Source organism: Bremerella volcania, assembly GCF_007748115.1.
In the GTDB taxonomy this organism is placed as follows: domain Bacteria; phylum Planctomycetota; class Planctomycetia; order Pirellulales; family Pirellulaceae; genus Bremerella; species Bremerella volcania.
In genome coordinates this window covers 2,650,973-2,708,643 of sequence record NZ_CP036289.1, presented here as the reverse complement: position 1 = coordinate 2,708,643, position 57,671 = coordinate 2,650,973, and the positions used below count along the sequence as shown (strand labels likewise).

Genomic DNA, 57,671 nt, shown 5'->3' with positions numbered 1-57,671 from the left:
TGCCTAACCGCAACTGGGCAGGCGAGGACAACGCGTGCTTATTGGCACGATTCGCAGTCGCCGTCCAGGTTGCAGGTCTTGGCTTCCGGCTGCTGTTCTGGAAGTTGATCCAGATCATTGGACTGGGCCGTCTTGTCGCGATCGACCTTGATATTGGCCGAAGCACTCTGGTTCTTCATCCAGCGTGGCTGAATACCGAACTTGTTGACGTCGACCGTCGACTTTTCGACCTGGGTCGCACTGAGCGTTCGCAGGTAGTAGGTCGTCTTGAGGCCTTTGTTCCAAGCCAGGAAGTACATCTCGTGCAGCTTCTTGCCGCTTGGTTCGGACATGTACAAGTTGAGCGATTGCCCCATGTCCAGCCACTTCTGACGGCGAGCGGCACATTCGATCAGCCACTGTGGAGCGACCTCGAACGCGGTCAGGTACTTCTGCTTGATGTCGTCCGGAATGCGATCGATTTCCAGCAAACCGCCGTCGTAGTACTTCAGCGATTCGATCATGTCCGAATCCCACAACCCCAGTTCCTTCAGATCCTGCACCATGCGGCGGTTGATCTGGGGGAACTCGCCGGAAAGATTGCTCTTCACGAACAGGTTCTTGTAGGTTGGTTCGATCGACTGGGCGACACCAATGATCGTGGAAATGGTCGCGGTCGGAGCGATGGCCATCACGTTGCTGTTACGCATACCATTCTTGGCGATCGCATCGCGAACGACTTGCCAGTCAAGCTTCGAGCTGCGATCGATATCGATCGGCAGGCCGCGTTCCTGCTCCAGGACTTCCATCGAGTCGATTGGCAGGATGCCGCGATCCCACTTCGAGCCCTTGTAGGTCTCGTAGGTGCCGCGTTCTTCGGCCAGGCTGCTGGAAGCAAGCAAAGCGTAGTACGAGATGGCTTCCATGCTCTCGTCGGCGAACTCGACCGCTTCTTCGCTGGCGTAGCCAACACCCAAAGCGTACAGGGCATCTTGGAAGCCCATCAGGCCCATGCCCACCGGGCGATGCTTGCGGTTCGAGTTGCCAGCTTCGGCGGTTGGGTAGTAGTTGATGTCGATCACGTTGTCGAGCATACGGACCGCGGTGGTGACCGTTTCTCGCAGCTTCTCGTGGTCGAGCTTACCATCTTTGACGTGGGCAACCATGTTGATGCTACCCAGGTTGCAGACGGCCGTTTCTTCCTTCGAGGTGTTCAGCAGGATCTCGGTGCAGAGGTTGCTGCTGTGGACCACGCCGACGTGATCTTGAGGCGAACGAACGTTCGATGGATCTTTCCAGGTGATCCATGGGTGGCCTGTCTCGAACAAGCGAGTCAGCATCTTGCGCCACAGTTCCAAAGCATTGATGCGGCGGAACATGCGGATCTTGCCTTCATCGGCCAGTTGTTCGTAGTGCTCGTATCGCTCTTGGAACCTCTTGCCGTACAGATCGTGCAGATCTGGTACTTCGTCTGGGCTGAACAGTGTCCACTGGCCATTCTCACGGACTCGCTTCATGAACAAGTCAGGAATCCAGTTGGCGGTGTGCATGTCGTGCGTACGACGACGATCGTCACCGGTGTTCTTACGCAGGTCGAGGAATTCCTCGATGTCCAAGTGCCACGATTCGAGGTACGAGCAGACGGCCCCCTTACGCTTACCACCTTGGTTGACGGCGATCGCGGTGTCGTTGACGACCTTGAGGAACGGAATCACGCCCTGGCTTTGGCCGTTGGTTCCCTTGATGTGGGCGTTGGTGGCACGAATGTTCGACCAGTCGTTGCCCAGACCGCCGGCCCATTTGCTGAGCATGGCGTTGTCGCCGACCACCTTGAAGATGTGCTCCAGGTCGTCCATGACGGTGCTCAAGTAGCACGAGCTGAGCTGCGGATGCAGCGTACCGGCATTGAACAGCGTTGGCGTCGCCGAAGTGAAGCGGAAGGTCGACAAGATGTTGTAGAACTCGATTGCCCGAGCTTCTTTATCCTCTTCGTTCCAAGCCAGCCCCATCGCCACACGCATCCAGAAGTACTGAGGCGTTTCGATGCGGCGGCCTTCGACGTGCAGCAGGTAACGATCGTAAATCGTTTGCAGGCCGAGGTAAGGAAACGCAGCGTCACGTTCGGGACGCAGGGCCGCGGCGATCTTCGCGAGGTCGAACTCACGCAGCTTTTCCGACAGACGCTTGGCTTCGATACCAACGTTGATGTAGTCCTCGAACTGACGCTGGCAGACTTCGGCCAGGTCTTCGTTGGGATGAATGTGACCCAACGCTTCGTTGTAGATCACCATCAGCATCAGCCGGGCAGCGACGGTGTCGTAGTCCGGGTCGCGTTCGATGCGGCTACGCGAAGCCAGGATCATGGCTCGGTAGATCTCTTGTGGCGTAATGCCGTCGTACAGCGTGCGGTAGGTTTCCTCGACGAGTTCTTCCGCCGAGCAGTTTTGCTCCAGACCACGAACGGCCGAATAGATCCGGCGACGCATGCGAGTCGCGTCGAACGGCTGCTTCTCGCCCGTTTCCATCTTCACGTGAATGCGTGGAGCTTGCAGCGTCCCTTCTGATTCGACCGCACGCAGAGCACGCAGCTTGGCATGCTGTTCTCGGTAGAGGATATAGCGGCGGGCGACCGAGAAGTGCCCGTGTCGCATCAACTGAATTTCAACGGCGTCCTGAATCGTTTCCACGTCCACGCCATCGCGGCTGAACGGTCGATTCTCGATCTGGTTGACCACGTTCGTCGTGATCTCTGCGATCTGCTGTTGCAAGGCCGCTTCGATGGGCTGGCCATCGGCGATCCCAATTTCCGCTCGAAAGGCTCGCTCGATCGCTTGCTCGACGCGGGCCGATTCGAAGGAAGTAATTCGGCCATCCCGTTTGCGGACGTCCAAAGATACCTGGGTCGTCACTGTCGTCATGACATCGTCTCCTACAGGTTGCTGACTACCAGCCGGTTTCATGCCGGCCGGGTTCTTCTTTGATTCCATTGCCGTCGCCTTAATTCAGCCTTGAAACAAACCTTGTATGAACCTCACACCTGTGGGTGACAACGTTCGAAAATTGACAGCATCAAGCGCAAGCAAGCCGCATAGGTTTTGCTTGGTCGTCCATGACACAACGTTCAGACGAGAACTTGAGACTCCTAATCTTCACCCCCTGACAACAGGGGAATTGCCACCCGCTCAGCTTGGCCGCCTAATGCCGCGCTACCTCGTGGGCACCACTACAAGATATTGTATCACTGGATCACCAAGGCACAATATCCTGGGTCGCTAAAAATGATTTATCGCCAGATGTTGGGGGCGAATTGAATCATTCTCAGCGACGGGAGCCCAATATATCGTGGTAGCAGATCGCGTCAACCACATTATCTTCACATGACCTAACTCATTGCTAGCCAATAGGTAAGGCCAACATTCGACATATCTTTCCACACGCAGGTCGCTAGCAAACCAATGCTGTCTGCGTCCCCAGGGTGATCCCGCAAGGGCGGATTCTCGCTCCCCAAGTGCCTGAAAACACGACACTTAGCTATCCGAGCCCTGCTTCAACACTAGATCTTGTGGCAGCAAAGCTCTCTATCGCGAGTGAATCCAAATTTTTTTGGACTTTATCAACCTCTTATTTGGCCTTCATCCCATCTGCACAAGATAGCAAGGCTGATGACACGTTTGGTCACTCGCGATTTCGAGCTTAAACCGAATCACATTCGCCGCTATGATGGGTGATAGCACCTTCCCTCCTGAATCCTTCCTTTTTCTCTCCCGCCTGATTTATGCATCTCGACCTTGTTAATGCGCGGAGCATTCTTTACCTGGCCATCCTCGGGCTGGTCGCTGTTTTGCCGACATCATCTTGGGGCCTGGAGCCAGAAGCCGCGGATCACTTCGAGACGAAGATTCGCCCCGTCCTCGAAACCTACTGCGCTGCCTGCCATGATCCGGAAGACCCTGACAATCACATCAAGTTCCTCGAGGCCAACACGGCCGCGGATATTCAGCATTTGCGCGGTATTTGGGGCAGCACGGCCGCGCAGCTTCGCAATCGGACGATGCCTCCGCCGGATGAAGACCAACCCAGTGAGAAGGCGCGACTGGAACTGGCCCAGTGGATTGACGATCACTTGCGAGCCACCGCCTGCGAGCTTGGTCCCTACGCCGGCAATGTGACGACACGCCGTTTGAATCGCCTGGAGTACGAGAACACCATCCGCGATCTCGTTGGCCCTGAGCTTGGCTATCACGAGACCTTTCCGACTGACGGCGGAGGAGGCGAAGGCTTCAACAACAACGGCGAAACGCTCTTCCTGCCGCCGATGCTCATGGAACGCTACGTGGAAGCGGCTCAAGAGATTCTCGACGCGGCGATCGTCACGCCCGCTTTACACGAGCAGTACTCCGGTGATCAGCTGATCCCAGCCGGCGACGCGCAAGAAAGCGGAGCACGCCTCTTACAGCCCGGACAAGAGCTGACCGCCGGTACCGTGATTTACGTCAGTGGGGACTACGAGCTGACGATCGACACACGCAACTCGACGAAAGAGGATCTCCGGCTCGTCTTGAAGCTCGATGGCCTTCCAGCCGATCGATTCAAGCTGAACTCGAAGTATGAAGAGCAATCGTTCAGCACGACCGTCCGCCTGAATCGCGGCTTTCACGCCGTCGCGGTTTACAATCCCAAGGAACAACCCAACATCGAACTACTTCGTTTGAAAGTGAAGGAACTGGGCATCAAACGTCCCCAAGACGCGCAGAAGTTTCACGACCGAATCTTCCAAGCCCAAGACGGCAAGTATGCCAAAGACCGAGCCGCGGCGACCAAGCTGATTCACCAGTTCGCAGCGAAGGCCTTTCGTCGTCCTGTCAGTGATGACGAGCTGAAACCATTTTTCGCTCTGTACGACCGTGGCGTAAGCCGTAACGATCCCTACGAGGAATGCGTCAAACTGGCACTCAAGGGCATCCTGGTTTCACCCCATTTCCTGTTCCGGATCGAAGCAACGCCCACGTCCTCCGAGTTGCAGCGAATCAACGACTATGAACTGGCCACGCGGCTGTCGTACTTCCTATGGTCGAGCATGCCGGATCAGCGTTTGTTCGACCTGGCCAGGCAGGGGAAACTTCACCAGACACCGATTCTTAAAGCGGAAGTGCAGCGCATGCTGCAAGACCCGAAAGCCAATATCTTTTTCGATACCTTCACCGGGCAGTGGCTTGGCACTAAAGAAGTGGGCGGAAGCGTTTCGCCGATCAATGGCGAATACCGCGACGTCTACTCCAGCGAGTTAGCGGCCGACTTTCGCGAGGAAGCTGTTCAGTTAACCACCTATATAGCCCGGGAGAATCGATCGATCCTTGATTTCCTCGACGCCGACTATAGCTTCCTCAACGATCGCCTGGCCAAGCACTATGGGCTGCCCCAGGTCAAGGGACGCGAGCTGCGAAAGGTCGAAGTCGCCAACGGCCAACGCGGCGGTTTACTGGGACTAGGCGGCGTGCATATGGTGACCTCGTACCCGCAGCGATCGAGCCCGGTGCTGCGGGGTGCTTGGGTCTTGGAAACGTTGCTCGGGACGCCGGTTCCCAGCCCACCGGCCGACATTCCGGCCCTGCCTAAAAAGGTGAGCGAGAAAGATCCCAAGACGTTCCGCGAGAAGTTGGAAAAGCATCGCGACAATCCTTCCTGTGCGGCGTGTCACGACTTGATCGACCCGATCGGTTTCGGCCTGGATAACTACGACTTGTTGGGGCGTTGGCGCGATAAGACCGAGAACGGCAAGCCCGTCGATGCCACTGGTATTCTTCCCTCTGGAGAAAAGTTTGCTGGCCCAGGCGAGCTGAAAAAGATTCTGCTGGAAAGAAAGCAGGAATTCGCTCGTCATTTCAGCCGAAAAGTCTTAGGTTATGCATTAGGACGTAGCCTGGAAGATCCCGACAGCTGCACGATTGAATCGCTGGTCACGTCGCTCGAAGAAAACGACTATCGCTTTCAAACGCTGATCGAAGAAATTGTGATCAGCACGCCGTTTGGCTATCGCCAAGTGGTGCCATTGCCTGCCCACTCCTCCCACTAAATCCCCTCGCCCCGTACTGCCACGAAGGAGACATTGATGCCTCAGCCCATTTCACGACGGACGCTGCTCAAAGGTACCGGCGCGGCGTTGGCACTCCCGTGGCTCGAATCGATGAGCCATCGCAGCTTCGGCTCTGAAACGCTGAGCGAGCCACCGAAACGTGTCGCGTTCCTCTTCGTTCCCAATGGCGTGCGCAGCGATCAATGGAACCCGCCGAAGACGGAAGACGGCAGCTTCGAGTTGACGCCGATGCTTCAGCCGCTGAAGGACGTCAAAGAAGAGATTACCCTGCTGGAAAACCTGTGGCATAAGAAGACGGTCGGTCGCAATGGGCATTGGCCCAAGGTCCCGGCATGGCTCTCGGGGGGGTTCGTCGAACGAACATCCGGCCGCGACATCAACACCGGAGGCATTTCGGTCGACCAGGTACTCGCCAGCAAGATCGGCGATCGTACGCCGCTTCCATCTTTAGAGCTTGGCGTCGACGCGGCCTACACCGGCGTCGACAATGTCGGCGGAGGGTTTACTCGCATCTATGGCTCGCACATCGCCTGGCGCGATCCTCACACGCCGGTCCCGAAGGAAATCGTCCCGCGACTCGCCTTCGATCGCTTGTTCCGCACCACCACGGCCGGCCCGGTTGTTTCGGGATTCAATCCGAATCAAAAGGCCGTCGCCGATTCGCTGGCCCGAGACGATGCCAGCGTGCTCGACCTGGTGATGGAAGACGCCAAATCGCTACGCGGCAAAGTGGGAGAAGGGGACCGAGCGAAGCTGGACGAATACCTCGAGTCGGTGCGCAGCGTCGAGAAACGCATCGAGAGTTCGCTTAAGCCGCAGATGCGCTGGATCAACGAGGGACGCTTCGACCTGCCGCGGCCTGGGCCAGGCATCCCGGAAAGTCACGAGGAACACGTTCGCTTGATGCTCGATATCATGGTTCTCGCTTTCTGGACCGACACGACGCGCATCTCGACGTTCATGCTCGGCAACGCGCAAACTGGCCGGAACTTCAGCTTCATCGATGGAGTGCGTGGTTCGTTCCACGGCTTGTCGCACCATCGCAACGAGGAGAAGGAACGCGAGCAGTACGAAAAAATCGTGCTCTGGCACTTGGCACAATATGCCTACCTGATCGACAAGATGCGTAGCCTGGATGAGGGAGGCCGGTCGCTGCTGGACAACAGCCTGGTGATGTACGGTTCCAGCATCAAAGATGGCAATACTCACCAGGAAAAAGATCTTCCGCTCCTGCTGGCAGGCAAGGGGGGTGGCAACTTCAAAACCAATCGTCGCATCACTGCCCCAAAAGAGACTCCGTTGTGCAACATGTACGTCTCGTTGTTGCGGCACATGGGGGTCGAAGCCGAAAGTTTCGGCGATAGCACCGGCCACCTCGAAGGCTGGAGCTAGCACGACCTTTCTGGATACTTCGATTGCGGCAAGTTTGTTGCGCACGACAGATCGATTCATAGGCGGACATCTGCCGGTCGATGTCTGATGAAGGGGTGCTATCGTAGTGCCCCTTCGACTCGACTTCGGCTTGCGCAGGAATGACGCTCATGGCTCGCCTATGGATTCTCTGGACCTTTGTGGCAATCATTGCGGTTGCTCCTAGTGTCAGCCGTGCGCAATTCCCCATGGAAAGCATCGCCGAAGACGCCTTCGAGGAATTTGAACTCGAAGAGGAAGAAGAGGACGAGATCGAGACCGATCGCGATTCGTTCACGCCGTCGACATCCGTCGTCGGAACCGGATACATGGTCTTTGAATCGGCCTACTCGATCGTCGACAACCGTGGTGTCCCAGAGACCCACAGTTTCCCCGAGATCATCACGCGATACGGCATCTCCGAGAACGTCGAACTTCGCTTGGGTTGGAACTACGAAGTGGGGGGAGCCGGCAATCCGATTTCTGGTAACGTCCCGGATCAGTTCGAGGAAGAAGCCGAACTCGAACGAGAAAGCACACTGCTATACGGTGCGAAGTTTCTGCTCACCGAACAGTGTGGCTGGACGCCTGAGGGCTCATTGATCGTCCAAGGCTTCACACCCACCAGCGGCGAAGCGAACGACAGTAGCCTATCAATGACGTACGTCGGGGGCTGGAAACTGGCCAACAATTGGGTTTGGGACTCGGCACTACGCTATAGCACCGGCAGCCAGGAAGAAGACCACTTCAACGTCTGGGCCCCCTCGTCAGTCATCAAGGTACCCTTTTGCGAACGTTGGAAAGGACACGTCGAATACTTCGGGATCTTCACCGAAGGACGCGAAGCGGAAAGCACCCAACACTTCATCAGCCCTGGCGTGCACTATTTGATCAACCCCGACTTCGAAATCGGCGTCCGAGTCGGCTGGGGCCTCAACGACCAGTCCCCCAACTTCTTCAGTAACGTGGGTGTGGGGCTGCGGTTTTAGGAAATCAAAGCTGATTGCCACTGGCATCCGTTTCGAGTGGGCGGTGACGCTACTTCATTTCTCTTTTCCGGTTACCCGCCCTTGCTCCATTCACAAACCCTCTTTCCAACTTGCTTTTTAAAGCTCTCATTAGGCAGTGAGGCTTGGAACGAGTTATGTATCATAGCTTCTTGCCGTGGCTTAAGTCTGTTTTAAGGAAGGCTATTTCCTCTTTGAACTGCAATCGGAGTTTTTTCGCCTTCAAAGCGAGCACTAGAAGACCCCCTGTTCACTTTCGCATACCCACCCTCTAGGCGTATGGGGATTTGCTGAAGTTCCCAAATTCGATACCGCACGATTGGGCCCGCGCGACACGTCCTGATGCGTCTTGCGATTGTCTCCAAGCCCACTGGATAAATAATCCTCTCAGTAGTTCCCTAGCGTGCCACAGGCATCCATTAGCCGACTCGCCGAGAATTTAGCAGTTCTTATGTGAAACGAAAATATTCCCTTATCATTAAGGGATAGTTAATCGTCTGTGATTGACCGGGATTCGATTGGACTTCTAAAACAGGAACGGATATTTTATTCAGCCATGGGGATTAGGTGTCCAAACAAGGGGTACCAAACTGACATCACATAAGAAGTTTTTCCAGACGACGAGTGATAATGAATAGATTTTCTTCCAACGCTTCCCGGCGAACATTTCTTTCAGGTGCGGCTTGGACTGGCTTGGGGCTCGTCCACGGTCAATTTGCTCAAGGGGCCAATCGTTCCGAACTGGCCCTACCTTACTCGGATATTGATTGGAATGCGTGCCGGCAAATCGGTTCTGTCACTCATGCCCATTGCCGCTCGCAGACATCGCTCGACATGCTCTGCCGCCACCAACTAAAACACCTGGCCATCTCGAACTACTATCCTTCCGCCCCGTGCCGTCCCGACGAGCGTGTACGCGAATACCAGGTTAGCCAGAATTTCGCCACGGTCACAGGGAAAGGGTATACGGAGAAGCCCTTCCATTGGAATGAGATCATCCGTGATCCCCAAAGCGGATGGTACGAGAAGCTTCCCGCTGATTTGCAAGAGGCGATGCCGTTTAAAATAGGAAGGCCTTGTTTTTCCCAGATCCCCTCTGACGTGATCCTTTGCCCGAATGCGGAACACCATTCGATGACCGATTCTGGGGGCCATTTCAATGCGGTTGGTTCCCAGTTCGCCAGTGGCACGTTCGATGTCCGCGGAAGGTACCTACTGCACAAGCACGGCTTCGCTATGGGAACGGGCTTGCCTTGGCGTGAAGCCTTCGAGCGAATGTTTGCGGAACTTGAAGTGGCTGATGGAGGAGGCGTAACGATCAATCATCCCCACTGGAGTCGGATGAGTGCGGCTCATGCCCAGGAACTGCTCGACTTCGATCCGCGCGTTTTGGGCATCGAGATCTGGAATCAAACAGGGCACGACATCAACGGCAGGGGATGGTCACTGACTCAGTGGGATTCGCTGCTGAGTACCGGCCGGCGCTGCTGGGGCTTTGCCGTGCCGGATCACGGACACAACTCCAACCCGAAGTTTCATGGACGCAATATTTTGCTGGTTCCCCAGGAGACGCCTGTCTACCAGTTGCCGGCGGCTTGCTTGCGTGCCTATCGAAACGGCAACTTTTACGCAACGCTGCTTGGCAGGGTTTGCCTCAACCGGATTGATTTTTCTGGCGGCCGGTTGTCGGTTGAGGTGACCAAACCTTCCAGTCTGCGTGTGGTAACCGCCAAGGGAGTTGTCCACGAGCAAACCGGCATGGAATGTTCATGGACCCTGCCTGCCGGAGAAGGATCGACTCGAAATCATGTTTTTGTTCGCGTGGAAGCAGACGAGCAGGATGGTAGCGATCGAACGTTCACCCAGCCGATCTCACTCGTTTGATTGGTCACGAATCTACGATTTTCAACTTACGTACCTGAAACCCGTCCAATTTTTATTTTTCTCAGAGGAACGAGAATGAACAAGAAATTTACCGGCCGCAAGTCGGCATTCACCCTGGTTGAATTACTAGTGGTGATCGCGATTATTGGCGTGTTGATCGCCTTGTTGCTTCCCGCCGTACAACAGGCACGCGAGGCTGCTCGTCGGACGCAATGCAATAACAACTTGAAGCAACTTGGTTTGGCGATGCACAACTATCATGACACGTTTAAGGTCCTGCCTCCAGGCTGGATCGACGACGATCCATACGCCGATTCGACGAATCGAAATCTGCTGGGGTGGGGAGTCTTTCTCCTTCCCTTTCTGGAGCAGTCAGCGCTGCATGATTCCATGAAAGCCGTCGGAGCATTTGATCAGAAGTGGTCATCGCTTGCCGAAATGACGACCGGTACGGCCGCGGTTCCCGATCCGTACGCCAAGACGATTGTCGATGCGTTTATTTGCCCGTCCGATCCTTCCCCTGGCATCAACACAAACCTGCACAGTTACGGCAAGTCGAACTACACCGGGATCGGAGGAAATGCTTATATCTCCTCAGCCACTACGACTCCATCGGGAACCTTCTACGACAACTCACCAACCAAGTTTCGAGACATCATCGATGGTCTCAGCAATACAGTGTTCGTGGGCGAGCGAAGTACCGTCCAACTTTCCGGTGCCGGCTACATTAAGAAAGGGACGTTGTGGATCGGTGGGACGACCAATGGCGAATACTACTACAACAACGCGATTGTCACTAACAGTGCTTACTATTCCATCAATGGGACTGCCGGAAACTTTAACCTCACCAGTGCTCATCCTGGCGGCGCACTGTTTCTGCTGGGAGATGGCTCCGGGCGATTCATTGCCGAGACGATCGAAGGACCAACCTATCAAAACTTGGGAGCCATTTCGGACGGAAAAGTTCTCGGCTCATTCTAAATAGGGACAAAGAATAGGTAAAAGCCGCCAGGCTGAAACGGGGACTGGCAGAACCATTTTCAAAGGGAATGCAAACGTGTTACGAATGATGATACTAGTGGGATGCCTCGGACTGGTTTCCGGGTGCGGTATTTGGGGAAATGAAGCGTCTAAACCGCCGCCAGGGATAGCCAAGGCCGAACTGGTTGCCACGCTGGATAAAATCGCCGAAACAGGCAAGTACCAAGATGTCTTGCAGCAACTTACCATCGGCCTGGAGCGTGAAGGCCTGATGCAAGAAGCGGCGAATCTCCAGCAATTCTCCACTCTGGAAAGCGAGGAGAGAGTTAAGCGGAGTGCCAAAAAATTGTCGTCGGAAGTCAAAAAGAAACTGGCGAAAACAACCCAATAGCAAGCCGAGTTTTGCGAAACAAGCAATTGTGTGGAGTGGGCCAGCCCTTTCGTCTTGGGGCTGGCCTTTGGCCTGAAAGATGTAAAAAGTGGGCGATATTGGATTCGAACCAACGACCCCTGCCGTGTGAAGACAGTGCTCTAACCAACTGAGCTAATCGCCCCAGATTTCTGACCGACGTAGTCCCTTGTTATAGGTCGGACGTGTGGGCCAAAAGGTTCGCCTGAATCAGGTAAGTTCCGATTTCTCCGGCGTCGACGATTGAGGTGGCGGCTCGAATTTTGGAGCACTGGCCTCTTCGAAGTCGTCGTAATCATCGAACTGAGCGGGCGAACTCTTGGAACTATACCCGCTGCTCGAAGAATCCTCAACCTCCCTTGTCGCGTTGTGAAACTCGGACTGGATGTCGGAGAGGCCCCGCTTGAAGTCGCCGTAATACTTCCCGAACGTTTTGGCCACGCCAGGCAGGTTCTTACCGAACAGCAGGATCGCGATGACGCCAATGATCGCCATCTCTTGCATGCCCATCCCGCCAAAGAAACCGAGAAGCGCCGACGATGTTCCTATTTCATGCAACATTGCGTGAATGTTTCACTCCATCGGGCAACGTCCCAGAACGACGCTGCCGTGTAATTTGCTTGAAAATGAATCGTTACGACTTACCGCAAGTTACGCCTTGGGCGATTCGCTGTTGTCGTGGTCGGCCGAGTCGTCCGACGTGTCGTTCATTCCGCGTTTGAATTCGTTCACGCTCTGGCCCATGCTACGCATCAAACCAGGCAGCTTGGTCGAACCAAACAGCAGCAAAAAGATCGCCAGGATAATAATCATTTCCTGGATCCCGGGCATACCAAAGCCAACCAACGCTAAATCATTCATACCGATCATGCTATATCCTCACACTCAAATTCAGAGCATTGAAAATACACGCAAACAAGTCGGCGAAAGCGAGTCAGCACCCGGGTGGGTCTAACCAGAACCAAACTCGTGCGGTTCCCAAGATAAAAAACGGAACGTGTTAGATTGAATTCCGACTCTCTATTCTATGCAGACCAGTCCCGATGTCAAAGGGTCTCAATTTGTCACAACCTGCTTAGTAGCGGGGAATTGCTACCGATGGTGACGGTTTTTCGGCGACTCGGGGCTCTTCGGCCTCGAAATCGCGGTAGATAGGCAAGTAACGGAAGTAAACTTCCAGCGACAATGCCGCCATCGCGGTCGAATAGACACGGCCACCATAGCCCCCCCAGCGACACTTTGGATCCCAGCTTCCGGAGAATTCGCCCCCCTTAACCTGCGAGTCGAGCAGCTTCGGCTGAAGCTTGCTGGCCCAGCGCCGCCACGATTCATCCTGCATCTGGTACATGGCTAATGTTCCGTAGTACCAGTAGTAAAGATCGATGTCGTCGCGGTTGGGTTCGTTCAGCATGACGAACTCGGACGCTTCTTCAATCTGCTTCGGCGAGTTCTCGATTCCTAAAAAGAAACGGCACGTCAGTGCTTCGGCCGTCATCGTCGGGCTCGCTTTCTCACCAGGACGATAGGCGGCCAGTCCTTTGGATGGACCGGCCGACGAATCATCCAGAAACCGCGTCATCAGGTCGCGCGTGGTTTTGTCGATTTCGATGCCCGATAGTGCGGCGCTATGCAGCGCGAGGACCTGCCAGCCGAATTGGCTCATGTCTCCGCGATCGCCGGGATGATACCGCCAACCACCCATGCGCGGATGCTGCGCCGTGATCGTGTAGGCCAGGCCCCGATCCAGGAACGGACGAATACGTTCGTCCTTGGTCATCGCGTAGGCCTCGCTGATCGCCAAGAGGGCCATCGCGTGGCAATACATCTTGGCGTAAGTGCCGGCCTGACCACCCAGGCAGCCGTCGCGATGTTGATGATTGACCAGGTACTCCAGCGCCTTTTGAACGGTTTCCCGGTGCTTGCCTTCCAGGTGAGTATGTCCTTTACCCAAGAACGCGAGCGTCGCCAAACCGGTAATGCCCATGTCGGCATTGTTGCCGGCCCCTTGGCGATCGTGACCGGCGACCTTGGTTTCCTGACCGGCACCATGAGCGACGGCGTCCCAGCGGCCGTCCTCCTCCTGGTTGGCGGCCAGCCAATCGAGTGCCGAGTTCACTGCCGGCTCGATCTCCTTCGAGCCCCCCATCATTTCGATCCACGCCCCTGAGTCCTCGACCACGCGAGCCTGCATGATCAGCGGCAGCGGCTGAGCATCCATCCGCGTGCGTGTGGCGCGGGGAAGTGGCAGATTCCGAGCCGCCATCCGGCTGGCCCACAAATCTTGCATTTGGTTTCCATGCAGAGAAGCCAGCGTCGCATCGAGTGCGGTCGAACTTGGCTGAGGGCGTTGGCTTCGGGCCATTGCTTCTAACTGGTTTGTCGAGGCCTGAAGCTGGTCTCGCTCGCCAGGTAGGGCATCCGCGGAATCGGGGTTTGTCGCCGTGTCGCGCAGCATCTGCACATCGTTCGACGGATCACTCACCACTTGGGTCGGCAGCGGGGCGCTGCGAATCTGTGGCATGGTCCGATCCATGCGATCAAGCGGAGGCATTGGCATGGGGGACGATTGTTTCTCGACCTGGGCTGTCGCCGCGGCAGGCATGGGGGCCGCCATTTCTTTGGCCGAAACAGGGCTAGGCGTCATCTCAAGTTCTGGCTGCGGCCCAGTCGCCGGGATTGTGTTTTCGACGACTTGCTGAGGTGGGAGTTGCGGCTGAGGGATGTCCCAGGGACGCTGCTGCAGGCTCGGCATCGGCGGCTGCGGCATGGGAGGAACCGGCATGTCTGGCGTCGGCATCTCCATCCGTTCGAGCGGCGTCATCAAACCTTCGACCGGGGCAGGGGACATGGCCAACTGGTCCCACGGTTTGACTTCTTTATTGGATTCGGACTGATCCTCCTTTTGAAAGTCGATCTGGCTCAGGCGAATGTTGACCGGGGCTGAATTGCCGACGCCGGCCGGGGCGAACAGATCGGTTACCTGGGCATAGGTCATCAGCAGCAAATGAGCAAAGATCGATAGCACGACGCATTTCGACACGGGCCGTGCCTGACCCCAACGCGTCTGCATGAGGATCAACAGCGACAAGGTGATAAACGCCAAGCCACCCCAAAGAACGCCCCAAACAACTTGCGAGGTCGATTGACTCAGCTCCGCGATCAGTGCGAACGAAGCGGCTGGCATCGGCTACCTCCGCTCGTTGGATAGGCGGACCGAAATGGCCATCTCAGCGATGCCTGCCTGCCGGACAGTCGTCAGCACCGTAGCAACCTGCTGAAAGGGAACGTCACTATCGCCACGTACGAGAACCCCTAGGTCCCGGTATTCGGCCTGAGAAGCGGCTAAGTGTGCCTTGAGATCTTCCAGGTTGACCTCTTGCGTGCCAAGCATCACCCGGCCGTCGCGAAAGATATTGATGACCTTCTTTTCAGGTGCGGCCGTCAGCGCCCCCATGTCGCTTACCTGCGGCACGTCCAGGTCGACCGAGCGTTCCATCTCGGTAAACTTCGATCCGACCATGAAGAAGATGATCAACAGGAAAAGGATGTCGATCATCGGCGTCAGGTTCAGCGCCGGGGCTTCTTCGTTATGCGTCTTCAGCGGCATGACCGTCTCCCTGGTGGGTGTGACTAGGCCGCTTTCGCGGTGGAACGTGATGCACGCCGTGATGGCGACTTCTTCTTATCCTTCCAGCCGTCCGAGGCAATCGCGTTGACGACTTCCTGGCTGTGCAAGTCGATCTCCATGATCAAGCGATCGACCCGGCCCGAGAAGAACAAGTAGGCGATCAGTGCCGGCAAGGCGACCGTCATCCCGGCTGCCGTGGTGAGTAGTGCCTGGCTGATGCCGCTGGCCAGAAGTTCTCGCTGGCCGGCTGCTTCTCCGTTGGCGGCAATCGCGTTAAACGCACTGATCATGCCGAGCACCGTGCCGAGTAATCCCAGCAGAGGACTGATCGTGCTGATGCCGTTGAACAATCTCAGGTACTGACGAAGCCGCGACGTGACGCGTTCTCCAGCGTCGAGAATTGCCTGTTCGACTTCCACGCAACTGCGTCCCCACTTTTTCACGGCTGCCGCAAAGACTTCCGCGACGGGGCTTTGATTTTCTTCACACAGGGCAAGAGCCTGATCCTGGTCGATGCGACCATCCTTGACCTGCTCGATGAAACGCTTGACGAAAGGGCGTGGAATCACGCGACCGCGCCTTAGGCTGATGGCACGTTCGAAGACGAAGACCAGCAGAATGAAAGAGCAAAGCGCGATGGGATACATCAGCAGTCCACCGTCATGAAAGACCTGCAGCAGGTTCTTGGTCGGGATAGGACTATCTTCACTGAGCGTCGGCAGACCTGGCGGAAGAGGAGCCGGTTCGACCGCTCCTTGCGCCAGTAGGCTCGAGGCCATACATCCCCAAACGATGGTCAGCAGCGCACCATAAGCCAGCGAACGGCGAACGTGTGAGGTGAGCATCCATTCTACCCCATGACTGATCATTTACTTGGTCCTTGTTCCTTCCCGTTGAGCTTGCTGTGTGCGTTGTCGCACGACGCTCAAACGCGTTTCCGCCTCTGGGGCAAAAGGCGAGTCCCCGAAATCAGTACTTACTTCCGTGTAGTACTGCGTGGCCTTCTCCCAGTTCTCTTGAATCTCGCGGCATTTGCCGATCTGCAGCAGAGCGGCCGCTTTCCACTTCGAGAAGGCTTCGTGATTGGTTGCGACTTGGGCGTAGGCCCGAACAGCCGCATCGTAGTTCTTTTGATGGAAGTAGGTCTCGCCAATCATCCACTGAGCCATCGCGGCCGTTTCCCCCTGCGCGGCGGTCGGCGACTGAGTCACCTTGCGGTAGGCAGCGCGGGCCTTCTGGAACTCTCCCTGACGGGCCAGGCATCGCCCCATCAGATAATCAAGCTCATGAGCCTGAGCGAAGTTGGGGTAATGGTTTTCGATTTCCAACGCCTTCTGGTAGGCGGCTTCCCAGTCGTCTTGATGCGCGAAGATCTGGGCGAGCCGCATTTCAGCAATCGGCAAGCTTTCCAAATCGCGGCCCATGTTGTCGGTCAGCATCTGCTCGAACTTGGTCTTGGCTTCGGCGAACTTCTCGCTGCGAAAGCGAGCTTCGCCACCCCAGAACATGGCCATGCTGTGTAGTGGTTCGTCGGCGACGTGCTCGGCCACGGCGTCCATGTGCGGGATCGCAGCCTGCCAGTTTCCGGCATGTACTTCGACCTGGCCGAGCATGTAGCGGCCAAACATGGCGACCTTGCTCTGTCCCTTTTTCTCTAGCAGCTTTTTCAGGTACTCTCGGGCTTTTTCGATGTCACCGGCACTAAGTGCGGCCTCGGCGATGCGGTAGGTCGAGTCTTCCCACAGGTCGCTATCCTGGAACCTTTGATGGATCTGCTCGAACGCCTCGATCGCTTCGTCCTGCTTCTTTTGGTCGATGCGAACCCAGGCCAGGCGGTACCAGAGATCTTCCGCTGGCAGCACATCTGGCTTGCTTTCGGTCAGTTCCACCAGGATGGCTTCCGCCTCGGCGTCTCGCTGTAGCTGATCGAGAAGCGAAGCACATCGGAGCTTGGCGTGAGCCGCCAGCGGGTCTTGAGGATGATGCGCAGCCAACTGTTGGTAGCGTCCGATGGCCAATTCGACGTCAACTTCTTCCATCTGTTGGGCCTGTTGGTACATCGCCCCCACGGCCAACGCACTGTTGGGGTTCTTCTCAAGGAGCTGATCGAGGGTCTTCGTGGCGGCGGCCGCATCGGAGGTCGCCAACTGGCACCAGGCCAAACCGGCCAGACCTTGCTCGACGAACTTCTCTGGGTTGTCCTGGGCAGCCAACTCCTGGTAAAGCGTCTTCGCCCAGGCAATCTCACCACTTCGGTAAGCGGCCCCCGCGATTTGCGACACCTCATTCAAGTAAGTCGTCGTGGCGATCTGTCGACGATCGACCTGGCTCCAGGCCTCTTTCGCGTCTTTTACCCGGTCGCAATGGAGCAGGGCCGTCGTGCGGCGAAGTTGAACCAGGTTGCGATGTTCGGTCGCAGTCAGATCCTGCAGCGAGCGATCCAGCACGTCGACCGTGTTGGTCCACTCTTCATCTTGACTATGGATCAGCCCCAACAGCATGAGCGACATGCCGCGGTACGGTCCCGCAGGCATCGATTCGGAAGACTCAAGAAGCTGCTTCGCTTCCTCCTTTCGCGACAAGGCAAATAGAGAAACGGCCGTCAAGTAGTTCCGGCGATCTGCCTGGGCGACCTTCGCTTCGACCTGAGGAAACTCCGATTGCAGAACCTCGAGGGCTTTGGCGTGGGCGTCGTGCGTTTGCAGATGGGCAGCCAGGCTCATCTGAGCACGAATGGTCAGCGAGTTCGGCTGCGGGCGTTTCGACAACTGCTGCCAGGCCGCCTGCGCCGCGTCCATGTCATTGCCATCCAGGTGAATGGTGATCAACTGGTAGAGGGCCTCATCGGTCCACGAAGATTCCGGCCAGCTTTCGATCTGTTCGTTGAACAAGGCAATGGCATCATCGGCGCTGCCTTGAGCGAGCGAAATCTTCGCCATCAAGTAATGGATTTCGTCCTGGAATTCCGGCAAGGATTGGTTGGCTTTAAGCTGCTCAAGTCGCTCGGCCGCATTGGGCCAGTCGCGAACCTGGTAGTAAGTTTTGGCAATCCAGAAGCTGGTTTGCTCGTCAAGCTTGGGCTGCTGCTTGGCGGCCAATTCAAAGCGATCGACGGCCCTGCGGTAGTTTCCGGCCTTGAATTCCGCGATGCCTGCTTCCAGGGCGATCGTACCTGCGGCGTACTTGCCGGGATGGTCCTTCAAATCGATCAGCAGTTGTTCGTAAGTGAGCCCCGCTTCCTTCCAGTCGCCTGTTTGACCGTAGCACCGAGCCAGCCCCAAGCGGGATTCAATCGTCATGTTTGGTGTGGTCGCTTCTTTGACCGACTTACCGTACATCAGGATCGCTTCGTCCCAACGCTGTTCTTTGCTCGCGATCTCAGCGAGGTACGGATAGGCGTGAGGAATCAGCTTGCTGTTCTTGTACTTACCTTGAAAGATTTGAAATGCGTTCTTGGCCGCTTCGTACTGGCCAGAAAGAAAGTAGCATTCGGCGACTCGGAATTCAGCATGTTCGGCGAAGCTGTGCTGCGGCAGCTTGCTCAGGAAAAGCGTGTAAGCACGCAGCGCTTCCTCACTGCGCGACAACTGAACGAGCGACTCACCGCGGTAGAAGTGAATGACGCCTACCTGCGAATGATCAGGGTGCTGAGCCAGGAATTGATCGAATGCGTCGATCGCTTGCTGCCAATCACCCCTGGCGTAGTGAAACGAGGCGATCCGATATTGGTCGGTGGCCTGATCCGCTCGGACCATAGCACTCCCGGTCGCAACCAGGGCGAATACAGCAACTAGCCAAATCTTTTGAAAAGAGGGTCTCATTCCTTGAACCCGTGCAGCAGTCTCGATCCTTGAGAACTGGGAGCGTGTCGCGGAGATCATATCCGCAAGCATCGCTTCACGTGAAGAGCGGTCCAGACCAATGGGAAAGGACCACAATGCCTCCCCTAAGAAAATCGTCCTACCTGAACGACGGAGTTTACCTGAATTCGCGCAAGCACTTGCGATTTCAAAGAACGTCGGAAAATCCCACTCGCTGCTAGCAGTGTGTCACAGAATCTACTTGGCTTCACGCACCAAAAGCATCAATTGCCTCTGATGCAAAAGGAGCCATTTGGCCTGCCCTACCAATGTGGAGTAAAAGCGTTTAACGTCTGCCCGCCGGAAGAATGCAGACAATCGAAAGCAAGTGACCTCGGTATGAGACCACTATGGATTGACATTGCCCGTCGACATTGGCGAACTGGGAACGGAAACCGGCCTTTGAACCGGTCGCTGTAGTATCTGGTTCTCGGCAGAATGCGACCAATCGCATTCGACACGAGCCACGATTGATCCGCTTGGCAGTGACTTATTGTTCAGAGTTATTTCCCCAGAAAACTCAATCTCCTTGGTAAATGCGGCTATCTGTCCGACAGAATGATCAAAATGAATGGTCCCTGTGCCTGAAATAAGCGTCATGGGAATTGGAGCCGACATTTCGCCAATGTCTTCCGACGGCATGGTGAGCGTTATTTGTTTACATTGCAATGCGATCTCCTCAGTCGATGCATCGATCATCCCCTTAGCATTGCATTGCCAGGTAATATCGACCTGCCATCCTAAGTTCTTATCGCCCGAAAGATAGGTCTCTTGCACTTCCCAGGCATTCCCCTGGTCGACGAGTTTAAACCTCCGCTCAAGCTGAGCCTGGAAACGGGATGCGGGTTGGCGAGAGGAATTGCCGGTAATCGCATCTAAGCTCGGTAATCCGGCATTCAGGCCCCGGCCGCCTGAAGAACGATCCCGATTCTTGATCAACGTGACATCTGATACGTCCCCATTCTTCGATACAAAAAAGTAGCCTCGAAGGCCTAAAACCTCCTCCATGTCCTTTCGCACGAAAGGTAACGTGTCAGGGGCGTCTTCTTCCTCGTCATCCAAGGCCAAGTCGAACACAACTTCTTCGCTACCTGGCAGAACAATGGCGTACCTTACTCGACGGACCACGGTCGTCACATTAAATCGGTTCGTCGACGATTCAAAGGCCAACCCGGTAATTGAGGTCCAAAGCGATTGAGTCGTTTCCGACTTAACCGGAGGTTGATTGCCAATCGTCAGGGAAGTCTTGCGGACAATCTGATCCTTCCAGAGGGATTCCGAGAGATTGAAATTCCAATCCCGCGCCCCAGTCTGTGATTGTGTATTCTGTCCATGCGCGGCTTGGCAGAAACATAGTGTTACAACTAACACTAAGGAGGTCGGTAAGGCACATCGGTTGCATTCGAACATGGATGGCGTTTCTCTTACAGTCCATAATTTAGGTTAAACAAGATCCAATTGGCCGCTGCGTGACTGAGTTGGGCATCCGCTTTCCCCACGACGTCCTGCGAGCGACTGGATTCGCGAGACCTTTCGACGGCCCCCAGGGCCAAGTTGTAAGCTTTGCGAAACTGTGCCAAATCGATTTGCTCCTGACTGCGTGCTATCGCGTCGGTAACCTCGGCCGTCAGGTCGATTTCAACCTCGGTACTTACGCCCTCCAGATCGACGTCGGCCAGTCGATGTGATCCGTATTTAGAAGCGGAAATCGCTGCAAACAGGCTCAACAGTTCAGGCGGATCTTCCGCGTAATATTGATCTCTCCGAATTTCGAAGTGCTGAGTCGATGCGACTAGTAGGTTCTTGAGAAGCCTCGGAGCAAGATTCATTGCTGCCGAAGACTCCGATGCGATTTTTTGGATTTCGGAAATGGCAGAATCGACGAGAGACGTTACCCTGCCGTCACCGAATTGCCAGGGGCGTGGCGAAATTACTAATAGCCGGGCTCGTAGAATGATCGCGGCAGATTCCAGGTCCTTATGACTCCGAACAGGGATCGGCAACTCATCCCACGTACCAGGCAACGATGAGAATTGGTCGATTTTTCGGTGGGCGGAAGCCAACCTCCCTACGCGTTCATCAATGGCCGCCGAACGCAACAGCGGCTCTCCCCAGTCGGGTGCCAGGCGAAACGCTTCGTCGTAGTACGCCTGGGCCTCTAACAGTTCACCGGCGTTGCTTGCCTTTCCAGAATGATAGGGGAACGCGTCGATCCACCCTTCTTGAAAGCAACGCGAAGCAATCTGATTTCCCTTGTGATAGTTCCAGCATGCTTCGGCAAGCCTGTATTCGTTCTCCCACAGATGGAAGTTCGTGCGAGTCGCCTCGATTTTGGGTAACGCCAGCGCGATCTCTCGATTCGTCCAATTACCTGAGGCGAAGTACATTTCGTCAGGGATAAAGGGTCGATGAACGCTCACGTTTACCCACCCGCGTTGGCGAAACGGATTCCCTTTCGTAGTGCTAATCCGCGGCTGGTAATTGCGTTTGGTCCAATAGGAAGGAAGGATGTGAAACTCGGGAACATCCGATCCTTGAAGCGTCGCACTTCCAAAGTTTGGGTCAACAACGACCAAATGATCGTATGCTGTCGCATCCACCGCTTCGCGAGCGGCCACAACGAAGTATTCCACACCCCGAATCTCAATCCATCGTCCCCTGAGATCGGGAAACTGCATGTATGGCAAATCCGGTTCATTCCCGGAAAAGACAGCCCGATATGGCGGAACGCGATATCGAGTCAACAGCCGTTCCATTTGCTGACGTTCTTTTTCCGGGCGCCAGCGCGACTCTTCGAGATGCGTAGCCGCTTCGCGGGCATTCTTTATCGCGTCGACGAACCGCCGCTCGGAAGGGGACAGGTCACCAAGTTCAAACTTGGAACGTGTGTCGTCCTCCATTCGCAAAATGATCGTATCACCCACCAACTCCTCGAAGGCCGCTTTAAAGCGATTCTCGCAGGTCGAACTATACCAATACCGAGACGACACTTCGGCGGAGGCAGTGCGCGAAAAGACAAGAACCACCATGAGTAAAACAAGGTGGCAAAGATGTTTTATTGTCACGGGCTCAACTCCGGCTGCTGAGTCTGGGCCCAGTGAACTACTAATCCTTCGTCGCTTTGGGCAAGTTGTCGGTACTCGGCTAGAAGGCCTTCTAGTTTTGTGAAAGATTGATCCCGCTGGGCAAGGAACTGCTCAGCCTCATCTTGCATGCCAACTGACGAGGAGTAATCTTCCAGTATGGAGTACGTATCAAAACGACCTCGCTCCAGGTAAATCAGCTGCCTCAGGTATTGTGGCTCCTTCTCCCCAAGTTGCCCGCCTCTCTTCCGTTGACCGATCGTAAATACGATGGCGGCATAGAATGCCCTTACGTCATCATTGAGATCAACCGCATTGCTGAACTTAGGCGCTCGCGTGACTAGCAGGGAGTTGTAATCCCGCGTGATGTTCTCGACTTCAGAGATCAAGGACTCGGCGGCTTTGGCCAATTCACCAGCAAGGTTTGGATCGGAAGTCAGCTCATGCTGACGCTTCAATCGATCGATTTCAGAGCTCTTGAATCGCTCCTCCAAGCGGAGAGCCTCCATCTGCTTGTTCAGCTTGGAAACATTCTGCAGCATCCCATCCATCTGCCGTATTTTGTGAAAATGAACTGGAAGTTCGATCAACTCCACGGAGTATTGAAACAGAGTAGGGGCATAGCGTTTAGCAAACTCCAGCCTATTTTCCTCGAACTCGAACGCCCCGGGATTGGATTCGAGTTTATTCAGCTCATGCTCGGTCAGGATGGCAAACTTCGTTCGTGCTACTTCCAGCGGCTTTAGCTGACCATTTGCTACGCCAATGAGAAGGTTTCCTACGATCTCACGAAGAAACGATTGGGCCTGAGCCTGAGCACCGTCCCACGGATTTGCCGCTGAGTCGTTGGCCGACTCCAGGATCTTCTCGCCAATACTCGCAAGCCTGCCCTGAGATGAGGAATCCCCTAGAAAAGGACGTCCGTCATAGATGGCATGCAAAACAGAGGGGTGCGAAAGACCTTGTAAGATGCGATTCAAATCGAATTCGCCGATCGCCAAATCATCACGTACGCCGACGAACATCGGCCTTTCTGAATGCCCGATGTTCGTCAACGCGATTAGCCACAACACCACGGTCGTCAGAACGATTCGCATACCAGCATCACCAATTCTGGATTCTCGGAAAGCAGGGTTCTAAAAATAGATCCCTGGAAGATTTGCCTGCTTCGCGACATCTTCTTTGAGATAGTAAGCCAGTGTTGGTCGTCCTTCGATGTCTCCCGTCTTCTGAATGTACGCGACGTCGTCATACGTCAACTCTCGTGACATATTGTCGAGATCGTACATCTGGACCGCCTTTTTGAAATTCGTCTTGAATACCCTTTGGTCAATGGGCTGGGTCCGTACTTCGTCTGGAACGAGATACTCGCCTCCATATTGGCCTTGGGCTTCCGCTTCTTTCTTATTGACGTACATCATGCCGGCCTTGGCATCGATGGGGGCGAGAAGCGAATCCACCTTCAAGACAGGCTTTCCGTCGTTGGTCTTGTAACCCTTCTTTTCACCGTTGTATCCAACAAGCTTCGCCGTGGGCGTATGATACGCCTCGGCAATGTGATACGGGTCGCGAGTCTCTTCGTGTAGCTGGTTAATGGGCTGAGGCTTTCCATCAGCCAGTGCCGGCCTCTTGAACTTTGGAAAACCGGGCTTGATCACTTCAGCCGGTTTCGCGCGGATCGTCTCTGCAGTCCGAGTGAACTGTTGTTCCCCCATATCCAATGCCGCATCGATGTAGCCGGTCGCATAGCGTTCTAGCGTTCGCTCGATGACCCATCCTATGGCGGCTTCGACCACAACCACTCCCAACCACCACAACAGGGGGCCGACCGCCTCGGCCCGCCGAGGTGTCGTGCCAATGGCTGCAACAGTTAATGCACCCGCACCAAGCTTCAGTGCCGTCCGCCGATTCAATTCGGGTAATTCAGCCGCCTCAGAAATCGTAGCTGGCTGGCTGGAAACGAGGTTGAGATGATCCGTGCTGTAGAGCCAGCCAGGAAACTTCGATCCACGACGATAGAGACTGTAATATGGGTTCATCAAACTCTCACTCCATTCATGTAAAAATAGAGACACCGTGATCGGATGCTACCGCGCGAGGGGGGCCTCATCAAGCGAAAATTAGGTAGCTTTTCTTTAAGTTCGAAAATTTAACCTGTCGACCAGCCAAGCCCGTCAACGTCGTCCAGATGGCATGCCAAGATGACAGCTCAGAAGTTCAAGTTGAGAACGCCATTCCAGCGCGACTCGATGGATAGAAAACCGCGTTCAACGAATCAGCACCAATAGCCTGGAGTCTCTTCACGAAGAGAATTTCGTGTCGTTACTTTATAAAAAAAGAGCCTCCTTCGGGCGAAAGAGGCTCATCGAATGGATTTGAAGTTGTGAGTACGAAGGCTACTTCATCTCGGGCAGCGACTTGATTCGCAGGTTGCGGAACTCGACTTTGTCGCCGTGTCCCAAAAAGCCGATGTGCCCGGTGGAGCGTTTCAGGCCTGGGTGCTCGCTACCATCGAGCGTTGGCTTGCTGCGAATCTCTTCCAGGTCGACGTTCAGGATTTCGGTGCCGTTGAGGACGACCTTCACCAGGTCACCATCGACGGTCACTTCCTGCTCGTTCCACTCGCCAATCGGCTTCAGGTGACCACGCTTGGCTGGAGCCAAACCGTAAAGCGATCCGTGATACTGGTAAGGCTTCAGCTTTTCGTACTTCTTGGCGGTGTTGTCCAGAATCTGAAGCTCGTAGCCGTTGTAGGCAGCGTTGCCCTGCAGAGGTGCTCGGATGCCCAGGCCGTTGTTCGCCCCTGGCGGCAGCTTGAATTCAAACCGCAGTACGAAGTTGGCGTACTCTTTCTCGGTATAGATGTTACCGCCGCCAGCAGTCGGATCGCAGACGATGCTTTCTTCTTCGACTTTGTATCCTTTGGTGTTACCAACCCAACCGTCGAAGTTCTTGCCGTTGAAGATCGAAACAAAGCCTTCTTCAGACTCGGCCGCAGAAACAGAAACGGTCGGACCAACAATCAACAGGCCCAACAAAAGGGAAGCCAAAAGAGTTCGCATTGTGTGATTCTCGTCACGAGGTGAGGAAATAGAGGTGGGTCAAATTGAGAAATATCATTCTGCGCGAGATATCAGCGCGCGTCAAAGCACAAAGCGGTCTATTTTTGAACCATTCGCGCCGCGATTTAGCTGACAGCCAGATGGAGAATTCCCGCGTACTAGTCAGCTCGAGAACGACGCCAGGCACTGGGGGTCACGTCGCGCATCTTGCGAAATGCGCGGTAGAAAGTCGAAAGTTCGGCGAACCCGCACTCGAATGCAATCGAGGTAATCGGACGATCGGTCGTTTCCAGGAGCTTACAAGCATGTTCGACGCGCAGCTCTTGCACGTAGTTCAGCCAGGTCTGTCCGGTTACCCCACGAAACAATTGGGTAAAGCGACGACGGGGGATCCCGATATTGGTCGAGGCCTCGTCAATCGTCGTGGCTTCAAAGAAGTGGGTATCCAGATGGCGAATGTAGGCCACCATCTCGTCAACACCTGGCTCTTGCGACAGATCCGTCAGCCCATCCGACTTGTCGACGCGGTGACTGGAAATTAGCGAAAGGATTTCCAGCCCATTCGAAACCATCGCCAATGGGGTTAAGGGACTATTTTGCAGTTGCTGATAAAGCAGACGCCGCAGGCGACGCTCGATTCGCTGGGCAAAGTGTGCCTGACGGGGCAGCAGCCCTAGTGGCAAGGCCGAAACCGCTTGCTGGTCGAACGAGAGCAGCGAGCGGTGCACACACAGCACATAGCAGGAAATAGGCGAGTTCGGTGAGTCTTCGATGCGGTTCTTGCGGCCCGGCAAAACCACCACCATGTCTCGTGGCCCCACCTCATGGCGATCTTCGGCCACATGTACGTGACCATTACCCGAGATCACGTAAAGCATCTTCACGAAGTCATGGACGCGAAACTCCATCTCGAAGTCAGGACCGTGATGACTTTCGAGAATCAAGACACCCCACGAAGGCAGGGTCTCATCCAAAGCGCGATTTGTCAGTGAAGGCGTCAAATTCAACATGGGCCCTACGCTGGCTCGATGGGGAGAAACGCTCCCTAACCTAACTCAAATCGGCATTACTATAACCCAGATTCGGCGATAGGTGAAACATCGGGCAACCGAAATCATCAAGATAAATTCCCAGATGATCCAAAAAAAGCGTCGGACCCGGGCTGGATCCGACGCTCAATTGTAGCTCGTTTTGAGGCCTGTGGCGGCTTACAGCGGCGTTTGCGGAGGAAGCGGCGTCGGGCCAACCGGACCTGGGAGATCCTCTTGGATGTTGCCAACGCGGTGCAGGTGGTTGTGGTCGATGTAGATCACCTCGCGGGTGTCTTCGTCTCGCAGGGTGTGCGGGATCGGCCAGCCAATTCGCTTGACTTCGGTGTAGTAAACCGTGCACTTGTAGTGAGCATGGTGCAACTGAACAGGACCCACAAGTGGCATAACTCGTGGTGGATCGACGTAGTCAGCGATTTTTTCCTTAGTGATACGCACGTTGTTACGTTGAACTTCGTGGAGGAACGGCAGACCACCTTCGACTGGGCGGGCACGTTCCAGAGCCTGCATCACTTCGTCGTCGCTTGGCGGATCCAAGGCAACGTGTGGTGCCCCCGGAGGAATCGGCGGCAGGATCGGTGCACGTTCATAACGTTCGTGATCGTGGAACTCGTCTTCCTTGGCGTCCATGTAGTAAGGGGACACGGGAATCGGGAACAGCAATGGGCCAAAGTACGGGCCCTGGGTCGTGCAACCGGTGCTGCTCAATGCCGACAACCCCACACCCAAGATCAAGCTGAGCTTAAGAATGCTTCGTTTCATCGTTTTCCTCAATGCCTTCCAGGGCGATATAGGGCTGGGCCCCTATCAATCCGACCCACCGGATAACCACTTCCTCCATGAAGTGGGCGCTTATCTGTAAGTAGTTATCGTGTGAAGCTGTAACAAACTTGCGGCTTTTTCCGCCTGGCTCGAAAATTCAAGCAATGCGGTCGCTAGCACCCGAGACTTCACATTTCGCGGCTGAGCCTGGCCGCACGCAGTGCATAAAAAAAGCCTTCGCCGGAACTGCGAAGGCTTGAGGGGGTTCTTGAAGGTCGTGTCACGCCCGCAACTGGCGAGCGTGACCGACATCTTCTTTAGAAGGAGTTGTGACGGCGGGCCTTGAAGTCCAGCGTCCACCAGCCATCTTTCCATTCCATTTCGACCTTACGCCATCCCAGCGGGACTTGTGGGTAAGGATAGAATGGGCCGATGTACGGCCAGGCTTGCGGCGAGTACTGACGCGGGTAGGTAACCGCCGCGTAGTTCGGGTGAGCCGCGTAGGCAGGCCAGGCGTAGCCAGGCATGTGCGGGTGGTCGTACCGAGTTGGTCGGTAGTAACCATAGCCGTACTGAGCTGGGTAGTAAGCCGGAGGAGCCACAGTCGCCATCGGCTGCTGAACCATTTGAGCATTGGCGTTGGCAGCGGCGGCATTGTTGTTCGCGGCAACCTGGTAGGCCGGTGCTTGAGCGGGGATCGGTCGAGGCTGACCAGCCGGAACTGGCTTCAGCTGACGGATCGGAGTCGCTGGCGTTGGCTGATTGGCCAGAACGCTGCGTTCTTCACTCGGCTTTTCAGCACTAACCGGCTGAACCGGAGAGAAGCTGAACTCGCCTTGTGGCTCGAGCGAAGGCCCTTCCATGATCTGCGGAATGGCAGGCACTTGCTGAGCGACTTCCCGAACCATAGGCTTGGCAGCCGGTTCAGGCTGAACCTGAGGAGCAGGCTTGCTCAGATCGCCAGCGGCCAGATCACGCGGAGCGGATACCGGCTCGGTCGCTTCTGGTTGAGCGATCACGTTGCCTTCGATGCGAATGCCATCGACAACGCGTTCCACACCAGAAACACGACGAGCGATATCGATCGCCAGATCATGCTGTTGAGGGTTCGAGACGTGGCCTTCCAGCCAGACGACCCCTTCTTCCACTCGCAAACCAATATTGAAGCCTTTCAGACTTCCTTCCGACTTCTTGGCTTGCAGCTGCTTGACGATGGACTGGGCAATTTCGGTATCCCCACCCATCGCGATCGCAGGCACGGCCATAAAGGCCGCGATGATCGCCAAATGAATTAGACGTGACATCGTCCCCCCTCCTAGGAAATTCATCTTCACGCGTTGATTACTGCTATCCAGCGATTGGTTCCGCAACGGGAAGCGGCCGAAGCTGGAATCTGTTTTCAATCTACAGGATCTTGCTTGCAATAGTGCAGAAACCGTTCACAGCGGTTCTGCCTTCCCTTCATTCGGCTAACGATTGGTCCAAAAGGCAGTGTTTTTTCGATTTTGCGAGTTAAAAGGCCCGAATCTCGATTCCAAGGTTTACCTAACCGTTACCACCAGCGCACAAAAAAAGCCTCCACTCGCAAGTGAAGGCTTTTCTTCTGCTTATACCGTTGGCGGAAGCTTAATGATGCTTCGGCTTCTTGAACGACTTGAAGTCCAGGTACCAGTAGCCGTCATCCCATTCCAGAGCAACATGCTTCCAGCCTGGTGGGATCTGCGGATACGGGTAGTACATGCCAGTGTAAGGCCAAACCGCCGGGGCATTGGTCTTTGGATGGTCCATAGCACCGAAGTGTGGATGTCCCGCAGGAACTGGACCTTGATAGCCTGGCAGCCGCGGCTGATGGTGCATGCCGTGATGGCCGTAACCGGGTGGACAATAAGCCTGGCCGTAGGCACCTGGTGCATACGCCTGATGCGGCATGGCCTGGCCATAGTTGACTGGCATGGCCTGCGGGCCAGCGGCCATAGGCATGGCTTCTTGCGACATGGCCGTCGCGGGCAACGCGAAGGCACCCAGCACCAACGCTAAATGTAAGACCGACAAACGCATCGCATTCTCCCGATAGTGCGCGGCAATGTTTGCGCGATACCGAGCGTCTCAGGGGCAAACTCTCGCCGTTTTCGGCTAGACAAACACCATCGCTCGGGTCATAGACATAAATTGACCTAGAGGGTGTTTCGGCAGAATGCCGCATCGAGAAGTAGGAAATTTTCCAATTCTGACAGTTGTGCGGTATTTTATGTCCGGAGAGAAGTCAGGGGCACGGCTGCTAGCAAGCAGGCTCCTCTCAAGATAATCCTCTCCTTGCTATGGGTTACGGTCGCAACGAACCTTTTGTTACCTGGCCACAACTCCATAGAGGTTGCTGCCAGCTCATCAAATGCCATGAGAGAATCCATCAAAGCTTTCCTAGCGTTGCTGATGATTATCGGATTGATCGCCGCGGTGTTCGCATGGGCACACGACCGCCCTGACCAAACGACATGGGTATTCCGTATCGGCGGGCCGATATCATCGGCGCTGGCACTGGGCTTGCTCCTTAGACTGCATCTTCGACGCGACCTGGAACACGATTATTTACGATCCGTTCTAGGAACCTATTTCAATCGAGACGGCTTTTGCTTTGGCTTTATCGTCCGGCCGATCAACGGGGTCGCGTACATCGAAGCCTACTTTCAATCACAATACGACCAACCATCGGTAGGACGTATTGCTTTGCGTCCTGCTCGTGGCTTCTTCCTGACTCGCGCGAATATCGATGCCATCACTTTTGAGATCGAATGCCCCGCGTCCGGATTTGGCTTTGTGCGAATGGCAATACCTATCCCCGAGGAACTGCAAGGTAAGCGTCAATCGTTCGAGGTGGGAGCTTCGGTACAATACCCCAACGGCAAAGGGCGGCGAATTCGATTTTACGATGGCATATTCCTTCGCTCGAATTCCGACTTCGGAGATTCGTTTGGAACAGCACTCGCACTCGCAGGGACAGCCACCGGGATGATCGTGCTATCAAATCCCGCTACTACGAAAGTCCCCTTGCCTCGAAAGGTCTCCGATAGCTTAAGCGAGTCCGCGGTCCCTCAAATCAACGTTCTCTGGCAGCAAGGCGAGCAACCGCTGGCAATGCCTGGCTAGAAACAGGTCAGCCAATCAACGAACACGAGATCTCACGCTAGATCTGTCGGGTTGGCTTGGTCGCACTGGGCTCGAAAACGCAGGTCACGGCCAGAACAACATAGACGATGCTACCACCGAGCCAAAAACCGGACCCACTGATGATCTCGTGAACCAAATGGACGGTCAGCACAAGAAAGCAAATCACGGACGTAAACTGCGCAAGCTGCTGGCTGGCAGATTCGCGGGCAAAGCGAACCCAAGCCACGCTCAGCATGACGCACAGATAGAGCAGGGCGGAAAACCACCAGACCTGCGGCGGCATATGAAAGGGAAACATCCGCGATCCAATCCTTGGAAACATTCTGCGAATTCATTTCGAGAAGGCCAAGTTTTACTAAAGCCAAGCCATTTCCCAAATACGAATTCGGTCGCATATCCATAAAAAGGGCACGTCACGAACCATGCGACGTGCACTTTGCTTGTTATCGTCATCCATCGACCAAAACTATTTGATCAACTTGCCCAGTTCGGTATCCAACTGCGAGATATGAAGACTGCGGCTGATGACCTTGCCGTCAGGGCCAACCAAGATCATGGTGGGCAACGTAAGGACGCCCATCTCGAGAGCATAGCGGCTATCGAGACCACCTTCTTCATACAGCTGAGGCCATGCCAGGCGATTGGCAGTAAGGAACTGCTTGAGGTCTGCCTGGCTGGAATCCAAGCTGACGCCAACGACCTGAAAACCGCGAGCCCCATACTTGGCCTGCATCTGGCGGATGACGTCCATATCTTCCTTGCACGGCTCGCACCAGGTTGCCCAGTAATGTACCAGCAGGGCGCTGCCTTTCGCACCGGAAGAATCGAGCTTCTTGCCATCGACCGTCGTCCCACGGATGACGAACGGCTTCCCAACGGCGTCGAGACGACGGATCGCTCCGTTGGCCTTATCCCCCAGAACGGTACCGGAGAAATCGGTACGAATTCGAGCGTACCATTTCTTGGCGTTCTCTTCTTCGCCTGCGAATTCATGAGCGATCGCCAACTGCATCATGGCTTCGGCTGCGTCAGGACTCTTGGGGTAAGTGTCGATGAAGCCCTCGAGCTTGGCCAGCCATGCTTCTTGAATCTTGGCGTAATCGGCCTTGGGATCCTGGAACTGCTGGGTGTAACCGGCCGACATCTCACGGAAACGAACGTAGGCCGCCAGATCGCTCTTAGGGGCTCGCTTTTCGACCTGATCTGCCAGCGATTGAAGCTGACCGAGACCCTGGCTCAGCTCACCCGTTTGAATGCCGCCGCTCAGTGCGTCGGCCAGCTGTTTGATCCAGTTCTCACGCATTTCGTCGTCGTTGGCGGCCGCGATCACCTTTTTGATGACTTCAATACGGTCCATCGCCAACTTTTCACGCTGATCGGCCGAAGCAGCTTGAGCCATCTTCTGATCGAGTTCTTCCAGCGAAGTCAGAATCTCCTGAATCTCGCCTCCAACGCCCATTCCGGCTTGCCCAGCAGCTGGATTGCCACTGTAACTAACCGAGAAAAAATAGCCTTGAGGATTGGAGGCCAAATCAGCTGCCCCTGGATCACCAGCGGGTGCTCCGATCAAACGCCAGGCATCCCCGATCCGAACAAGCGTCCCCAGCTCAAGCTGGCTGTGTTCTCCAGCCTTATCGAGCATGGCGATGGCGTTTTCGTAGACGACTAGATCCTTGGAAACACCTTCGGTTCCGGCAGGCACGATTCCAGGTCGAGTCGCACCGAAGTGAACCCACTTGGTCCCCTTATCAATCAGCTTTTGCTGGCGAGCCCAAATGACGAACTCCTCGGCGCCGTTGTCGATCTTATCGGCCACCTCTTGGGCACGCTCACCGGTAAGCCCGAGCGACTGGAACTCGGCATCGGTGGGCAGAAGGGCAGCAAAGCGGTCGGCATCGCCGGTCTTGGCCGCTTCGACCAGTTCAGCAGAGACTTCTTCGGCCGAAATCATCTTCCACTGATCGACCAAACCGTCTTCGTCTTTATCGAGCCCCCACCGGGTACCCGCCATGCCAAGCCAACGATACTGATCGGCCTTGCCGTTGAAGTCGGTATCGACGTCGCGGTAGACCTCGACGCCGTCCTTATAGTAGGCCCAGAAATCGACCTTCTTATCGTTGTTGGTATCGAGAAACACCCGTAGGCGTTCTCCGTTGGGCCCTGTGACGACCCAGCCGGCAGCTTCGCCGACCTTTTCCGCCCCAATGTTGCATTTGGGGATTTGATTCGCGTCAGGCGTCTGGTAGTTGACGTTCTCTTGAATGGGCTGCAACTGCAAAGCTTGCTCCGCGGTCGGTCCGGCAGCCAATACCGAACTCCCACAAACCATGCTTACGCCCAGGGCCATCGCCCAATGAGCCTTGTGACTCTTCATTCCAACCATCCTTGTCTCAAAAAATGCAGCAAATGCTTGTGGCAGCAACTCATCATTGCTTGCGATAGCTGCCAACGATTATCCACAAAACCGCTCATGGAATCACCATCAGTTTTTTGCGGCCAGTCAGCGTGCATTCCCCGAACATTTCCCTGTTTTCGGGGTCCTGAACTGTGAAGTTATGTCTGTACGTAGCCGATATTTCGAGGGTTCCTGTCAAAAAGCGGCCACACCGGTTTGACAGATCCCAATCGGCCGATAGAATTTGCTATTTCCCGCTCGGGGCAATAGCCTCGATAGGGCGCATAGCTCAGTTGGTTAGAGCGCGTCGCTGATAACGACGAGGTCCCAAGTTCGAATCTTGGTGCGCCCACTAGACGACTCCGGGACGTTATCCTAGAGTAGTCGATCCCATGAAAAAGGGGCTGTAGCTCAGTTGGGAGAGCATCTGCTTTGCAAGCAGAGGGTCGCAGGTTCGATCCCTGTCAGCTCCACTTTCAAGGCTAAGAATCGATACGATTTGCCGCCACGAGAAAATCTCGCGAAACTTTTTCGCGAGGCCCTTTACAAAGCAAACTTGCTGAGTAAACTTTGACGCTTCCCCACGGGGAAACATCTTCGGCTGACTGCAATGAAACGGAGTTCATTGAACTCTTTTTCATTCCGCTCAGCGGAAGACGACTAGGCCTTCAAGCCGAGTCGAAATGATCTTTGACAATTTGGTTGGTAGATGGCATTTGCGTAGCAAAGTGGATGTCGGGTTTGGGGTTTGCTTATGGCAAGCCGTAAGCTCAGCAGAAGCTTTGTTGCGACATAAACGATGCAATTTCATAGAGTTATGGTTATTACCAAAAGTGTTGCTCTTGGTTTTCAGCTTTGGCTGGAATCAGGGCAGTGTCGATTTGAGTGATAGCCGTTCTTAAAGAGAATCTCGATGTCTGTCGGGCCTTTTTGCATGGTCAGCCTGAGAGGGTTGGCAAGTAAGTTGGGTCACGCAGCATTGTGAATCGTTACAAGATCGGATCTCAGTGACTGGTTCTTAGACAAGCCAGTCACAATAGGTAGTCCGAAATGGCTTGGTTGTTCTTAGTTTGTATGGGTGTGCTAACCCTAAGCGAGCTTTGAATATTTGTGGTCAAGCTATTAAGGGCACATGGGGGATGTCTTGGCATCAGAAGACATGGCGTGGAAGACTGCGATAAGCCTGGGGGAGTTGTCAAACGAACGTTGATCCCGGGATTCCTGTTCAACCCAGGGAACTGAAACATCTAAGTACCTGGAGGAGAAGAAAGAAAAATCGATTCCGTCAGTAGCGGCGAGCGAACGCGGAATAGCCCAAACCTTGAGGATTTTCCTCAGGGGGTTGTAGGGCCTCTCATATGGAAGTTACAAAACTGCCGACTAGCCGATATGACATGGAAAGGTCAACCATAGAGGGTGACAGTCCCGTAGGCGAAAGTTGTGTAGTCTTCCGAGAGGTACCTGAGTAGGTCCAGTCACGTGAAACCTGGATTGAATCTGCGGGGCCCATCCCGTAAGGCTAAATACTCTCTGATGACCGATAGTGAACTCAGTAGCGCGAGTGAAAGATGAGAAGAACCCCGACAAGGGGAGGTATGTGAACCTGAAACCATGTGCCTACAAGCGGTCGGAGCCCGATTTATGGGTGACGGCGTGCCTTTTGCATAATGATCCGGCGAGTTACCGTCTGCGGCAGGTTAAGGCCTTACGGGCTGTAGCCAGAGGGAAACCGAGTCTTAATAGGGCGTTAGTCGTAGGTGGTAGACGCGAAACCACGTGATCTACCCATGAGCAGGTTGAAGCGCGGGTTATACCGCGTGGAGGACCGAACCCACTTGGGTTGAAAACCGAGGGGATGACTTGTGGGGAGGAGTGAAAGTCTAATCAAACGTGGAGATATCTCGTTCTCTCCGAAATAGCTTTTGGGCTAGCCTTGAGCCACTACGTACCGGGGGTAGAGAGACTGAATCGGTTTGGGGCCCTTCCCGGGGTACCCTGCTGGACCAAACTCCGAATACCGGTGCGACTATCTCAGGAGTCAGTCCGCGAGGGATAAGCTTCGCGGTCGAGAGGGAAACAACCCAGACCGTCTGCTAAGGTCCCCAAGAGATGCTCAGTCACTAAGGAAGTTGAATTGCCGAGACAACCAGGATGTTGGCTTAGAAGCAGCCACCATTTAAAAAGTGCGTAACAGCTTACTGGTCGAGCAATTCTGCGCCGATAATGAACGGGAGTAAGCATTTCACCGAAGCAGCGGATTCGAAAGAATGGTAGGAGAGCGCCGATCGTCAGATACGAGCCGTACCGTAAGGAGCGGTGTTGGGGCGATCGGGTGATTATGCCGGAATGAGTAACGATAAAACAGGTGAGAATCCTGTTCGCCGAAAGCCTAAGGTTTCCTGGGGAAGGCAATTCCGCCCAGGGTTAGCCGGTCCCTTAGTCGAGGCTGAAAAGCGTAGACGATGGACAGCAGGTCAATATTCCTGCGCTACGGTTGTGGACTGATGGAGGGACGGCGTTTCAAAGGTGATCGGACTGGTGGAACAGTCCGTGGGCTCTAGCAAGGTGAGGAATAGGCAAATCCGTCCTCATAAGCCAAGTTAGAGCGCTGACTCTTCGGAGGTAATCATCAGCGGGACGTCCAAGAAAAGCTTCTAAAGGTTGAAGCAACTGTAACCGTACTAAAACTGACACAGGTAGGCGAGTCGAGTAGACTAAGGCGCTCGGGAGAACGGTGGTTAAGGAACTCTGCAAAATGACCCCGTAAGTTCGCGATAAGGGGTGCCCCTGACGGTTCACGCTGTTGGGGGCCACAGAAAATCGGCTCTGGCAACTGTTTATCAAAAACACAGGACCCTGCCAACTCGCAAGAGGATGTATAGGGTCTGACGCCTGCCCGGTGCCGGTAGGTTAAGGAAGCGGGTGCAAGCTCTCGACCGAAGCCCCGGTAAACGGCGGCCGTAACTATGACGGTCCTAAGGTAGCGAAGTTCCTTGTCGGGTAAGTTCCGACCTGCATGAAAGGCGTAATGACTGGAGCACTGTCTCAACCACCGACCCGGTGAAATTGTAGTCGTGGTGAAGATGCCACGTTCCCGCAGTTAGACGGAAAGACCCCGTGAACCTTTACTGTAGGCTGATATTGGTCTGAGATATGTTTTGTGTAGGATAGGTGGGAGGCTTTGAAGTTTGCACGCCAGTGTAGATGGAGCCATCCTTGAAATACCACCCTGAATATGTTTTAGCTCTAACCTAGAATTTCTGTGAATCCAGACTAGGAACAGTGTCAGTTGGGCAGTTTGACTGGGGCGGTCTCCTCCCAAAGAGTAACGGAGGAGTGCAAAGGTACCCTCAGCCTGGTTGGTCATCAGGCATAGAGCGCAATGGTAGAAGGGTGCTTAACTGTGAGACCCATAGGTCGAACAGATACGAAAGTAGGTCATAGTGATCCGGTAGTCCCGTATGGAAGGGCTATCGCTCATCAGATAAAAGGTACTCCGGGGATAACAGGCTTATCGCATCCGAGCGTCCATAGCGGCGATGCGGTTTGGCACCTCGATGTCGGCTCATCACATCCTGGGGGTGAAGAAGCTCCCAAGGGTTCGGCTGTTCGCCGATTAAAGTGGTACGTGAGCTGGGTTCAGACCGTCGTGAGACAGGTCGGTCCCTATCTGCTGTGGGCGTACGAAACTTGAGGAGATTCTTCTTTAGTACGAGAGGATTTGGAAGGACGTTCCTCTGGTGTCCCAGTTGTCATGCCCGTGGCACGGCTGGATAGCTATGAACGGAAAGGATAAACGCTGAAAGCATCTAAGCGTGAAGCCCGCTCCAAGATTAGGTTTCGTAAGTACTTTGTACGAGAGTCCCCTGGAAGACGACCAGGTTGATAGGCCAGATGTGTAAGCTCAGCAATGGGTTCAGCTAACTGGTACTAACGGACGAAAGCTTGACCACTTATATTCAACGCTCACTCGTTGAGCAGACTTGAATCATCAAGTGCGATTCACAATAATCGAAGTTCTCGAAACATTGAACGTGTTGCCAATACGCAAACACCTCTACCCAACCAAATGAAGCCTGACTTGGCCCCCACGTCAGTCAGGCTTTTTCCGGTGACCATATGGTTGTGGAAACACCTGTTCCCATTCCGAACACAGCAGTTAAGCACAACCAGCCGATGATAGTGCCCACCAGTGCGAAAGTAGGTATCGCCGGATTCATTTACTTATGACAAAGCCCCGCTTAACCCAAGCGGGGCTTTTTTATTGGGCAATGGGGTTGTAAAACTGCTACATCACAAGTCGCAGATCATTTCCCAACCAGGGAAATCCAGAAGGAACACCCATGATGACGCCCTCGTCGTATCGCACTTCGCGAACTGGATCAAGCAACAACCCGGTAATGATCATTCTCGGCGTCATCGGCGCGATTACCGTGATCGCCTGCCTCGGCTGTGGCGGCTGCTTCCTGGGAGTTCTTGGACTGGGGGCATTCTCGGACGGTTCCGGCCTGGTCTTCATGCGCGAGATGGAGCTTGAAGTCGAAAATCAATTGAAAGATCATCCCGATGTCAAACGTGAACTCGGTGAGATCGAATCGGTCAGCGCCAACATCATGGACTCTGTCGACGCGGATGACGAGTTTGGATCGGAAGACTTCTGGTCGTTCGACGTCGAAGGAACCAAGGGGAGCGGCACGATCATCGTCGAAGCGCAAGGCCTGACCAATGACTCCGATTTCTCACAACGAATTCTCCGAACTTCCAACGGCGAATTCGACCTGGGACCAACGCCAGACTCCTACGTCCCCTTGAGCGAGACGTCTGAGTGGGATGAGATGGAATCCTCTTCATCGTCAGATTCGGAAGAATCGGACCCCGCGATGGATGCCGAAGACGGCAGTGCCTCGTAACGCCATCGCTTGTCTCGCCACCTTTGGATCAGGGGCGGTATTTTAAGTCGGCTCGAACACCAATTGCGACCTATCCTTGAATCGATTTCTGGACTGATTTTGTCCTCACTTCAAGGATTCGCCGCCCATGGCAACGTTTCTCGACTGGCAGATTGCCGCGTGCCCTAAGTGTCATCATGGGCTGGAGTTACGTGGTGATACCGTCGTATGCACCAATGCCGAGTGTCACTCGGAATTCCCGACCACCGAAGGCGTGCCGATCCTGGTCCGTGAAGACAACAGCATCTTCGATACGCAATCTTTCCTGAAAAAAGAAGACACCTTCTTTCGTTCAATCCCCAAATGGCGCGAGTGGATCAGTCACCGAATCCCCGACGTCTCCCTGAATATCAATGCGGATCGAAATGCCCAGAAGCTATTGGATCTGCTCAAAAGCCGACCAGGCCGAACCCGCGTTTTGGTCGTGGGCGGCGGAGTTGTCGGAGCAGGCCTCGGAGACGCGCTGAAGGATCTCGATATCGAATGGGTCGAGACGGATGTTTCCTGGGGGCCCCAAACCAAAGTCATTTGCGATGCCCACGACCTACCGTTTCGCGATGGCGTCTTCGATGCGGTCATCGTCCAAGCGGTTCTCGAACATGTCGTCGACCCAGCACGCTGCGTCGACGAGATCCATCGCGTGCTAAAGGATGACGGCGTCGTCTATGCCGATACACCATTCATCCAACAGGTACACGGCCGACAGTACGACTTCACTCGCTTTACCCGTTTGGGACATCGCCGGCTGTTTCGTCACTTCGAGGAAATCGACAGCGGCATCAGCTGCGGTCCCGGCGTCGCGCTGGCCTGGTCGCTGCGTTACTTCTTGCTGAGCTTCTTTTCGTCGCAGCGAATGCGGGGAGCGGTTAGCTTTGCCTCACGGATTTCCTTCTTCTGGCTGAAATATTTCGACTACTATCTCGCCAAAAAGAAACAGGCAATGGACGCCGCCTCGGCGTTTTTCTTCCTGGGTCGCAAGAGTCCCAGCATTTTGTCCGATCGAGAACTGCTATCCGACTACCAAGGCGGATTCTAGCCAGGTCCGACCGTGTGAAACACCTCGACAACCCACCACTCGATGTAGAGAAACAGTGGACTCTCGTGCCCGAGAATGAGAATCGGATAGTAGAGCCACATCACCTGGTAGAAACCATCCCAGCCGGTCGACTCCCGCAGAGAGAACGTCAGGCCGATGACTGGGCCGCTGCTTAGCACGTAGAGCAGTGGCAAGGCGAAGGCGATAACCGTCCATTTCTGCCAGGAACTGGTGTGCTGATGAGTTTCATTCATTGCTTCATCTGACTTAGCATTCGCGAAAGCAACTCCATGGGCAGTCCCACCACGTTGGTAAGGCTTCCCTCGTCGATATCGACCCAGCCGGTGCGATCTTGAATCCCAAACGCACCGGCTTTTCCTTCCCAGAGGCCGGAATCGAGGTACTCTTCGATTTCTTCGTCGGAAAGAGGGGCCATCTTTACGGTTGTTCGATCGACATCCACGATGATCTCATCCGTCGGCCGGCGCCACAGACAAATGGCGGACCACACAAAGTGATCCTGCCCGCGCAAGGCTCTTAGAATCTCGCGAGCATGGTCACGATCGGTGGGCTTGCCGAGCGGCTGACCATGAAGCTCCGCCAGCGTATCCCCGGCGAGAATGACTCCTTTTTCGACTCGGCCAGCGACGTCTTCCGCTTTTTCTCGCGCGATCCGAAGAACCGATTCCCGCGGCGTTTCGTCTAGACGAGGAGGCGTTTCCGCATGGGGGCTCGGCGTGACTACCGTAACATCGTAGCCTGCCTCTTTTAACAGGAGTTGCCGTCGAGGAGACTGACTGGCCAAAATGAGAGATTCAGCGAATTTCGCCATCATTGATTTACCGGAAAGTGCTGCGTTGGCTCCCTTGGAAGTTCTGTACGAAGATAACCACCTGATCGCCATCATGAAACCGCCAGGCCTTCCGACCATGGGAGTTCAGGAAGGAGAGCCCAGCGCGGTAACCCAGGTAAAAGCGTATCTCAAACAGAAGTACGATAAACCTGGCAACGTCTACCTGGGCGTTGTGAGTCGCTTAGATAGCATGGTGACGGGCGTATTGCTTTTTGCCAGAACTTCCAAAGCAGCGAAGCGACTGAACGAACAATTTCGTGAGCGTACAACCGAAAAGACGTATCAGGCGATTGTCTCAGGAAGTGGAGTCGTCGAAACCGGCAAGTTGACCGATTGGATTCGCAAAGACGAGAAGAATCACCGCATGATCGCTTCCCGACATCATACGGCTGGGGGCCAGAAAGCGGAACTGCTGGTCGAGGCGGTCGAAGACGTCAAATCAGGATATCGACTGACCATCCAACTCCTGACCGGTCGCAAGCATCAAATTCGCGTGCAACTGGCGAGCCGTCGCGTGCCCATTTTGGGGGACCGAAAGTACGGAAGTTCGGCTCCATTTCCAGCAGGAATCGCCCTCCATGCCGCCCAGTTGGTGATCGGACACCCGGTCAGTCAGCAAAAGCTGACGATCACGGCACCGATTCCTCCAATTTGGCACAACTTCCTTTAAAACAAAACCTTATGACGATCGCAAAGGTAAAATGACATGAACAATGTTCTGTTTTTTGGGTAATAATCAAGCGTAAAGCCTCCCCAAAAACGACCGTCGAAAGTTAAACTAGTAGTGCCTCAAGCCTCTTCAATTGATCCTTACGGTGCCCAGCTCTCAGACTAAGAAATTTCGAGATTCCGCGCTTGCCAGCGGCCTCGTGACTGCCAAACAGCTCGAGGACGCCATGAAGACGCTGCGCGAAGGCTCGCTCAAGCACGAGTTTTCTGACGAGGAACTCTCGGAGTACCTGATCAACTGCAAAATGCTGACGCAGTATCAGGCCGACCAGCTTTCCAAGGGGCTCACCAAGTTAACCCTAGGTCCCTATGTCATCACCGACTGGATCGGGCAGGGGGGGATGGGTCAGGTCTTCAAGGCCGAGCATAACTTCATGGGACGTGAAGTTGCCATTAAAGTTTTGCCGCAGCAGCGATCGACCCCAGAGTCGATCGGTCGATTTCTTCGCGAAATCCGGATGCAGGCCCAATTGGATCATGCCAACCTGGTGCGAGCTTACGATGCCGGGCAGGATGGTAACGTTCATTTTCTGGTGACTGAATATGTCCCAGGTACCGATCTTCGCCGCTTAGTCCGCGCCAAAGGACACCTCAATCAGCACCAAGGGGCAAGCATCATCTCGCAAGCCGCTCGTGGTTTGGCGTATGCCCACGAAAAGAAGCTGATCCACCGCGACGTAAAGCCCGGCAATATCCTGGTCACGCGAGACGGTACCTCGAAGGTTTCCGATCTCGGTTTGGCCGACTTCATGAACGACAACTCCGAGGAATCGAAACTCGGAAAAATCGTTGGCACCATCGATTACCTCGCCCCCGAACAGATTCGCGATCCGCACGACGTTTCGGCCAAGTGGGATATTTATTCACTGGGCTGCACTTTCTATTACGCACTGACCGGCAAAGTTCCTTTTCCTGGCGGCAACGTCAAAGATAAAGCACGCCGGCACTGCGAAGAACCACCGCTACATCCGCACCGTTTCAATCCGAGCATCGATCGGGAATTGGTCGAAATCATTGCGGAAATGATGGAGAAGGATCCGCTGCGCCGGATCGCTTCGGCCAGCGAAGTCGTGGCCCGGCTCGAGCCGTGGGCCTCGGATCATCGTGCCTCCGATTTCACTGGTCAGCCCATCAAGTCTGCCTGGCAGCCGCCACCTCCGGTTTACACCGGTTCCGAATCGGCCCGCTTGAACGATACGGAAGCCGGCTCGAACGTTTACGAGCTTTCCGAGAGTGGCTCAAGTGCTGAACAGGGAAGCCAATATTCACAGTCAACCGTCCAGGCCCTGATGGCGGATCAAGATACGAAGACCATTCGCGACTCGCGCAAGTCGGCTGTGATACCGCCTCCGATCCCTGTCATCACGCGCTACACGCGGCGTGAGAAGCAGCTGATTATGGCGCTCGTCTTCGGACTGCCAGCTTCTGCCGTGTTTGGGGCGATTGTGGCCTATGTTGCCACTGTGATCAGCCAATAGACGGCCCCTTTAACGCTGTGCGTCTTGGGCCTCTTCCAACTGCTTGGCCAGATTGCCTTCGGTCAGCAAGCTCTTATCCTGCGTCACCAGTCGCTGGCCTTTCTCGAACAGTTCGTCGATTCGGCGTTTAATCATCGGGTCGAGCTTGTTGTCCTTTAAAAACTGCCCCTTCGCCGAGCGAAGCTCGAACGCCAGTTCATTGACCGTTCTTCCCGACCGCAGTTCGGCCAGCCACTTTTCGGCGTCGTCGAGCTCGCCAAGCTCAATCTTCCGCTGCACGCGCTGGGCGAGAATCTGACGACGAGCCATCGTATCGACGAGTTGATCGCGCCATCCCTCAACGAAACCTTCGGCGAGCAAACGAGGACTGTCGTTGGGAATTCGTGCCGTTACCGCCGGATCGTGGCCGGGCACCACCGGTAGGCGGGCCAATAAATTGCCACCGCTTCGCACGTAGAGTGCCCGAACCGCGGAACGCGGGTCTTTTGTAATCTGGACATTTCCCCTGGCATCGGATGCTCCCAGCAGCGTGGGGCCTTCCGGATCTTTGGAATAGATTTCGTATCCAGCCAACGGCATCGCCTCGGTCGATTTATCGACCAACTTCAGTTCGGTTGCGTCATACGCCGGCCGGACCGCCAGAGCCAATCGTTGTGTACGAACGTTCCGCCGGCCAGGCAGCGGCTGATTGTAGCCGGAGATCATCGTTCCCTTGAGCTGCAGCCCGTCGTTCGCATCGCACCGCACATAGGTCCACGGCATGACCATGATTCCGTTTTCGGAAACCAGGTTGCCTTGGCGATCGTTTCGCCGCAGGATCGGCTGCATCGCTTCGCCCACACCGACGTTTCCTGGAAGAAGACCAGGATAGGTGGCTTCCGAAGACGCGAGTGCTGGCAGTTTCTTCCAGTCGACGTCTTCCACCGGCTGGGCAAAAGCGATTGACTCGTTTCGTCGTCGCTCACGCGTCTGGATTTCTTCTTCGACCAATGTGGTTGCTTTGAGAGCCAAAGCCACGTCGGGCTTTTGGACATCGGTTATCTTCGCCAGCGCCGAGAACTTTTCGTAAGCGATTCGCAAGATGGCTGTTGATAGCAGCGATCGTTGGCGGACGGAAGTTCGATGGACGCTTCCCCACGATCTGGTGAGCGTGTCGAACTCACGAAACGTGATCGCCCAGTCGCCATCATGCTCAATGGAAATCAACTGAATTCGATCGTAATCGTCGGCCCGAAAATCACGACTTTCCAGGCGAGCGACGAACGAAGATGAGGCAACCTCGCTGGCAAACCACCGCGCAAGGGGCATCGGGGCACGCTGCATGTCGGCCAGCAAGACCGCTCCGCTGGTCGCATATCGCTTATCGTTGAGGTCACGGGTGAAATGCGTGAAAAACGCATCGTCCAGGTGACTATCGGGCTTGGTCTCGATCCAGACCAACGTCCGATACGGAGCAATCTCCCAAGGCAAATGCTCGGCTGCGTGGGCAAACGTCGGCCCCAAGAGCAGCACCAGGCATGCTCCCCAAAGCCATCGAAATGAATTTTGCCGTATCGTCATAGATGGAAAATCAATTCTTAGCAACATCCCAAGCGGGAGCGAGGTCCCAACGTTCAACCTGCTGAAACAAAGTCATCGGTTGATACCCAACACCACCGAGCGAGCGTCGGTAGACAAAATGATCTTGAAGTTGAAACAGTGGCACGATCAGCAAATCATCGTGAGCCAGTCGATGCAGCGACCAAAACCGCTCGCGAACTTCCTGCCAGTTCTGGGATTGTCCCAATTGTCTCAGAGCCAATTGAAAGTATTGCGTCTGATGGACATTGGGGATGTAACGGTCAAACATCCGCGGAACGTCGACCAGCGGTTCGGCGATTTGTACCTCGACGTAAAGCAGATCGACTTCGACGGCCGCCGGATCGGTCACTTCGGGACTTACCGTTTTCAGTTCACAGGGAAGTCCCAAGCGTTTGAAATACTGCACGATTGCCAGGCATGTTTGCCGGGAAACTTCGGAATCAGGATGACCAATGACCAGCTTCGATAACGGAATCAATGCCTGGTTGGCCGCTTCAGCATCTTCCCGCAACTTGATTTCGGCCAGCTTTTGCAGCGCGATGCTCATCTGCGGTTCGTAGCTGCGTGGGGCGATCGAAAGGTCATACCCGTAGGAAACGGGATCGTCGGGGCTCACGCCGCTGGGAATCGGTGCACTCACCAGGCGGCACCCGTCCAATTCTTTTCCTCCCAAAAGACGAGACTGCAGAATCTCTTGCCGATTGATTCCGTACAACAAGCCGCGGCGAAAGTCACGATTCTTGAGATAAGGGTTGTTCAAATTCGGCACTAAGACATGCAAGGTCGGGGCGCGATAGTGGTCGACGACCAGATCTTCGGGGGACTCAACCGTCAGCCGAGCCGCCGTGGCGGGATCCAACCGGTCGACCATGTGTACCTCGCCGGCTTGCAGGGCAAGCATCGCATCGGCCGTCGTTGGATAGGGCAAAAGCTGAATCTCACTGGGAGGGCGACTGGCCGCGAGAGTCGACTCCTTCTCTGGGACATAGCTCTGCCCCTCTTCCTTCATCTTCAATGGACGATAGGGACCGTTAGGGGGAATCGGGAACTGGGAGACGTCTCCCTTGCGAGGCACAAGGCCCAACAGCGCCTCGGGACGGACGTGCGGCAATCGCAACGTCAGGTCGACCTGCCGGATTTCGCGGACGGCCATCTTCTCTATCAACGGCGTCAGCCCCGCCAAGATTTCATCCTGCTGCGAGGCTGGGTCCTGAAACTGACGCGACAAGTCAAACCCGGTGACTGGCGTCAGTCGATCGCGCAGCACGATCGACAATTCAAATCGATCGACCGGCCGAACGACCGTTCCGAAGGGAGAAGCATATTCACCCCCTTCAGGCCCGTACCCGACGATCTCAGTGAGATCGCGATAGATGAGTCGCTTATTGCGTCGGCCGCTCCAGGTCAACGTTCCATGGGGCGGCAAGGCCTCGCCCGCGGCTAACGTGGCGATCCTTACCTGAGGGTAGAGCCGAACCAATTCCGCGAGTCGCTCTTTCCCGGAGGGGATCGTCGGATCAATCGCTAGTGCCAAGTTGGTTGCTTCCAAAGCGGCCCGGTAATCCTGCTTGGCGATCTGCTGCTTGGCACGATCCATTTGTTGTTGAGAACGCCGGGCCAGGTCATCGCGCCATTGGCGGATGCTGTCGGCAAACTTGTCGCCATAGACCTTCTCGAATCGCTCGATCAACATTCGAGCCGATTGCCACTGGCGATCGTCGATCTCTTTTTGCACCAAACGCAAACCGACGCTTTCAATCGATTTGTCGATTCCTGACTTGTTCGGGAACTTGCGTTTTGCTTCTTCGAGCATGCCCAACGCCTCGTCGAGTGCGCCGGCCTGAAATCGCTCTAAGGCGTTCTGCACCAGAAGTTCTTCCAGCAGTCGATCGACGCCTGGATAATTGGAATACTCCGCGTTGAGTCGTTGCAGATACCGAAATGCGAGATCGAAGTCCTTTTCACTGAGATTCTTCTTCGCTTCGTCGATCAACAACTTGGGAAAAGGCTGATATAACACGACACCGCGCCAGGCGATCTGGAATTTACGCCCTGGCATATCGACCAGTTCCACCGTGATCTGTCCACTGCGCTCTGACGCCCCGCCACGAAACTCTGGTTCATGGATTGGCTTGATACGCAGCGGTTTACCATCCTTCGACGACACCACGGTAACCAGGTCGTACGGCTCGCGTTCGAAAAGCGGCTTGGTCATCTCGACGGGAATCGGCTTCTCGTCCGCCTGCTCTTCCTCTTGCGCTACAAGCGGTGCAAACATGGCCAGCACGAGAAGGATTGCCAAAGTGAAATAGGGATGGCGGATAGCATGCATCATTGGGCCAGTCCTTCCAGCGCAATGCCATGCAGCGTGCCGTCGTATCCGGGCACCCAAAGCTGTCCGTCAAAGTACGACAGGCCGTCCGTTAGAGGCTCTCCGACGTTGAACTCGGTGACCATCTCGCCAGTGGCTTCATCAATCAACCATACCTGCCCTTGGGTAAAAGAAAGGGCCAACATTTTATTCACTGGCACCGGACCGCTGGCGATCGATTGCCCCTTCAAAGGGCACTTCCAGCCGACCGAGAAATCATCCCGAATCGCAATCAATCCATCCTCGGCGGTCGCGCAGTAAACACGACCATTTACCGATTGAGGCGACATGACGACGTCGCCCGTGATAGCGATCGGATCTTGTTCGGCCATTTCCGGCAACTGAAAGATTCGCAGCACGTCTTGTTCTGCTTTACTTCCGACTCCCACCAGCATGAGCCCGGCGACCGCCAACTGGCCTGACAACGATTCGGTCAACTTGACTTGATCCAATGCCGTCAGGTGAGGCTCGGGGCTGGTCTCGACCGCCAGACGAAACAGTCGCGAGCGTTGATCGCTGATGATGACCGATGGGGTCGAGCCCTCGGCGACGGCTGGATTCGACCAGGCGATTGCCTCGCCGAACGCCAGTTCCGGCTGAAAAGGCTGGATGTCGGCCGCTCCCGACTTGGCATCGACTACCAGGATTTGCCCGAACTTGGTAGGAATCAAAACATAGTCGTTCCACGCTCTTGGACGAGTGGCCCGGGCGGTCGCAGGAACTTCCCAGGCAACGACTCGCGCGATCGCCTTTCCGTCGCGCATGCTGACCATCATCGAGCGGTTTTCGCCGTCAGGGGGAAAGAATACCTGGTTCGCGTCATCCAACTTTTGTCCACTGCCAAATTGATACGGCTTGGTCGTGACATCCAACTTGGACTGTGGCTGATCGAGAATCTCAACACTCCCCATCCCAAGTTTGGGGAGCGGATAAATGGCCCCACGCGTCGTCGCGACCATGGGGGAACTGGCCCCTTTCAGCGTAAACGCCCGTCCTGCGGTCGGCGCCCCGATGGTCGTTTGCCAGATATCTTCGAGCTTATTGGATTGGATGCGTTGGGCCTCAATCACGTAGCCATCGGCACCTGTACTTCGTCGTGCGTGAATGATCTTGTCGCCGCGGACCAGGGGCCTGGCCACAAAAGTATCGCCGTCGTGATCGACCATCTTCCGCACCACCGAACCTCGTGAGAGCTGCATTACGTAGCGAGTCATGCGGCGATCACAGACCCACAGGTCACCGCGACTGACGGCCGCATAACCGAGGATCGGCTCGGAACTGTCTGCCTTGGTCGCGGCCACGAGTCGCACGGGGACGTCCTTCGCTGCCGTATTCACTTCGTAGACTAGCACTTCTCCTCGATCGTTCGTCGCCACCAGACGGGCATCGGCGATGATCGGCGTTACCAGTACCTGACCGGCTTGCCGAACGACGTCTTGCGTGAGTTTGGCCCCACTTCCACCAGCATCGACGCTGTAGAGATGCAGGAAGCTATACTCGAGCCCCGCGTTCTCAAAGAGAAACAACTGCCGCAGCGTGCCGGTCGGTTCGACCGAGATCGTTCCGACCTCGTGGCCAACCGGAATGACCTCGCCGCAGATGAGATTGTCTGGCGAAAGGACATACACATTGGAATGCTCGGCCACGGCGTAAACGCCAGCAACGTCATCCAACATACCCAGGGGTGCCGAGATCTCTTGCGGTAATTGAACGGCGGCAATCACCGCGCCTGATTCGCGAGCGATCTTCCACACTTTGCCGTTACGCTCCGCCAAAAGTACCGAATTCTCGAACACCTTGGGGCGGAACAATCGGCTCTCGAACTTCTGCGTCCAGAGGACTTCGCCGGTTCGCTGGTCGATTGCCAGCAACTGATTCTCTTGCGTGTCGATCAGTGCGGCGACCGTCCTACCCGCGTCGCCCGTCCAGGAGACGGCCTGGGCATTGTCATCGATGCCCACATATCGTCGCCAAAGGAGTTTCCCCGAGTCGACTTCGATCGCGTAAGCCGTTCCATCAAGACGGAAGACGGCGGTCTCACTACCGGGCGATGCCGGCAAGACAGGCTCTCGTTGAACCAAGGTCACGGCCGATAGCAAGTTCATGCCGCTTTCATCCTCGGTAATCGGCGCCGGGAAATCGTCGAGCGGGATCACCTGGTCGACCAACTTCCGGGCAGACTCCGAGACGGCGGCAATCAAACTTTCATCGGTGCGAAGTCCGGGATAGGCATCGACCAGCGAGCGGCGCAACTGATACACCTCCTGAAAATTCCCGTCTGCCGTGCTTTGCTGAATCTTGGCCAGCGTTTCATTCTTGGCCTGATCACGATCGATCTCACGGCGAACACGGACCAGGTTCATCTCGATCGTTTCGATCCGCGACTGCTGAGCCTCACGAAGCGAAGTTGGCAGGTAGGTTGGATCGTTGACTAATGCCATCGCGGCACTTGCCAGATCGGACTGCCGCTGCTTCTCGTCGACGCTCGCGGACTGCTGGGCCCGTTGCGTTAAGCCGGACGCGATTTCCGGCAGAATCGTCGCCAATTCGGGGCGTGCTTCGTCAAATGCCGGGGACTGGTCAATCTCTGGCAGTACCTCCTGCGTCGTCTTCAGGGCCAGTTCCCAATCACTGCCCCCTTCGACCATGTTCCACAAAACGGCCATTCCCAGACGAACTTCGGCCAGTGGGGTGCTAGGGTGATTGGGAAAGCGACGAATGAATTTATCATACTCGGCACCCGCTTGGATGTACGATCCACTGCGATAGCTTTTCTCGGCAGCTTGAAACATGTCGTCGCCGCTATCGAATGCGAGCCAGAAATAGAGCAGCCCACCAACCAAGAGCAACAAAATGAGACTGCCGCCACCAAACAGAAGCAGGGGAGAGTCCCACGGATTGGCTCGGCTTGTTTTCTTTTTGTGAGCGGACGCCTTCCCCTTTGCGCCGCCTGTGAAGGGATCGACTTCCTCGGTATCGCTCGAAAACCCGTCGACCCCGCCTAACCCCAGCGGATCGACGTCGGCGACGTCTTCTTCGCTGGGCATATCGTCGAGCGCCACGATATCATCGGCGTCGGTCTCGACGATTTCTTCTTTGACCGGGGCAGCGTCCATCCATTTCTGCTGGGCACGGCGGCGGGCTTCGCTGACGGGAACCGATTCGGCGGTCATCCCAGAACGCGCCTCAGCGAGCAGTTTCTTCGCCTGGTACTTCGTCAGCCGTTGCCGATCGAGTAAGAAATGCACCAACTCTTCGATCGTGACGTCGAGTTGCCCACTATTCAACTGACGACGAATGGCAGCGATTTGATTATCGGCCATGTAGTCGTGGGCTTCGATCAGGTCGATGAATTCCGAAATGTTCATCGTGGCTATTTTCTCTGCTAGTGAACGAATCAGTTGGGTTCGGAGTGGCTACCGAGTCGTCATAAGTCTTCCTCGGTCGACATCAACCGAATCGAGTCAACGCCGGCATCCGCCCCAGCGTCGAGCGCGGTCACCACTTTCTCGTGCAAGGCCTCGACATGAGCAATCACCAGAAGCGTGCGTGGCGGCTGCGATGGATTCGAGGCCCGGGCTTCGCGGATCTGTCGATATAGCTCTTGCTCGCTCGGTGCTTCGCGTTCCTGATCCCAGGCCGCGCACCCGACGTAGTAGGTGTTGAACGAATCGATTCGGACCAAGATATTGTCCGGGTCCTCCTCGGGGTCTTCCTCCTGCTGCGAGACGGCACTGGGGGCGTTGTCTTTCGGAGCAGGCACCTCCAACGACTTTTGAATCTGAAACGACGCCGTCACCATGAAAAAGATCAGCAACAGGAAGGTGACGTCGACCATCGGCGTAAGATCGAGTTCTCCGTCCTCACGTTCGCGGTGCGACACGAACTTGACCGGCTGTTCCTGGGCGACCACGTTCTCCGATTCACGCGGTTTGGGTTGCTGCGGCTCGATCACATCCTCGGCGGTCAACTCGAGCAGTTCTTCGTCGTGCGAATCACTCAAGCGCGCCGGCTTGGGCACCTCCAGCCGCGTATCGCAGTTCGAGCAATACGTCGTCCCGCCAATCATGTCGACACTAGCCGACAGAAGGTCGCTACAGGCGGGGCATCGAAATCGGAATACGCCGGTACTCACTCTTTCTCCTGTACCCCTAGGTAAAGACGTTCGACCGTACCGACCACACCGCTGCGGGTCGCGGCGAGTGCGACCCGCTCGACTTCACCGTAGGGCACCTTGCCGTCAGCTTTGATCAGCAAGTGCCGTTTGGGGACGCCACTTTCCGTGGTTCCGGCGAAGCTTCGTTCGACGTACTGGGTGATCTCTTCTTCCTGGCGATTCAAATCGGTTTCTTCTACCCTGGCTTCTGGCGTGATGCCGTCCCCGAGGTAAACGACCGCTCGCCCTTCGGCTTCATTCGCGGTCATCGTGATGACGGCAGATTCGAGCGAAGAAACGGTCGTGCCGTGTTTCGCTTGCGGCATTTGAGCCGCCGTTTGCTTCTGAAGATTGGAAGTCACGATGAAGAAAATCAACAACAAAAAAGTGATGTCGATCATGGGTGTGATATCGAGATCACCTTGTTGCGGCCGCTTGCGGGCCGGCATGATCTCGCCTTCCTCGATTTCAATCAGTTCGTTCGACATGGCCGTTTTCGCTTACGAATCCGAGGTGCTTACCGGGTGGATTTCTTCCAGTTCGTGCATCGCTTCGGTGGCAATCGCTTCTCGCAAACTGCCCATGAAACGCGTCAGTCCGACGGCGACCAGGTCTTCCATCTTGCGAATGCGGATGTTGACGCTGTTCAAGCAGAAGGTCAAAGGAATCGCGATCACCAGCCCAAGTGCGGTGGTAATCAGAGCCAGGCTGATATCGTTGGCCATCGCGGCTGCGTCCACATTCTCTCCGCCAGCTGACAACTTAGCGAAGGCCCCCATCATACCGGTCACCGTACCCAACAGCCCCACCATCGGCGCTCCCTTGATCACCGTGTTGACCCAACTGATGCGGTGATCGAGGTCGGCCAGCACGTCGCGCTGAAAGCGTTCGACGACAAGCTGTTTCACCTGCGAGTAGCCGATCTCGCGATTTTCGATCGCCAGGTAGGCAAGCTGGGGCAGGGCACGCGGATCCGATTCGCAGATCTCACTCGCTTCCGTAAAGTCGCCCCGTTCCAGTGGCTCTTCGACGGCATCCAGAAATGCGTCTTGCTGGGCTTCGTTGCGGAATCGTTTCTGGGCAACGCGGGCCCAAATCATTGACACACAGTACATGCCCCATAAAGCAATCAGGGCCAAGGCTCCGTACATCGACGTCGCAAAGATTTGGGTAAGTCCAGTAATGTCCATGTTCAATTCCGCTGATTTCGCTTTAGGCTATCTCGTACTGCGTTGTGACTGACGCATGACATAAAACTCGTATCCGTCCGAAGTCGGACGGATGCCGAAAATCGTTTTTCGAATCGTATGCAGGGGGCGATCCCCCATATATTGCTGCTCGACGAAGGCCAGCAAGTTTTCTGTTTCCGGAGGATAAAACTGCATCGGAATTCGGCCCCTCGTGTTGACGCCTGCTCGCTTAAGCAGTTCCAAGTCGGCTTCGCGGAGCGACCCTGATTTCCAGGTGAAGTAGAGTCGATCTTCCTGCTTACCTGAGGCCGTTCGCCGCTTGGGAGTTCCCGAGGTGAAGTTCGATGCATAGTCGATCGTTTGTACGCCGCCGCCGGCGGTTCCCAGTTCAATGCCGAAATAATCGAGCTGTTTGGCGTAGGTCTGCAAATCCGAACCGGCGAACTCGATTTGCCAGCGTCCCCAGCGGGGAACGATATCGGGAGCGTTCCCCTCCGGGCCGAGCGGACGACTATCGCCTTGTCCGCTGCCGCCATCGGTCGTTTGCGCCGCGCCGTCGACGTTTTCCAGGGCTGCCTGCTGCGACGTCACGGCATCGGTGACGGCCTCGTAATTTGCTTCGATTTGCGGCTCAAGAACTTCCTCCAGTTCCTCCAGCCCGGGGGCTTCCAGATCCTGGGCAACCCCCAAAGCATGATCGCCGCGGCCTGGCGATGGCTCGATGATCACCGGGATCGAGACATTCGTTTCCCAGTTTTGCGTCGTCAGGTAAATGACAAACAGAACGCCAACGCCGGCACCGACGATGATCAACACGGCCACCAACAAACCCGAAACCTGATCGAACGCGGAAACCTTGGCTAGGTCAGCGTGAACCGGTTTCTGCTTGCTCTTGTTGTGAGGTGCGATCGACGCCATGGTCCAGGCAATTATCTCTTCAAGGATTCAGCTCTAGGGTTCGATAAACCGGGCATCAGGCCGGAGCGAGCGATACCAGTCTTTCCACTTCTTGATGGCCAACTCGCGCTCGGGCGGAGTTGGATTTGCCGGCAATTGGAAGCCATCAATCTTGCGACTGATGAATCGCAACGTGTCGCGGGCCTCGACCGCAATACGGGGATCCGGGTCGGACAGCGCGAAGATGAGATACGGCACGCTGTCGAAATCCTTCGTGTCACGAATGGTACGAATGGCCATCCGCCGCGCCGCATAACTCCCTCGGCGAAGCTTTCCTCTTACGGCCTGCAGCGCGATTTCACGCTCAACACCGGTTAAATTCAGATCGAACGTGATGTCCATATCGACCAGATTGTCAAGTGCGCCGTCGTCGGACTTGAGAAGCTCTAGAAACCGATCCGTCTCCGGAACTTCCTTTACGTTGATGACTTTGCCGTCGCGAAGTTCAGCCTCGGCTAAATCGTCTGGCAGCCCCCGGCCGCCGGCCAACAGGCCGTTGTCAAAGGTTTTGACATGCTTCTTGATCGTCTCCTGCGTTCCACGGACGAGGAACAAGACGGCAAACGCGGTACCCACTGCCATCCCTTCATCGTTGGCTTCGACACTGCCGTCTTTGCCTTGCTTCTTCTTAACGAACTCGTACCCGGCGGTGTACCATTGCGGGTTGGGGTCGGGCCGTCCCTGGTCTAGTTCCTGAAAGGCCTTGAACCGTTCCATCGCGTACAGGAAATAAAACGGCCAACGTGTGCCGTCGACCTTCGCGTTCTGCTCCATCCATTGATTGCCGAGTTCTTTCACCGACTGAAGCGCCTGGCGATCGACAAGTGCTCTCGCTCTTCTCATCGTCTCACTGCGTGGGTCCTGGGTGACCTCGACGAACTCCGCTGGAAGGGCATCCCCCGCTTTGTTACGACGGTTACTCAGATCGAGCGCGTCGGCGGAGACGTACAAGGAACAAAGCCCAGCCGTCGACAGACTAGGCCGCACGTCGCTTTGTTTGACGCGGGGCTTTCCTCGTGGCGAAATATTTCCCTGATACCCAAATCCGCCCGACGGGTCTTGTACGGACATGATGAAGTTGGTTAAGCCAGCAACGTGTTCCAGAGGAACTTCAAAGCGGTTTTCGTGGGCCAGCCAGAGCCCAAGCGCCGCATACTGCGTCATCGAGTTATCGCCTGTATCCCGCTCGGCATAGCCAAATCCACCATGGGGGCGTTGGTTCTTGATGAAGAAGGCAACAAGATTTTGAATCTCTCGGTTGTACTCGTATGGATCTAACTCGCAGAGAAATATGAGTGCCAGACCGGCATCGTAGACGACGTCGTGTTTGTATTCGGGTACCTTCTCGGCGAACTTCTTACACGCTTCGATCGCATTGCGGATCTTGGGATGATCTTTTGGCGTGCCAGACTTCATGAGGGCCAGGGCAATGACAGACTTTCCTCCGACCCGGTTATGTGTTCCGGAGGAAGCAAGGTACGCATTAGCCGCTTTGACCACCTTTTGGACTTCCGGTGATTCCGGTGTCAGTGCATGGACATGCTGAACCGCACTCACAACGAGCCCTAAAGCTACGAAGCAGCACACGAATACCGACCGCGTTGGTTTCGCTGGCTGAGACATCTGATGGTTGTTCTGTTCCTGAGAAGAGTTGCGCATAGCTTCTACCCGGAACCATTGGTGAAGTTAACCGTGTCCGCGACGCCGGTGACCAATAGAAAAAGCCGAGAAGAGATGCCACGCGGGGATGTTATCCCCCTCAAAAGAGCCAACGCAGATCGTACGTAACTCTTAATCAGCATGGTCGTTAAAGCTAGGAGTGTTGCTTCCACTTGTCAAGCAAGTGTTCAAATTTCCCATGAATTGGAAAATTTGTGGCATTGGCCGATCGAGCATTCCTACCGAGTTCGATGTTGAAGATTTCGCGAAAGCGAACCCAACCGTCTTTTAGTCGGTCCCAATTGAGGCTATGTCGCCCCCCAGTTGACAACACTTGGCCTGATATCTAGACTTAGCTCCTTCCTAGCGAGGTCAGATAGCTCAGTTGGTAGAGCAATGGACTGAAAATCCATGTGTCGCCGGTTCGATCCCGGCTCTGACCACTTTCCGACAGGTTTTCACAACTTGGGTTTGAGCACAAAAAAAGGCTCTTGGGATGAATGATTCCAAGAGCCTTTTGCGTTTCTTGCGTAAACCGCAAGTCCCTACAGGGCAATGGCTTAGACCATTTCCTTGAGGTTCTTGAGAGGACGAACCTTGACCTTGGTCGAGGCCGGCTTGGCCGGAACGTCCATCAGTTCACCTGGCTTGAAAGGATTCGGCACACCCTTCTTGGCCGGACGAGCCGGGACCTTCTTCTTTTCGATCTTCACGATGCCAGGGATGGCGATAGCGCCAGCACCGCTACGACCCAAGGCCTTGCCGATTTCCGAGGACAGCGCGTCCATGACCGCACTGACGTCCTTCTTCGCAATGCCCGTCGATTCTGCGATGTTGGTCAGCAGTTGGGTCTTGGTGAGGGGTTTCTTGACGGTTGCAGCTGCAGCTTTCTTTGCCATGGGGTTTCCCTACTAGAAAGGCTATCCAATGTAAAAATGGGTCACAAAAGTCCGATTTCCGGAACGCGTCGATTAAAGAAGTTTGCCACGGTTTTTCAAGACAGCCAAACGCAAAAACCCCCTTTTTCCCGGGAAATAGTAAGAAAATTGCCGGAAAAAAGCCCGTTGGCCCCGGTTTCGGGCCATTTCCAGCCCTTTTTTGCCCCTCGTTTGGGCTCTGCCACCGGCGATTCAGACCCATTTAACCGGGGTTTTCTCAAACGCCAACGGCTCGCCAATCGTCTATATGCTTGTCACAGAAGCGCGGCAGGCGTGAAAATCTGGACTGCCGGACGGCAATTTCTCTGGGCAAGATTACCAAAACTTGTTTTCCTGGGTGAAACTGGAATAGAGTACTATTGGGCAAAGCCAGAGAAAGCACGGCTGGATGGCCGCGGCTCGGTGGTATTCCCCCTTCAACGGAAATGCAGGGCACGTTCATGATTTGGAACTCAAATCCTCTTCTGGCTGGTGGTGCAAACCGCCTCCAAGTCTTCCATAAATTCCCGGTTATCGCTCTGATGATCGCCGGTTGCCTGATTCCCTGCGTTGCCGCCGCCCAAGACGAACAGTCCGACCTGGAGTCCTCGTTCTTCCTGCCGATTCCAAGAGAAGCCCGTTTACGGCTCGATCGCATCGAAGAGGCCTCGAATGACCAGCGCTGGACCGATGCGGCCCAAGACCTGATCGCACTGCTGGCTGGTGAAAATGCCGAGGACTTCCTCGTCCCGCTGGATGACGGGAAAGAGACCACCTCCAACAGCGTGAAGTCGACTACCTTACAACTCGTCCAAAAACTTCCTCCGAGCGTTCTCGATGCGTATCAGTTGTTGGTCGGTACCGAGCCGGACGCACTGCTTCAGCAGGCTCTGATCGAGAACGACCAGCGGAAACTGTCAGAAGTCGCGCGGCGATTTCTTTTCACGGAAGCCGGCGAGAAGGCCGCCATTATTCTCGCTCGCAAATCGATGGATGCTCGTCAATGGGAGGGAGCGCTCTTGGATTTGCGGCGTCTCGACTACAAACCGCAGCAATCGCGCAAGTACCAGAGCGAAACGGACCTGATGCGGGCAATCTGCCTGGCGGAAGTCGGCCGACAGGATGAAGCGAAGGCGATCATCCTTCGACTGAAAGATGACAAGGCACTCGATCGATTGCTTCCCAGCCTGAAAATCGTCGGCAGCACTCCTCCCGAGAAGATCCTCGCACAACTCGCCCAGGCTGAAGCGAACAACGAGCACCCACCGTATGCCTGGAAGATGTTCCAGGGGTCCGAAACGCGGACGGCTCCTTCGCGCGGCAGCGAACCGCTGCAAGAGGTGCAGTGGAATGCCCGCATGGCACAGAGCCGGCAGCAACAAGACGACATTCGCGGTTCGATGCAGCGTTTCCAGGACAATCGCGTCCCTGTGTTTCCTGCGATTCACCCGGTGATTGTCTCGAATCAGGTCATCTTCCGTACACCATCTGGCTTGCTGGCGACCGACATCAAGAGCGGCAAGGTGCTCTGGAAGTTCCCGTGGGATAATCTCGACCTCGATCTTTCCGACCAAGAGTCCGATCTGCTGAGCAACATCTTTCCAGCATTGGGACGCGAATTTGAACGGGCTATCTGGGCCGACGCTCGCTCGGGGCATTTGTCTTCCGACGGAAAACGTTTGTTCTACGTACATGACGAGCGGCCGCCAGGCGATGACCTGGGAGCGCTTCTGGCCAGTGGTGGACTCCGCAGCACTGGCGGTCTGTTTGCCGGTCAAGAGAATCACTTGTACTGCTTCGATATCGCTCGCGAAGGTGCCATCCTCTGGCAACTCGGGGGTGCGACATCCGACGAAGATCAAGCCAAGAACCAGCTTTCCGAAGCTCGCTTCCTCGGTCCGCCGCTCCCCATCGGCAAAGACCTGTTCGTGCTGGCCGGCATCATCGACGAGATTCGCCTGCTTTGCATCGATGCTGATTCAGGCCACATCAATTGGTCGCAGCAACTGGCCCGCCAAACGAGTGCCAGTCCGACTGAACTACTCGAGTCGTACCTGCAGGCCGCCACTCCTTCGCACAAGGGTGGCATCCTGGTTTGTCCGACCAACTCTGGCTCCATCGTCGCGGTCGACCTTTCCAACCAGGCGCTTTTGTGGGGTTTTCAATACAAAGAGCCTGACCGTAATCGACCTGGTCGGCGTGTTTCCAGCCGCGACCAAGGCGGGGACTTCATGGCGCTGGCCGATCGCTGGAACGACGGTACGCCTCTATTACATCAAGGGAAAGTCCTTGTCACTCCGACCGATTCCGATTTCCTTTATTGCTTGGATCTTTTGACCGGCGAGAAGCTTTGGGAACGTCCGAGACGCGATAATGTGGCGCTCGCAACCGTCGAAGGAAACCTGGCCCTGGTGATCGGCAAGACTTCCGTCACCGGCGTGAATATCGAGAACGGCGAACCAGCCTGGAAACCAGAAGAAACCGAATTGCCTGAGCAGTCTTTGCCCAGCGGCTATGGCTTCCGGCTTGACGGCAAGTACTATCTGCCGACCACCAAGAACGAGATCATTCCGATTCACCTGGCTGACGGAAAGCTAGAGACTCCGATCGATGCGGTTGGCGAACTGGGGAACCTCGTTTGTTACAAAGATTACGTCATCTCGGTTAGCCCGGAATTCGTCACGGCTTACAAGCAAATCGATGCCCTTCGTCGTGAAGTCACTGATCGTCTTGCCAAGGATGCCAACGACGCCGAGGCACTGCGGATGCTTGGGAAACTACAAAAACACGATGGAGACCTATCCGGAGCACTTGCGTCGCTGCAGCGTTCGATGGATATCGAAGCCAACGACGAGACACGCACCCAGTTAGTCGCCACAGGCCTCGCGGCACTGGGGCAAGATTTTTCGAAGTTCCGCGACGTGGTCGAGGAAATGGAGCGACTGGTGAACTCGCTCGACGAGAAAATGGCCTTGGCACGTCTAACTGCCAGAGGACTGCATGCCGAAGGAAAGCACGACGAAGCGC

The 57,671-nt window shown here is 55.3% G+C and carries 41 protein-coding genes, 4 tRNA genes and 2 rRNA genes (1 of these 47 cut by a window edge); 17 read left to right on the top strand and 30 right to left on the bottom strand.

Features of this window, described 5'->3' with window-relative positions:
• Window positions 1–38: 38 nt before the first annotated feature.
• Window positions 39–2,966, bottom strand: coding sequence for a ribonucleoside-diphosphate reductase subunit alpha (locus tag Pan97_RS11095; protein WP_144972488.1), 2,928 nt, complete (start codon window positions 2,964–2,966; stop codon window positions 39–41).
• Window positions 2,967–3,754: 788 nt separating this feature from the next.
• Between Pan97_RS11095 and Pan97_RS11090 the strand changes: the two genes are divergently transcribed.
• From Pan97_RS11090 to Pan97_RS11065, 6 genes are all read left to right on the top strand, one after another.
• Window positions 3,755–6,052 carry a DUF1592 domain-containing protein gene (locus Pan97_RS11090; RefSeq protein ID WP_144972486.1) on the top strand — a complete coding sequence of 766 codons (2,298 nt, stop codon included), beginning with the start codon at window positions 3,755–3,757 and terminating at the stop codon, window positions 6,050–6,052.
• Window positions 6,053–6,088: 36 nt separating this feature from the next.
• Entirely contained in the window at window positions 6,089–7,465 is a 1,377-nt protein-coding gene (locus tag Pan97_RS11085) for a DUF1552 domain-containing protein (RefSeq protein WP_144972484.1), read from the top strand.
• Window positions 7,466–7,614: 149 nt separating this feature from the next.
• Window positions 7,615–8,472 carry a transporter gene (locus Pan97_RS11080; RefSeq protein ID WP_144972482.1) on the top strand — a complete coding sequence of 286 codons (858 nt, stop codon included), beginning with the start codon at window positions 7,615–7,617 and terminating at the stop codon, window positions 8,470–8,472.
• 648 nt (window positions 8,473–9,120) lie between these two features.
• Entirely contained in the window at window positions 9,121–10,374 is a 1,254-nt protein-coding gene (locus Pan97_RS11075) for a hypothetical protein (RefSeq protein ID WP_144972480.1), read from the top strand.
• Window positions 10,375–10,449: 75 nt separating this feature from the next.
• The gene (locus Pan97_RS11070; RefSeq protein WP_144972478.1) at window positions 10,450–11,355 is read left to right on the top strand and encodes a DUF1559 domain-containing protein; all 906 of its coding nucleotides are present in this window, start codon (window positions 10,450–10,452) and stop codon (window positions 11,353–11,355) included.
• A 76-nt stretch (window positions 11,356–11,431) separates the two neighbouring features.
• The gene (locus Pan97_RS11065; protein ID WP_144972476.1) at window positions 11,432–11,746 is read left to right on the top strand and encodes a hypothetical protein; all 315 of its coding nucleotides are present in this window, start codon (window positions 11,432–11,434) and stop codon (window positions 11,744–11,746) included.
• An 89-nt stretch (window positions 11,747–11,835) separates the two neighbouring features.
• Here the strand turns inward: Pan97_RS11065 and Pan97_RS11060 are convergent.
• The 16 genes from Pan97_RS11060 to Pan97_RS10985 form a co-directional block, all read right to left on the bottom strand.
• Window positions 11,836–11,909, bottom strand: a tRNA-Val gene (locus Pan97_RS11060).
• A 65-nt stretch (window positions 11,910–11,974) separates the two neighbouring features.
• Window positions 11,975–12,325 (bottom strand): Sec-independent protein translocase subunit TatA/TatB, encoded by a 351-nt coding sequence (locus Pan97_RS11055; RefSeq protein WP_196782354.1) that lies wholly within the window; start codon window positions 12,323–12,325, stop codon window positions 11,975–11,977.
• A gap of 90 nt (window positions 12,326–12,415) precedes the next feature.
• On the bottom strand, window positions 12,416–12,634 hold the full coding sequence (locus Pan97_RS11050) for a Sec-independent protein translocase subunit TatA/TatB (RefSeq protein WP_196782353.1): 219 nt from the start codon (window positions 12,632–12,634) through the stop codon (window positions 12,416–12,418).
• Window positions 12,635–12,839: 205 nt separating this feature from the next.
• Complete coding sequence (locus tag Pan97_RS11045) at window positions 12,840–14,948, bottom strand: prenyltransferase/squalene oxidase repeat-containing protein (protein ID WP_144972474.1); 2,109 nt, start codon at window positions 14,946–14,948, stop codon at window positions 12,840–12,842.
• 3 nt (window positions 14,949–14,951) lie between these two features.
• On the bottom strand, window positions 14,952–15,371 hold the full coding sequence (locus Pan97_RS11040; protein WP_144972472.1) for an ExbD/TolR family protein: 420 nt from the start codon (window positions 15,369–15,371) through the stop codon (window positions 14,952–14,954).
• Window positions 15,372–15,394: 23 nt separating this feature from the next.
• Complete coding sequence (locus tag Pan97_RS11035) at window positions 15,395–16,237, bottom strand: MotA/TolQ/ExbB proton channel family protein (RefSeq protein WP_196782352.1); 843 nt, start codon at window positions 16,235–16,237, stop codon at window positions 15,395–15,397.
• 24 nt (window positions 16,238–16,261) lie between these two features.
• Entirely contained in the window at window positions 16,262–19,147 is a 2,886-nt protein-coding gene (locus Pan97_RS11030) for a tetratricopeptide repeat protein (protein ID WP_165698701.1), read from the bottom strand.
• A gap of 453 nt (window positions 19,148–19,600) precedes the next feature.
• Window positions 19,601–20,662, bottom strand: a complete 1,062-nt coding sequence (locus Pan97_RS11025; protein ID WP_144972468.1) for a hypothetical protein — start codon at window positions 20,660–20,662, stop codon at window positions 19,601–19,603.
• A 14-nt stretch (window positions 20,663–20,676) separates the two neighbouring features.
• The gene (locus tag Pan97_RS11020; protein WP_144972466.1) at window positions 20,677–22,317 is read right to left on the bottom strand and encodes a hypothetical protein; all 1,641 of its coding nucleotides are present in this window, start codon (window positions 22,315–22,317) and stop codon (window positions 20,677–20,679) included.
• Complete coding sequence (locus Pan97_RS11015; RefSeq protein ID WP_144972464.1) at window positions 22,314–23,360, bottom strand: hypothetical protein; 1,047 nt, start codon at window positions 23,358–23,360, stop codon at window positions 22,314–22,316. The genes Pan97_RS11020 and Pan97_RS11015 overlap by 4 nt, the downstream gene beginning before the upstream one ends.
• Before the next feature lie 111 nt (window positions 23,361–23,471).
• On the bottom strand, window positions 23,472–24,374 hold the full coding sequence (locus Pan97_RS11010) for a hypothetical protein (RefSeq protein WP_144972462.1): 903 nt from the start codon (window positions 24,372–24,374) through the stop codon (window positions 23,472–23,474).
• Window positions 24,375–24,731: 357 nt separating this feature from the next.
• A complete protein-coding gene (locus Pan97_RS11005; RefSeq protein ID WP_144972460.1) occupies window positions 24,732–25,397 on the bottom strand; it encodes a 3-keto-disaccharide hydrolase in 666 nt (221 codons plus the stop codon).
• A 158-nt stretch (window positions 25,398–25,555) separates the two neighbouring features.
• On the bottom strand, window positions 25,556–26,371 hold the full coding sequence (locus tag Pan97_RS11000) for an AraC family transcriptional regulator (RefSeq protein ID WP_165698700.1): 816 nt from the start codon (window positions 26,369–26,371) through the stop codon (window positions 25,556–25,558).
• 234 nt (window positions 26,372–26,605) lie between these two features.
• The gene (locus tag Pan97_RS10995; RefSeq protein WP_196782351.1) at window positions 26,606–27,208 is read right to left on the bottom strand and encodes a hypothetical protein; all 603 of its coding nucleotides are present in this window, start codon (window positions 27,206–27,208) and stop codon (window positions 26,606–26,608) included.
• 317 nt (window positions 27,209–27,525) lie between these two features.
• Window positions 27,526–28,512: a BON domain-containing protein gene (locus tag Pan97_RS10990; protein ID WP_165698699.1), complete on the bottom strand. Its 987-nt coding sequence runs from the start codon at window positions 28,510–28,512 to the stop codon at window positions 27,526–27,528.
• Window positions 28,513–28,834: 322 nt separating this feature from the next.
• Window positions 28,835–29,266, bottom strand: coding sequence for a hypothetical protein (locus Pan97_RS10985; protein ID WP_144972454.1), 432 nt, complete (start codon window positions 29,264–29,266; stop codon window positions 28,835–28,837).
• Window positions 29,267–29,602: 336 nt separating this feature from the next.
• On the opposite strand from Pan97_RS10985, the gene Pan97_RS10980 reads away from it, so the two are divergent.
• Window positions 29,603–30,352, top strand: a complete 750-nt coding sequence (locus Pan97_RS10980) for a hypothetical protein (protein ID WP_165698698.1) — start codon at window positions 29,603–29,605, stop codon at window positions 30,350–30,352.
• A 37-nt stretch (window positions 30,353–30,389) separates the two neighbouring features.
• On the opposite strand, the gene Pan97_RS10975 is transcribed toward Pan97_RS10980, so the two are convergent.
• Both Pan97_RS10975 and Pan97_RS10970 read right to left on the bottom strand, forming a co-directional pair.
• Window positions 30,390–30,671 carry a hypothetical protein gene (locus Pan97_RS10975; RefSeq protein WP_144972450.1) on the bottom strand — a complete coding sequence of 94 codons (282 nt, stop codon included), beginning with the start codon at window positions 30,669–30,671 and terminating at the stop codon, window positions 30,390–30,392.
• Window positions 30,672–30,839: 168 nt separating this feature from the next.
• Window positions 30,840–32,747 carry a redoxin domain-containing protein gene (locus tag Pan97_RS10970; protein WP_196782350.1) on the bottom strand — a complete coding sequence of 636 codons (1,908 nt, stop codon included), beginning with the start codon at window positions 32,745–32,747 and terminating at the stop codon, window positions 30,840–30,842.
• Window positions 32,748–33,046: 299 nt separating this feature from the next.
• Between Pan97_RS10970 and Pan97_RS10965 the strand changes: the two genes are divergently transcribed.
• The 6 genes from Pan97_RS10965 (at window position 33,047) to Pan97_RS10940 (ending at window position 38,753) form a co-directional block, all read left to right on the top strand.
• Window positions 33,047–33,120: transfer RNA gene (locus tag Pan97_RS10965), tRNA-Ile, on the top strand.
• Window positions 33,121–33,168: 48 nt separating this feature from the next.
• Window positions 33,169–33,241, top strand: a tRNA-Ala gene (locus Pan97_RS10960).
• Window positions 33,242–33,880: 639 nt separating this feature from the next.
• Window positions 33,881–36,721 (top strand): 23S ribosomal RNA (locus tag Pan97_RS10955).
• Window positions 36,722–36,875: 154 nt separating this feature from the next.
• Window positions 36,876–36,984, top strand: a 5S ribosomal RNA gene (gene rrf / locus Pan97_RS10950).
• Between the two features lie 127 nt (window positions 36,985–37,111).
• Entirely contained in the window at window positions 37,112–37,678 is a 567-nt protein-coding gene (locus tag Pan97_RS10945; RefSeq protein WP_144972448.1) for a hypothetical protein, read from the top strand.
• 127 nt (window positions 37,679–37,805) lie between these two features.
• Window positions 37,806–38,753 (top strand): class I SAM-dependent methyltransferase, encoded by a 948-nt coding sequence (locus Pan97_RS10940; protein WP_144972446.1) that lies wholly within the window; start codon window positions 37,806–37,808, stop codon window positions 38,751–38,753.
• Here the strand turns inward: Pan97_RS10940 and Pan97_RS10935 are convergent.
• Window positions 38,750–39,007 (bottom strand): hypothetical protein, encoded by a 258-nt coding sequence (locus tag Pan97_RS10935; RefSeq protein ID WP_144972444.1) that lies wholly within the window; start codon window positions 39,005–39,007, stop codon window positions 38,750–38,752. The genes Pan97_RS10940 and Pan97_RS10935 overlap by 4 nt on opposite strands.
• Window positions 39,004–39,588, bottom strand: a complete 585-nt coding sequence (locus Pan97_RS10930) for a Maf family protein (protein WP_196782349.1) — start codon at window positions 39,586–39,588, stop codon at window positions 39,004–39,006. The genes Pan97_RS10935 and Pan97_RS10930 overlap by 4 nt, the downstream gene beginning before the upstream one ends.
• On the opposite strand from Pan97_RS10930, the gene Pan97_RS10925 reads away from it, so the two are divergent.
• Complete coding sequence (locus Pan97_RS10925) at window positions 39,560–40,276, top strand: RluA family pseudouridine synthase (protein WP_144972442.1); 717 nt, start codon at window positions 39,560–39,562, stop codon at window positions 40,274–40,276. The genes Pan97_RS10930 and Pan97_RS10925 overlap by 29 nt on opposite strands.
• 199 nt (window positions 40,277–40,475) lie before the next feature.
• Window positions 40,476–41,813 carry a serine/threonine protein kinase gene (locus Pan97_RS10920; protein WP_196782348.1) on the top strand — a complete coding sequence of 446 codons (1,338 nt, stop codon included), beginning with the start codon at window positions 40,476–40,478 and terminating at the stop codon, window positions 41,811–41,813.
• A gap of 9 nt (window positions 41,814–41,822) precedes the next feature.
• Here the strand turns inward: Pan97_RS10920 and Pan97_RS10915 are convergent, their stop codons facing one another.
• The 8 genes from Pan97_RS10915 to Pan97_RS10880 are packed head-to-tail and all read right to left on the bottom strand — an operon-like array spanning window position 41,823 to window position 53,727.
• Complete coding sequence (locus tag Pan97_RS10915) at window positions 41,823–43,373, bottom strand: hypothetical protein (RefSeq protein ID WP_144972438.1); 1,551 nt, start codon at window positions 43,371–43,373, stop codon at window positions 41,823–41,825.
• Between the two features lie 10 nt (window positions 43,374–43,383).
• Window positions 43,384–45,729: an ABC transporter substrate-binding protein gene (locus Pan97_RS10910; RefSeq protein WP_144972436.1), complete on the bottom strand. Its 2,346-nt coding sequence runs from the start codon at window positions 45,727–45,729 to the stop codon at window positions 43,384–43,386.
• Window positions 45,726–49,133, bottom strand: coding sequence for an outer membrane protein assembly factor BamB family protein (locus Pan97_RS10905; RefSeq protein ID WP_144972435.1), 3,408 nt, complete (start codon window positions 49,131–49,133; stop codon window positions 45,726–45,728). The genes Pan97_RS10910 and Pan97_RS10905 overlap by 4 nt, the downstream gene beginning before the upstream one ends.
• A 59-nt stretch (window positions 49,134–49,192) precedes the next feature.
• Entirely contained in the window at window positions 49,193–49,900 is a 708-nt protein-coding gene (locus tag Pan97_RS10900; RefSeq protein ID WP_144972433.1) for an ExbD/TolR family protein, read from the bottom strand.
• Window positions 49,897–50,409 (bottom strand): ExbD/TolR family protein, encoded by a 513-nt coding sequence (locus tag Pan97_RS10895; RefSeq protein WP_144972431.1) that lies wholly within the window; start codon window positions 50,407–50,409, stop codon window positions 49,897–49,899. The genes Pan97_RS10900 and Pan97_RS10895 overlap by 4 nt, the downstream gene beginning before the upstream one ends.
• 12 nt (window positions 50,410–50,421) lie before the next feature.
• Window positions 50,422–51,111 carry a MotA/TolQ/ExbB proton channel family protein gene (locus Pan97_RS10890; protein WP_144972429.1) on the bottom strand — a complete coding sequence of 230 codons (690 nt, stop codon included), beginning with the start codon at window positions 51,109–51,111 and terminating at the stop codon, window positions 50,422–50,424.
• Between the two features lie 27 nt (window positions 51,112–51,138).
• Window positions 51,139–52,029: a hypothetical protein gene (locus Pan97_RS10885; protein WP_144972427.1), complete on the bottom strand. Its 891-nt coding sequence runs from the start codon at window positions 52,027–52,029 to the stop codon at window positions 51,139–51,141.
• 33 nt (window positions 52,030–52,062) lie between these two features.
• Window positions 52,063–53,727: a prenyltransferase/squalene oxidase repeat-containing protein gene (locus Pan97_RS10880; protein WP_144972425.1), complete on the bottom strand. Its 1,665-nt coding sequence runs from the start codon at window positions 53,725–53,727 to the stop codon at window positions 52,063–52,065.
• A 370-nt stretch (window positions 53,728–54,097) separates the two neighbouring features.
• On the opposite strand from Pan97_RS10880, the gene Pan97_RS10875 reads away from it, so the two are divergent.
• Window positions 54,098–54,170, top strand: a tRNA-Phe gene (locus Pan97_RS10875).
• Between the two features lie 117 nt (window positions 54,171–54,287).
• On the opposite strand, the gene Pan97_RS10870 is transcribed toward Pan97_RS10875, so the two are convergent.
• Window positions 54,288–54,626, bottom strand: coding sequence for an HU family DNA-binding protein (locus Pan97_RS10870; protein ID WP_105357292.1), 339 nt, complete (start codon window positions 54,624–54,626; stop codon window positions 54,288–54,290).
• A 479-nt stretch (window positions 54,627–55,105) separates the two neighbouring features.
• Here Pan97_RS10870 and Pan97_RS10865 point away from each other — a divergent pair, with 479 nt between their 5' ends.
• Window positions 55,106–57,671, top strand: the 5' portion of a protein-coding gene (locus Pan97_RS10865) for an outer membrane protein assembly factor BamB family protein (RefSeq protein WP_165698697.1). The gene runs 2,123 nt beyond the window's last position; 2,566 of the gene's 4,689 nt are visible here — the first part of the coding sequence; it begins with the start codon at window positions 55,106–55,108; its stop codon lies beyond the right edge, outside the window.

Excerpts from the sequence above, each read along its gene's own strand:
- Pan97_RS10915 (WP_144972438.1), bottom strand. The coding sequence starts at position 43,373 with ATGACGATACGGCAAAATTCATTTCGATGGCTTTGGGGAGCATGCCTG.
- Pan97_RS11050 (WP_196782353.1), bottom strand. The coding sequence starts at position 12,634 with ATGATCGGTATGAATGATTTAGCGTTGGTTGGCTTTGGTATGCCCGGG.
- Pan97_RS10890 (WP_144972429.1), bottom strand. The coding sequence starts at position 51,111 with ATGGACATTACTGGACTTACCCAAATCTTTGCGACGTCGATGTACGGA.
- Pan97_RS11040 (WP_144972472.1), bottom strand. The coding sequence starts at position 15,371 with ATGCCGCTGAAGACGCATAACGAAGAAGCCCCGGCGCTGAACCTGACG.
- Pan97_RS11010 (WP_144972462.1), bottom strand. The coding sequence starts at position 24,374 with ATGAACCCATATTACAGTCTCTATCGTCGTGGATCGAAGTTTCCTGGC.
- Pan97_RS11090 (WP_144972486.1), top strand. The coding sequence starts at position 3,755 with ATGCATCTCGACCTTGTTAATGCGCGGAGCATTCTTTACCTGGCCATC.
- Pan97_RS10895 (WP_144972431.1), bottom strand. The coding sequence starts at position 50,409 with ATGTCGAACGAACTGATTGAAATCGAGGAAGGCGAGATCATGCCGGCC.
- Pan97_RS10905 (WP_144972435.1), bottom strand. The coding sequence starts at position 49,133 with ATGAACATTTCGGAATTCATCGACCTGATCGAAGCCCACGACTACATG.
- Pan97_RS10990 (WP_165698699.1), bottom strand. The coding sequence starts at position 28,512 with ATGTCACGTCTAATTCATTTGGCGATCATCGCGGCCTTTATGGCCGTG.
- Pan97_RS11070 (WP_144972478.1), top strand. The coding sequence starts at position 10,450 with ATGAACAAGAAATTTACCGGCCGCAAGTCGGCATTCACCCTGGTTGAA.
- Pan97_RS10925 (WP_144972442.1), top strand. The coding sequence starts at position 39,560 with ATGAGAGATTCAGCGAATTTCGCCATCATTGATTTACCGGAAAGTGCT.
- Pan97_RS10880 (WP_144972425.1), bottom strand. The coding sequence starts at position 53,727 with ATGCGCAACTCTTCTCAGGAACAGAACAACCATCAGATGTCTCAGCCA.
- Pan97_RS10995 (WP_196782351.1), bottom strand. The coding sequence starts at position 27,208 with ATGAAACGAAGCATTCTTAAGCTCAGCTTGATCTTGGGTGTGGGGTTG.
- Pan97_RS10985 (WP_144972454.1), bottom strand. The coding sequence starts at position 29,266 with ATGCGTTTGTCGGTCTTACATTTAGCGTTGGTGCTGGGTGCCTTCGCG.
- Pan97_RS11015 (WP_144972464.1), bottom strand. The coding sequence starts at position 23,360 with ATGTTCGTCGGCGTACGTGATGATTTGGCGATCGGCGAATTCGATTTG.
- Pan97_RS11025 (WP_144972468.1), bottom strand. The coding sequence starts at position 20,662 with ATGTTCGAATGCAACCGATGTGCCTTACCGACCTCCTTAGTGTTAGTT.
- Pan97_RS10930 (WP_196782349.1), bottom strand. The coding sequence starts at position 39,588 with ATGATGGCGAAATTCGCTGAATCTCTCATTTTGGCCAGTCAGTCTCCT.
- Pan97_RS10975 (WP_144972450.1), bottom strand. The coding sequence starts at position 30,671 with ATGTTTCCCTTTCATATGCCGCCGCAGGTCTGGTGGTTTTCCGCCCTG.
- Pan97_RS10885 (WP_144972427.1), bottom strand. The coding sequence starts at position 52,029 with ATGGCGTCGATCGCACCTCACAACAAGAGCAAGCAGAAACCGGTTCAC.
- Pan97_RS11055 (WP_196782354.1), bottom strand. The coding sequence starts at position 12,325 with ATGTTGCATGAAATAGGAACATCGTCGGCGCTTCTCGGTTTCTTTGGC.
- Pan97_RS10970 (WP_196782350.1), bottom strand. The coding sequence starts at position 32,747 with ATGAAGAGTCACAAGGCTCATTGGGCGATGGCCCTGGGCGTAAGCATG.
- Pan97_RS11075 (WP_144972480.1), top strand. The coding sequence starts at position 9,121 with ATGAATAGATTTTCTTCCAACGCTTCCCGGCGAACATTTCTTTCAGGT.
- Pan97_RS10910 (WP_144972436.1), bottom strand. The coding sequence starts at position 45,729 with ATGATGCATGCTATCCGCCATCCCTATTTCACTTTGGCAATCCTTCTC.
- Pan97_RS11080 (WP_144972482.1), top strand. The coding sequence starts at position 7,615 with ATGGCTCGCCTATGGATTCTCTGGACCTTTGTGGCAATCATTGCGGTT.
- Pan97_RS11030 (WP_165698701.1), bottom strand. The coding sequence starts at position 19,147 with ATGGTCCGAGCGGATCAGGCCACCGACCAATATCGGATCGCCTCGTTT.
- Pan97_RS10980 (WP_165698698.1), top strand. The coding sequence starts at position 29,603 with ATGAGAGAATCCATCAAAGCTTTCCTAGCGTTGCTGATGATTATCGGA.
- Pan97_RS11005 (WP_144972460.1), bottom strand. The coding sequence starts at position 25,397 with ATGCGAACTCTTTTGGCTTCCCTTTTGTTGGGCCTGTTGATTGTTGGT.
- Pan97_RS11095 (WP_144972488.1), bottom strand. The coding sequence starts at position 2,966 with ATGGAATCAAAGAAGAACCCGGCCGGCATGAAACCGGCTGGTAGTCAG.
- Pan97_RS11085 (WP_144972484.1), top strand. The coding sequence starts at position 6,089 with ATGCCTCAGCCCATTTCACGACGGACGCTGCTCAAAGGTACCGGCGCG.
- Pan97_RS10945 (WP_144972448.1), top strand. The coding sequence starts at position 37,112 with ATGATGACGCCCTCGTCGTATCGCACTTCGCGAACTGGATCAAGCAAC.
- Pan97_RS10935 (WP_144972444.1), bottom strand. The coding sequence starts at position 39,007 with ATGAATGAAACTCATCAGCACACCAGTTCCTGGCAGAAATGGACGGTT.
- Pan97_RS10870 (WP_105357292.1), bottom strand. The coding sequence starts at position 54,626 with ATGGCAAAGAAAGCTGCAGCTGCAACCGTCAAGAAACCCCTCACCAAG.
- Pan97_RS11045 (WP_144972474.1), bottom strand. The coding sequence starts at position 14,948 with ATGCCAGCCGCTTCGTTCGCACTGATCGCGGAGCTGAGTCAATCGACC.
- Pan97_RS11035 (WP_196782352.1), bottom strand. The coding sequence starts at position 16,237 with ATGCTCACCTCACACGTTCGCCGTTCGCTGGCTTATGGTGCGCTGCTG.
- Pan97_RS10940 (WP_144972446.1), top strand. The coding sequence starts at position 37,806 with ATGGCAACGTTTCTCGACTGGCAGATTGCCGCGTGCCCTAAGTGTCAT.